Here is a 57,671-nt window from a genome sequence, read left to right on the forward strand (position 1 = left end):
CAGGCCGCTCTTCATCCTCTGGCAAAAACAAGGATGTGAGGCGTTCTATCCATTGATTGCGGATCGTAATCGTCGGGGCAAGAATTAACGCAGGCTGGCCTACTCGCCTCATGACCTCCAATCCAAGGATAGTCTTCCCTGATCCCGGAGCTGCAACAATATGCAAGTGGTCATCATCCAGATGGGTATCTAACTCAGCGAGAACACGCTCTTGATACTCTCTCCAGGAGGCCTGGAAACTTAAATTATTAAATGACATCTACAACTCTGGATTTAAGGCCTGCTACAAGTAACATGAAATGCTTGTAGTGCCTACACGCTCAGCTGCTCCCTTCGTGTACTAAACGAGTTGAAGATAAACACAGATTAGCACGCACAATGCGAAACGCACCGCACAGTTCGCACAACTCACCGCGAGAAGGATCGAAACACTTCATAAAGCTGGAAGAGTTGTTTTTGGGAGTTGATGTTCATTTTGTAAAGGGCGCTTCTGAGTTGTTTGCGGACGGTGTCGAGCCGGACGGAGCGGCTGGTTGAATAGGCTTGCAGGGACTGGTTGGAGAGGACGGCGCAGATCACATTTGTCTCAGCTTTTGAGAGCCGGAAGGCATCTGCCATGTTCTCCAGCACAGCACGATCTGCCTGCTCCGTGGTACCCGTCATCATGATCTTCACCGCCAGATACTGCGCGGCCTCTACAGCTCCGCCAGCCGCCTGTGGTTTTGGGTTAAACATCTGGATCAGATAGGTTATGCTGGATCGCTCATCCGTCAGCTTCAACAGGGGCAGGCCACCGTGAAGGGCGCTGACATGCGCCTCTGCCAGTTTTCTGTTGTGCTTACGCTCAGCACAAGCAAGGCCTGCTTTCTTCAGCTTCAAAAACCCGTGCTCCAGAATCTCAAGAGCCTCTGGATTGATGGAACTGATGGTATGCTGTGAAAAGACGATGAGGCCAAATGGCAGCTCTGCGGCAACGCGGTCTTGCAACGACAGCTTCATCTCAAGGCTCTTGACCCTTTGCCGATAATGCAGAGCCCGGCTGGCATGCGGTATCATGCGCTCAAACATCTTCCGTTGCAAAGGTGTGAAGCCATCTCCGGCCCTGAGGGAAGACACACCAAACCAGCCGAAGTTATCGCCCTTGGTCAGGTTCGTCCCCATAAGGTCATAGACCTCATATTTGGGGAGCAGTTGGTGGACCGGGTTGGTTTTCAACCCATGCTCCGTCGTTATCTCCGCGTCGGTTATCACCTGTCCATAGGGAGATTTGTGAACCCGCTCTATTCGGTAATCATGGGGGAAGTAGTCTGTGGTGTATTCAAGCTCGAATGCGGTATCGATACGCGCCACATAGTTGAGGCGCTCCTCGGGTTTTGCTGCATCATACGTGTAAAGGTGAACGCCAGAGGTTCCCAACATGTCGCTAGCCGTGGTGAGGGCGCGCTCAAACAGATCAGGGTGCTCTACAGCCTCATACAGCTGAGTGAGAAAGAGTTCAAAATTCTTTTCCATGCCTCTAAATATGTAAACAGCAATGATTCTCTAAATATTCGATAGAGTTACCGTAGCGTAGTGACAATAAATATCAAACAGGATTTAGGTGGTGCCTAGCTTATGCAGAGTAACGCGAGCAGAGCAGTCTTATTAATCGAACAACCAGAACTCGTTGAGTAGCTTTCGGAGGCGTGCTCTTTTTCTTCTGCAAGCCCCCATTTGGGGAATGGTTGGTGGGTCGCGTTCCTTTTAATCTGAGTGCCAAGCTGATCACATTTCAAAACAAACACTATGTTTTTTGTGGCCCCTTGTTGAGATTATTCATCTCAGCTGACGGGTCATTGAGCAAGTGGTTTGGGTAAGCCGAAATGAGGTTCTGCTGTGTTTTAACTGTTATGGGGGGAAGAGAATATTAGAATGGATATTTCGTAACTTATTGTATTTATACTTGAAATCTATATCAAGCAGAGATGAACCTTAGATTGAACTATACTCTAAGTCATTTGCTTCAAAACAGCTCGCCAAGCCTCCAGCGCGAGCTGTTTTTATTTCATGAGGTCAACCTGGTTAAGCCGACTTATCGGGCGCAAGAGCAAGGGATGCCTGATCGCTTTGCGCACGGTGCAGGGCCATGGTGGCCTCCAGAGCGGCAAGGGCAAAAATGAGGTAGAGCAGGGGGCCAGTGCCCAGTTCCACAATCATCCAGCCTGCGATGAGCGGAAAGCCGAAGATGCCGATGAAGTAGGTCAACGCGAACAGCTGCAGGGTTTGCGGCACCAGATCCTCCTGCGCATCATTCGCCGCCATTGCTGCCAGCACGGGATAGGACGCGCCGTAGCCAATGCCAAACAGGATCGCCACGACGATGTAGGCGGGCACATTTGCGCCGGACAGCGCAAAGAGCAGCACGCTGCCAGCCATCACGTATTGCAGTGCTGAGATGGTGAGATACGGCTGCGCACCGCCCTTGAACTTTGCCAGCGCCACACGGCAAATCACCACGGTAATGGTGTAGGCAAGGAAGAAGTGGGCGTAGTCCAGCCCCCGAGCATCGGCAAACACGGTCTGGAAGTTGTTCATGCCCGCAAACACGCTGGCCCCAAGGCAGACCATGATGATCGGCAGGAGGGCTCTGCCTTGCAAGATCACACCAACATAACGGATGCTCAGCCGCGATTTCGCCTCGGGCCCTGGGTTGATGGCGTGTCGTTGTACAGGCCTGACCAACGCTGCAAACAAGAGCGCGCTGAGAACGCAGAGCCCGGCGGTGATCAAAAACGCATCGGCAATAGTCCCGCCCGCGGCTTCAATCTGCGAGGCCATCACGGGGGAGAGGCCGAAGCCTGCCATTAACACCACAGAATGGAGCGCAAAGTAGCGGATGCGTTCGTCTGCCGTTACAAGCCGGGTCAATACCACAGGTGCCAGCGCATAGGTGAGGCCCCATCCTGCACCTAATAGCAGGCTGGCGATTATCACTGTGGCGTTCACTCCATCAGCCAGTGCAAACAGTGCCAGGGCGCCCGCTATAGCCAGACATGCCAGAGCAAGCGTCACCACACGGCCAAACCAGTCGGACAGGTGACCGGAGAAGAAGACAGCAATCAGCGTGGAAACGGTTGCCACCAACAGCACGAGGCCGACGGCTTTTTCATCCGCCCCAAACCCGGCAAACAGCCGTGGGAGCATAAAGGTCAGTCCATAGGCTCCGGCTTGCAAAAGCACGGCAGATAAATAAACGACAAATGTCAGAGTGCGAGACATACGCAGGGCACCTCAAATCAAACAGGTTCAGCAGCACATCTCCTCACATCACACAGATATGAGCGATGGTTACTGCTCACCGGCACATTAGGTACCCAAGTGGAACTTCATAAGATCCAATTACGCATAAATGTTTAGAACCAGTTTTACAGCAATCCTCACCCTAACCTACGTGGCTTCGCCTGTAAGAGTTTGGAGTATAACGGGTTTATGCAAGTCACTCCTGATGGCGAGCAACTAGCCTGAGATTTTATCTGTTCTGTTGACGTCGCATTCGCCCTGAAATCACGCTGATATAGGGGAAACCTGCGGAATACTCCAAAATAGCAGTGTTCCAGATGTGAAGCGGAGCCTATGGATGCCTCAGAAAAAAAAGAGTGACGCAGAGAAAACGACCAGCGATCCGAAATCAGAAGCGTGGATCCACTCCATGTCAGATATCCTGCACATCAAGCAGGAGGACCCGAACACACAAGGCCATCCAAACGGCGAAAACACGGATCATACTGATGGCCCTTCTGGCAACGGCGTGTCACTGGAACCAGATGTAAACGCGGATGAGACCGCTCCCCCAGAGCCTCAGATTCCGGATCTCACGCCACAAATTAAGAAAGCAAGTACCAAGTTCGAGGTCTATAAAAAGCGTCGGAACATCTTCAAGGACGTGCGCGATCTGGAAATCTTCGATAACTACGTCAAATCCACCGCACAACTTCTGGAAAAAGCCAATGACCTGAACAAGCAGCAGAATGTCGATGCAGTAGAAGATACTCTCGACAATGTCAGTCTTACCATGAAGGAAATCGAAAAGACCTACGCCCGTGGTGTCGCCTCCGCTTGTGTGCTGGTGCAGCGAAAACAAGAATTGGCAGATATCAGAGCCCGTTTAAAGTTCCTCAACAGCTTCGATCTGGAAGGCTTTTCCGAAAATCGGCAAAGAGAGGCTCCACGGTTGGCGGGGCTCGTTCAAACCAATGTCGATAAAGCAGAGGCTCAGCTGAAAGCTGGTGAAATCAAAGCCAGCCGGGATACCTTTCTGACAATACAAGGCTATCTGGAAATGCTGGAGCTGACGCTCAAGGAAATACCGTCAAAGGAAACTCAAAAGCCGCGCAAGGAAATCACGGTTCAAGCTTATACCGGCGATAACTCAGTGGCAGGTGCTCAAGAAATACTCACTGAACTGAATAGATTGTATGAGGAGCAGCGTAAGATCCCGTACACAGATAAAGAAGAGTACGCACGGAGCAGGGAGAAGATAGCGGCTCAAAGAGCGTTACTCAAAAACCCCGACCACCGGATCAACAATGCTGACCGTGATGGAATCTTTACCCAGTTTGAGCCTCTGGGCGAGGATGGCAAGCCTGTTCTTGATAGCGGCGAATACGAGAAAGCCGGAAACAAGATCCATTTGAGTGTCCAGATGGATCAACTGGCACAAGCCGGAAACATCCTGACACCGCTTTTGCTCTCGCCAGATAATCCCTTCCTTTCGTTTAAAGTCACCAATATGGACGGAGCGGTGGAGGCATTTAAAGATGATGAGAAGCAGTATTCCGCTGACACGCCTGAGGCCAAAGCCAAGTTAGCAGAGCAAAAAGCGTATTTTGATCGGGTCACCCAGGGCGCGCAGATCACGCTTTATCCGTATGCCAAGGACACCAGCTATCCTGATGGCGCTGAAGACTTCGGCTTCTTCCTGAAACTGCTGGAACAGGAACTGGCAGCCGCTGGAATTCAACCGGGCAAGAACCCGGATTCCGATGCCGGTCTCGAAGGCCTGAGCTTTGCAACCTTCCGCAATGAAGAAGGCTCTCGTGGTGTTGGCGTGGACGACGAAGACCAGCTCGAAGAGAACCGAAAGATGCTTCGGAGCAAGCCGTTCTATCAAGCCCTCACCAACAAGGATTATAAGCCAGAGAAACCTGAAGAGAGCCCACCATCTCAGCAAGAAGAGGCAGAGAGTAGGAAGAGTGCCCGATAGGGGACGCCGCCTCGATTGATCGTGATCGGCTCGTACTGGCTGATGTCACAGAATGAGCCAGCAAGGGACGCGCGAACACGGTTCAAGCGCGTTTCCCAGTCATCGTAGGGTAGCAGACCTGCAACGAGCACATCGCTCTCCGGGGCCAGCTTCGGCAGGATCCCGAAGTGGCGGGGATCGCTACCTAGCACGCGCACATCCGCCAGCCTGCCAAGGGCATAGGATATCTTGGCGCCATCGATCCAGTTAAGCGTGTAAAGCTGCGTTGGTTCGCTTTTCTGCAGCAGACCGCGACTGATCAAAGCGTCCTTTGCATCAAACCAATCCATGGCACGAATGGTCTCGTCCCAACGCGGTGGAGGAGAGCCGAGTGGTCGTGTCAGCAGCCCCGTTTTAAAATGCAGCCCTCCCAGCACCACGACGATCAGGATAAGCGCGGCTGAGGCCGTGAACGCGCGTTTGGCAAGGACAACGCTCGACGACTTCAGCTTGGCAAACCAACTACCCAAAAGCGGGAAGAGGAACAAGTATCCGGCCATGGGCCAATGGGGCAGCGTGTTTCGGGAAAGCAGAGCCACTACGTTGAACACGATGATCGGCACAATTGCAAGGCACAGGAAGTACCGGCCAGACACTGTTTTCTCACCAGTACGGAAGAACCGTACCACAAGCCACAGGCCCACGATCAGTGTCACGGGCTGCAGATAGGCCAGCTGTCCCAGAAGCATGCGCCCAGTATTGAGGAGGTGGACGGGAAGATCAAAACCGGCGGAGGTCACAGAGCGGGACAGCTGGAACCCGAATGACTGCCAACCGTTCGTGGCATTCCACCAAATGACAGGGCTGAAGACCAGAAGAGCAACGGCATTGGCGATGTAAGGGCCACGGGTACGGAGGAGAGGGCGGAGTTTCCTGTCCGTGAGCAGGAACAGCAAGGCACTCACTCCAGTCAAAACTGCCATGTACTTGGAGAGCAGAGCCAAACCAAACGCCAGTCCAACAGCGCTCCAGCGGGCATCGCTTATGTGGCGTGTGTTGGGGTTCAAAAGCGGTGTTAGCAGGCTGGCCGCGATCAACAGAAAGATCATCATCGGCCCGTCGGGAACCACCCAGCTGCCTGCGGAGAGGAGAAAGAACGGCGAGATGGAGAACCACGCAATCGCCCAGACACCAGCTTTCGCGCCATAAAAGCGGGCGGTCAACTGGTACAGCAACAGGGTCGAGATAACAGACATGGCGATGAAGGGCGCGCGGAGCACAAAACCTGCCTCAGATCCTGTCAGCCAAGCCGTCGCATGGACTATCCAGAAGGTCAGCGGCGGGTGGTCGAAATAGCTGAGAGACGGATACCGGGCCATGACAACCATATAGCTTTCATCAACACCCAGCCCCAACATGGCGGCCCCGTAGAGCCGGACAAGCGTTGCAGCAAAAACTATAATGAAAACAATAATGGCAACACGGGCTGGTGTGACGGCTCTGTCAATCATCAGCTGCCTCATAATCAGGTTACTTCGCTTTTTCTTATGGTGAGATAAGAGGGCCTTGCGTGCAGAAACAGCGGGAACGCATTGAAGGAAACTTCCGGCAGCTCAGCACCACTTAAACACTCTCTCCACCTCCAACGCCCTTCTTCCCTGCGAGCCTGAAGTTAACCTGAAGAGTATGTCGTATTTTTATCAATGCGGATGTGAAGTGCGGTGTAAAGGCAGGCAGCCGCACACAAAAAAGCCCGCGAAACGATAGCTTCGCGGGTTTGTAGCTAAGTCGGCTTAGGCTCAGGCAGCAGCGAGTTTTTCGCTGCGCAGTTTATCAAGAGCTGAATCGGTGACTTTAAAGCGTGGGCCATATGCAGCTGCCAGCTCATCAGCGCGTTTTTTGAACGCTTCAAGGCCGATGCCGTGGATGAACTGTAAGGCACCGCCCGTGTGCGCTGGGAAGCCGATGGCGAAGATGGAACCGATGTTTGCTTCCACCTCGGTGCGTAGCACGCCTTCATCCAGACAGCGCAGGGTCTCGATGGCCTGACGATACATCATGCGATCTTCTGCATCTTGCATGGAGATGCTCAAGTCCTGCTCCTTGAACTGGGAAAGACCATCCCAGAGTTTCTTGGAACCATCACCAGCATACTCGTAGAAGCCACCGCCATAATGACGGCCACCACGGCCCATGTTCACCATCGCCTGACCAACCTTCACGTTGGAGCTGTCATCTGCCGGGAAACCATCTTCAACACCGAGGCGTTTATCAAGCGCGATGTGGGTCTCGTGGATCTTCTTGGTGAGCACCATGGAGACTTCATCATGTACGGCGAGCGGACCAACCGGCATGCCGATTTTCCACGCAGCCCGCTCAATAGCAACCGGGCTCATGCCATCACGCATCAGAGCCAGACCTTCATCCAGATAGGTGCCGAACACACGGCTGGTGAAGAAGCCACGCTTGTCATTCACCACAATTGGCAGGTAGCCGATCTGCTGCACATAGTCATAGGCCTTGCGCAGGGTCTCTTCACTGGTTTTGTCGCCGACAATGATCTCAACAATCTTCATTTTATCGACTGGAGAGAAGAAGTGCAGGCCAATGAAACGGGTCGGATCGGGACAGCTTTCCGCCAGAATGGAGATCGGCAGGGTTGATGTGTTCGAGCCATATATACCGGTATCAGAAAGCTGCTTGTAGGTTTCCGGGATAACCTTCTCTTTCAAAGAGATATCCTCAAACACCGCCTCGATGATGATATCGGTGCCAGCAAAAGTCTCATCGCTATCTGTTGGAGTGATGCAGCCAAGAAGAGCTTCCTTCTTCGCCTCATCCATGCGACCCCTTTTGATGGCTTTATCTGCCAGCCCTGCAGAATAATCCTTCCCTTTTTCCGCATTCTCAAGGCTCATGTCCTTGAGTGTGGTTGGCAGACCACGGCTTGCATGTGCCCATGCAATGCCCGAGCCCATCATACCTGCGCCGAGGATTGCTGAGCTGCCTGCCTTCCAGGCATCCCCTTGCGGGCGAACCTTGCCGGACTTGATCGCCTGCATGCCGAAGAAGAACGTGGTGATCGCTGCACGGGCCTCAGTAGAGCGCAGCAGAGCAGCAAAGCCACGGCTTTCATTGCGCAGCGCGCTGTCAAAGCCCATGCGCATGGAGTTGACGGCAATGTCCATCACCTTTTCAGGTGCGGGCATCAGACCACGCGTTTTGTTGTAAAGCATGGTTGGTGCCATCGCGGCCACCATGCGTACATTGGCGCTTTCCGCATTACCACCTGGATAGCGGAAGCCTTTTTGATCCCACGGCTGAACAGCGGCCTCAGGGTTGGCTTTGATCCATGCCTTTGCAGCTGGGATCAGCTCTTCCGGCGTATCAACCAGCTCTTCAACCAGACCCGCTTTCAGCGCCTTTTCCTGACGCAGCTGCTTGCCTTCTGCCAGCAGTGGCAGGGCTGCTTCCAGACCCAGCTTTGCGGTGAGGCGGACAACGCCACCAGCGCCGGGCAACAGGCCGAGTGTCGCCTCCGGCAGGCCAACAACAGCCTTTGGAGAGTTGAGCAAGATGCGGTGATTACAGGCAAGACAGATCTCAAACCCGCCGCCTAGCGCTGCTCCATTGATGGCCGCAACCACAGGCACTGGCAGCTTTTCCAGCTGGCGCAACGGGGCTTTCATCTCTTCCACGTAGGCGAAGATGTCTTCCGGGTCCATACTGCCGTGGAGCATCTCTTCCAGATCACCGCCCGCAAAGAAGGTCTTCTTGGCAGAGGCGATGATAACACCGGAAAGGCCATCTTCGACGGACAGCTTAGCCATCAGCTCTTTCATGCCTTCAAACCAGGCACGGGTCATGGTGTTTGCGGACTTGCCAGCTGTGTCAAACGTGATTGTAACAATGCCGCTGGCGTCTTTTTCGTAAGTGTATTCAGACATGGTCTTCCCCGTTATACGCGCTCAACGATGGACGCGATGCCCATGCCGCCACCAACACACATGGTGATCAAGGCACGCTTCTGGTTCCGGCGTTCCAGCTCATCAATCATGGTGGACACCAGCATGCCGCCGGTTGCGCCCAGTGGGTGACCCATAGCGATCGCCCCGCCAACCACGTTCAGCTTCTCGTCCGGCACATTGAGGTCCTTCTGCAGACGCATCATGACAGAGGCAAAAGCCTCATTGATCTCAACCAGATCAATATCGTCAATGGTCAGGCCAGCCTTGGCGAGTGCCTTCTTGGAAGCTGGTCCCGGTCCGGTGAGCATGATGGTTGGGTCAGATGCCGTCACAGCAACTGACAGCACGCGGGCGCGAGGTGTCAGACCCATGTCCTTACCGGCCTGCTCACTGCCGAGCAGAATCAGCGAGGCCCCATCCACGATGCCGGAAGAGTTGCCTGGAGTGTGGACGTGGTTGATTTTTTCAACTTCTGGATAGCGCGCCAGAGCAACAGCATCAAAGCCCATTGCCCCGTGCTTTTCAAAGCTTGCACGCAGGGAGCCGAGGGTCTGCATGTCTGTTTTCGGCTTGATGAAGTCGTCTTTTTCTAAAACGATGATGCCGTTCTCGTCTTTGACCGGCACAACGGACTTGTCGAACCAGCCGTTATCGCGTGCGTGCGCTGCCCGCTGCTGACTGGCGACAGCTGCTGCATCCACATCATCCCGGCTCCAGCCCTCAATAGTGGCAATCAGGTCAGCACCGATGCCTTGCGGTACGAAGCCAGTGGCGAGCACGGTTTCCGGGTCTTCGCTGAACGGGCCGCCATCAGTCCCCATAGGCACGCGGCTCATACTTTCATAGCCGCCAGCGCAGATCATATCTTCCCAACCAGACGCAATACGCGCAGCTGCGGAGTTGAAGGTGTCCAGGCCGGAAGCACAAAAGCGGTTGACCTGTGCGCCGGCCACGGACTGATCCCAGCCCGCTTTTTGCAGGGCGATCTTTGGCAGAACCGCACCTTGTTCACGAACTGGTGTCACGCAGCCCATGACGACATCATCCACGCGGGAGGTGTCGAGGTCATACCGGCCCTGCATTTCAGAGAGAAGGGTCGTCACCAGATTGATTGGTTTGACTTCGTTGAGAGATCCATCCGGCTTTCCTTTGGAACGCGGAGTGCGGATCGCATCATAAACGTATGCTGTCGTCGCCATGTGTTTCTACCGTGTCTTATGGACAAATAAGGGGTTAAGCACCGGGGCAACCGTGTCGCCCCGGTTAAACTCAAGCAATCTCGCGGTTCTGATCTTCCCAGAACGGCTCGCGGAGTTTGTTCTTCAAAACTTTGTTCATGGCAGAGAGCGGCAGCTCTTCCACCAACGACATGGAGCGCGGGCATTTATAGCCAGCAATGCGTTCTTTTGTGTGGGCTCGGATTTCCTCAAAAGTTGGCTCTTTGCCTTCCTTCGGCACGATCACCGCATGCACGGCCTCACCATAGGTTTCATCAGGAATGCCGATCACGGCCACCATGGAGACATCCGGGTGCATGGAGATCGCGCTTTCCACCTCAGCGGTGTAAACATTCTCTGCACCTGTAATGATCATGTCCTTGAGCCGGTCTTTCAGCGAGAGGATGCCCATTTCATCCACCATGCCGACGTCGCCTGTGCGATAGCCACCATTGCGCATCACAGCTGCGGTCTGGTCAGGAGCATTGTAATAGCGTTTCATGACAGCTGGAGAATACAGCACCACCTCACCAATCGTGTTGGTTGGTAGTTCATAGCCGTCCTCATCTTCAATGCGCAGTTGGATGAGCGGCGAGGCGGCCTGCCCCGCGGCACCAAAGCGCATGAGTTCGCCTTCGTGAAATTGCTTTGCAAGGAACGTCGCCGCTCCAGCCTCTGTCATTCCGTAAACCTGCATGAGATCGGTCTTTGGGAAATTCTCCTGAATCAGCTTCAGCAGGGCCTCAGAAATAGGCGAGGCGCCGTAATAAAGCTGTGACACACGCAAAAAGTCTTCAGAGTTAAACTCTGGAGCATGCATCAGCATCTGGAACATGGCTGGCGCCATGAGGAAGGACGAAACGTCGAAGTTCTTAACCGCAGCGACCACAATATCCGGACGGAACATGGGTACAACCAGAGACGGCTTGTTCTGGATGAGGCGAGCCAGCAGCAGGCCATAACCAGAAAGGTGAAACAGCGGCATGACCAGAAGCGCAGGACGGTCATGGTAAGGAACGCCATTGGCAGCAACAAGATTGGCACTGGCGAGCATAGAACTGTGAGTGTGCACCACGCCTTTCGGGAACCCGGTGGTGCCGCCGGTGTAGCTCATGAAGCACTCGGTCTCTACATCACGGCCCAGCTCCAGCGCAATCGGCTCACTCAGGCAATCCGCATAGGCTGTGGTGCCTTCCGGTTTCTCCTTCTCACCCACATGAATGAAATACTTCAGGCTTTCAGCACGCTCTTTGATGGCCGCCACCATAGGCGAGAACGTATCATCATAAACGATGGCCTCCATGCTGGAGTGGCCGATGGCGTAAAGCATCTCTTCAGCAGACCAGCGGATGTTGAGCGGAACAGAGATCATGCCCGCAATCATTGTGCCGATCATCGCTTCCACATACTCGGTGGAATTGAGGCTGAGAATGGCAACCCTTGCACCCGGTTCAAGACCAAGGTCTTGCAGACCCTTTGCAAACTGACGGGTGCGCTTTGCAAACTGCGGATTGCTGAAAGCGCGACCGCCAAGGTCTTTAAACAATGGAATGCCAGTGTCCACCTTCTGCAGATGGTTCACAAGCATATCAAAATTCATGGCACCTGCCGGTACCCTAGTATGTGTTCCAACCATATTCCCCTCCCAAGTCATAGGTTGAACAGCGCGAATGATGCGCTGTGCGTTTTAAAATGCGATGCCTGTTCCCTTCATAGTGCGCTGCTTCTGGCGCTTATTGTTTTTCAGGCAATAACGGTATCAACGAATACGCTGCTGGTTTCAGCAGGGTGATATCGAGGCTTGGATGCAGCTTTTGCTGCAACGCCACCCCAAGCAAATAACTTCCGATAGAAACAGCCTGAATGGCTGAATCCAGATCCTGCGGAAAGGCGCCTTCCGCTTTGCCGCGCTCCAGATAGGAGACAAGCAGCCGCTTTACGAACTCATGGGCGCGTTTCACCGCATCTCCTAAAAGAGCGTAGTCTGTAACGCTGCCAGCCATCAGCGCGAAATAAGCCTGATAGCTGGGCTTGTTCTGCAAATCATCAAAGTGAATGTCGATATACCGCCGGATCGCCTCCCTCGCGTTTGTCTCCGGTGGAATCTGCTGGGTAACGTGTGCCTCGGTCTCGCTCACCATGCGGTCGATCAGCTTGACGAACATCTCGTCCTTCTTGCCAAGTCTTTGAATAGTAAGACCGCGGCTATACCCCGCTTTCAGGCCGATGCTCTCACAGGTCGCCATCTGAACACCTTCCGCATTGATGATGCTCACCAGCGCATCAAAGAGCTTGCGTTCGGATTCCTCCCGTCGTTCGGCCTGTGTCTTCTTCTTTTCCAAATCAACCAACATTCACTCATTTTAATTGTTGAACGTTTAGCAAATAAAATGAAGTGAGTCCATGACGCATACGTCATATCATCGCTGAGTGAGCCTAAGGAATAAGACCCCACCTTTGCAATTGGCGGGAATTGAGGGCTGTTACTGCGTCATTGTCAGGTCGATGACGACGGCGGACCATGTCATACATCCAGTAACAGGAATGACCATAGTCTCATTCTTCAAAACAACTGTCACTCTTGCAGCTTCACTCATTCCAACGTGGAACAAGATCGGGTGGTCCGCATATTATTCACAGCACCAAACCAAGTTGCCTGAGGGGACACCTCATTTTTGATGTGAATAACATCAGAAATACTACGTATAGCGATACTACGGATCGAACTTATCCGATCACCCTGCCATGATGCCGCTCTGTGAACGGGCTCAAAACGAGCGTAACAAGCGGAAAACGCGGAATTTTTGCGAAAACCCGCGGTAATCTGCACGCTTGGAATGATGGAAAATATATTCCATTTTATGAAATCACAGTCTATATCATCCAAATATCTGCATCATAAATACATCAGATATTGAAGCGGGTCTTCAAAACAGGTGGCAGAAGCTCGTATTCAGGTTGAATCCCATCAGGAAAATCTTTTTGCCGTCTAATGAGTTTTATGCACCGTTTCAGCTCGGTTTCCATGTCGTGTGTAATCACGAAGTCCATCTGGTCATTCTCAAGCAGTTTGCGCGAGTTCTTATTCAACTCGTGACCGATAAAGGTAATCGGCGAACCCGTCTCACCAATTGCCTTTGCAATGCCCGTATTTCCGCCTGCTACATTATATATTCCAAGCGGTGTCACGCCTTCATCCAGTCGGCTTTTAATCAGCTTATAGACGGTTTCGGCATCATCGTTGGAGTTGATGATCTCGCAGATCGTAATATTGGGGTAGTCCTTGCGTAACAACCGCCGAAATCCAGTCTCGCGCCCTTCCTGACAGTGATAGTGGGCACTGGTTGCAAGGAAGACCTCACCTGCCTTGCCGCCAGAAAGTTTACCAAGCAACTGGGCTGCACACAGGCCTGCCGCGATCTGATCCATCCCAACGTAACCAAGGTGTTTAGGGCTTTGCTGGTCTGTTGTCAGGCAGATCACCGGCGTTCCGGTTTCGCTGATTTCTTCAATAGCGCGGGTGATAGCGGGATGTTCACGCACAGCAATAATAATGCCGTCATATTTGCTTGCCCAGGAGATCATCCGCTCTGAAAACACACTCGGCTCAAAGTCTTTGGTGTGCGAAGAAAAGCACTTGAACCGCACATTGGGATCATCCCCGTAGCGCTGATCAACCAGTCCCATAAGCTCTTCAATAAAACTCGTTCCAGAATCCATCAGCAACCCAACGGTTATTGGAGAAACTTTTTCCAAGGCAACCTCTTCGGGCTCTTTCAGCTCCACCAGTGCCTTGTGAACCAGCCCCACTTTGACCTTGGAAACACCACCCCGTTTATTGAGGACACGGTCAACTGTAGCGGTCGAAACACCTGCCTTGTTTGCAATGTCCAACACACTCGGATTCTGCCAGCTGCCACGCCTCATATATATCACCTTTGATTGTTAAGCCATCAAAACGATCAATCTTGACACCGAAATTCACATTTTGACTTCACGGGAGCAAACCTTCCAAAATATTGAAATAATGGAATATTCGTTCTCTCATCCCGATTTTACATGTAATTTCAGACTCTAAATTGACAGGTACCAGTACTTACATATGATCTTTAGCAGATCAAATTGATGTTTATACATCGGACATTGGGAGAAGTCGTTTGTCGGGAAACATCAACTTCGCGTTGAACCATATGCTTGCACCTCAAATGACGCTGGACGCGTTTTTTGGCATGGCTGCCTCCATGGGGATCAATGCCGTAGAAATCCGCAATGACATTGCTGGCAATCCGTTTGAGCAGAAAACACCAGCAGAAGACGTCAAAGCACTCGCTGAAAAGCATAGCGTCGAAATCATCAGCATCAATGCCCTTCAGCGTTTTAACGAGTGGTCAGATACTCGTCTTGCTGAGGCAAACGAACTCATCGGCTTTGCTGAGCGGTGTGGTTCCAAAGCTCTCGTCATGTGCCCGGTCAATGACCATGACTATGGCAAGAGCGATGATGAACTGGCGGCAAACCTGCGTCAGTCTCTGAAAGAACTCAAGCCTCTGCTGGAAACCGCCGGTGTCACCGGTCTGGTTGAGCCTCTCGGCTTCCCGCAGTGCTCCTTGCGCCTCAAGGCAGACGCCGTTGCCGCAATCCGCGATGTGGACGGTGAGGGCGTGTTCAAGCTGGTGCATGATACGTTCCATCATCACCTGGCTGAAGAAACCGTGTTCTTTGCGGACCAGACAGGTCTCATGCACATTTCCGGCGTGGAAGATCCAGACCTTTCCATCGCGCAAATGTTGGATGACCACCGCCTGTTGGTGGGCAAAGCCGACCGTTTGGGCAACGCAGCGCAGATCAAAACCATGCTTGCCAACGGGTACACAGGCCACGTGTCTCTGGAGCCATTTTCTCCAGTTGTGCATGCCCTTGACAACGTGGTGGACGCCACGCAGGCAAGCTTTGATTTCCTGAAAAAAGAATTACAGGCGGCAACCGCCGCCTGATCATACCAGGCGACTGATTTCGCTAAATAATTTGGCGTAGATGGGGATCCGCGCCAGCATAATCTTGGGAGAAGTGCCAATTTTCGGCACGGAGGAGGAACTAATGAAACGTACTCTATTGGCTCTAGCTGCATCGGCAATGATGACAACCAGCGTCATGGCTGAGAACATCGGCGTTTCAATGGCTTATTTTGATGATAACTTCTTGACCATCCTGCGCAACGCGATGGGTGACGAAGCAGCCAAAGCTGACGGCGTTGAAATTCAGTTTGAAGACGCACGCGGTGACATCGGTAAGCAGATCGACCAGGTACAAAACTTTGTTGCACAGGGCGTTGACGCAATCATCGTGAACCCGGCTGATACATCCGCAACACCACGCATCACCAAACTGGCCAACAGTGCCGGCATTCCACTTGTTTACGTAAACCGTAAGCCAGAAGACAAAGAACTGCCTGAAAAGGTTGTATTCGTGGGCTCTGACGAAGTTGTTGCTGGTCGTTTGCAGATGGAAGAACTGGCCAAGCAGATGGGTGGCAAAGGCAACGTTGCCATCATGCTCGGCGAACTGGCGTCCAACGGCACACGTGGCCGTACACAGGGCGTTAAAGAAGTTCTTGGCAGCTACCCGGACATCAAGGTTGTTGAAGAGCAGACCGCTGACTTCCAGCGTTCTGAAGCAATCGACCTGATGAACAACTGGATTGTTTCCGGCACCAAAATCGACGCTGTTGCTGCAAACAACGACGAAATGGCTCTGGGCGCTCTGATCGCCATGAAGCAGGCTGGCATTGCGTCCAGCGACATCGCAGTTGCTGGTGTTGATGCTACTCCAGATGCACTCGTTTCCATGGACCGTGGCGAAATGTTCGCAACTGTATTCCAGGACGCTAAAGGCCAGGGCGCAGGCTCTGTGAAAGCTGCTTTGAAGCTGGCTCGCGGCGAAAAAGTGGACACCATCGTTTGGATCCCATTCAAGCTGGTAAACAAAGCAAACCTTGGCGAGTTCCTCAACAAGTAAGCAGCTGAGCGGAAGGCTTTAGAGCCTTTCACCTTGCTCTGGCGCGCGTTCCATTCCCTTGGCTTTGTCCAATGACAGGGATGCGCCCAGCCTCCAAGTGATCAAGCTTCCGGGCCAGGCACCCGGAAGCCCCTCACACTGCCAGCAGATAAATGGAGTTCACGGACTGTGAGTTTAAGCACACAAGAGGCGGTACGTGAGAATAAGGGTGCCGCAGCCCCACAAAAATACCTGCTAGAAGTCGATAGTGTGCGCAAGGAGTTCCCCGGTGTTGTTGCACTGGATGATGTGAACCTGCGCATCCGACCCGGCACAGTTCATGCCCTCATGGGAGAAAACGGGGCCGGCAAATCCACCCTGATGAAAATTATTGCAGGCATCTATCAACCAGACCGCGGAGAAGTTCGTCTGGGTGGCAAACAAGTCCACATGACCACGCCGCTGGATGCGCTGGAACAGGGCGTTGCCATGATCCATCAGGAACTCAACCTGATGCCGTTCATGACAATTGCCGAAAACATCTGGATCCGCAGAGAACCGCTGACGAAGCTCGGGTTTGTTGATCATAAAGCGCTGCGTGACAATACTAAAAAGCTGTTCGACCGGCTGAACATCAATCTGGATCCGGAAACTGAAGTTCGTGACCTGTCCATCGCCAACCGTCAGATGGTCGAGATTGCAAAAGCGATTTCCTATGAATCTGATGTGCTGATCATGGACGAGCCAACATCGGCTCTGACAGACCGCGAAGTTGAGCATCTGTTCCAGATCATCGCGAGCCTGAAGGCAGAGGGAAAAGGCATCGTCTACATCACTCATAAGATGGACGAGGTCTTCGAGATCGCTGATGATGTGTCCGTCTTCCGCGATGGCAAATACATCGGCACCGACCTTGCCAACAATCTAGACAGTGATCAGCTCATCCGCATGATGGTGGGCCGCGAAATCACCCAGATGTTCCCGAAAGAGGAAGTGCCAATCGGTGATGTGGTCCTTTCTGTGAAGGATCTGTGTCTGGACGGCGTGTTCGAGAACGTGAACTTCGATCTGCGTGCAGGTGAAATTCTCGGCGTTGCAGGTCTGGTGGGCTCAGGTCGCACCAACGTGGCAGAGACCATCTACGGCGTGACCCCGGCAACGGGGGGCAGCATCAGCGTGTTCGGCGAGACGGTTGAGATCAAAACGCCAGCAGAGGCCATGGGTCATGGTATGGCGTTGCTGACCGAGGACCGCAAGGACACCGGTCTGTTCATGATGCTCGACATTCAGGAGAACATGCAGATCGCGCTTCTCAGTCAGGATCATGTGAAAGCCGGGTTTGTGGCCGAAAGCGCTGTCTCCAAGCTGTGCACGGAAATGAGCGAAGCCCTTCGCGTTAAAACACCGGGTATGAACGAGCGCATCGAGAACCTGTCTGGGGGCAACCAGCAGAAGGTTCTGATTGGTCGTTGGCTGCTGACCAAACCTCGCATCCTCATTCTGGATGAACCAACCCGCGGCATCGACGTGGGCGCCAAGGCTGAAATCCATAAGCTCATTACCAAACTGGCAGGTGAGGGCGTTGCTGTTCTCATGATCTCCTCCGAGATGCCGGAGGTGCTGGGCATGAGTGACCGCGTGATGGTGATGCATGAGGGACATGTCACCGGAATTCTGGATCGAGCTGAAGCAGATCAGGTCAGCGTTATGCGCCTTGCTTCCAACTAAGAGTTTTCATGCGCGGCAGCTTTAAGCGCCCGACGCAGAGATTGAAAGGACTTGCCAGATGGCAAATGCAACTGATGTAGCTGAGACAAATGCTCCAGCTCGAAAACTGCCGGTAGAGGCTAACATCTTCCTCGTACTGATCGGCATTGCAGTCTTTTTTGAAATTCTGGGCTGGATTGTGAAGGGTGACACCTTCCTGTTTAACCCACAGCGCCTGCTGATCATGGTTCTGCAGGTTTCCATCATCGGCCTTCTGGCTATTGGCGTGACGCAGGTGATCATCACCGGCGGTATTGACCTGTCCTCAGGCTCAGTGCTTGCCCTTTCGGCCATGGTTGCCGCCAGTTTTGCGCAAACCTCTGACTATACCCGTGCCGTCTTTCCAATGTTCACGGACATGCCGTTCCTCGTACCAGTATTGGCTGGTATCGCCGTCGGGGCCTTAGCCGGGTTCATAAACGGATCGTTGATAGCCTACACGGCCATCCCTCCGTTTATCGCAACTCTGGGCATGATGGTAACAGCGCGCGGTCTGGCACGTTACTACACCAAAGGTCAGCCGATCAGCCTGCTTTCTGAAGAGTACATGTGGCTGGGTTCCGGCACCATTCCGGTGATCATCTTCCTGATGGCCGCGTTTATCTTCCACATTGCCCTGCGTTTCACCCGTTACGGCAAGTTCACCTATGCAACTGGTGCAAATGTTCAGGCGGCAAAAGTCTCCGGCATCAACGTTGGCCGTCACCTGATCAAAGTGTACACCCTTGCTGGTTTGCTGGCTGGTCTTGGCGGTGTGGTTGCCGCAGCGCGAGCTGGCAGTGGACAGGCAGGTATGGGCCTTGCATATGAGCTTGACGCCATCGCTGCAGCTGTTATTGGCGGAACAAGCCTTGCAGGCGGCGTTGGCCGCATCACAGGCACCGTTATCGGAACCATTATTCTGGGTACAATGATGAGTGGTTTCACGTTCCTTGGTATTGATGCTTACATCCAGGACATCGTGAAAGGTGGTATCATTGTAGCTGCAGTGGTTGCTGATCAGTATCGCCAGCGCAAGCGGGCCAAGGTCTGATCAAACCGCGAAAGAATTTAGGCTAAAACCTCCCACGGATTATGCCTAATACCCGAGCAGGAGAGCCCTCGTCCGGCCTCCTGCTCATTTTTTATCTGCAGGGCTTAAAGCCGCTTTCCAACCGTTATATATAGGCCTTCGACAACTCTGCCTCACGCACATCAACCTTTGACCCGGTGCGCGAGGAGTTCTCAATTGCTTCGATCAGCGCATGCACCATCAGCGCGTCATGGCCGGTCACTTTCGGGTCGCGGTGCTCAATGATACTGAGGGCGAAATCGTCAATAAGATCCCGGTGCCAGTCGCATGGAAACGCCATGGGATTAGCGCCGCCGCCCGTTCCATCCTTCGTCCCGCTACGCTCACCAAACACATCGATGGAACCGTCACGATAAGTCACTGTCAGCTTGCTGCCTTCCAGATGTGCAGATGCATTTGAGCCATCCAGCACCAGCGTTTCTTTTGTATCCGGATAGGTTGCCGTTGTTGCCATGATGGACCCGACAGCCCCGCTATAAAACTCAATGCCAGCGGTGGCAAAATCTTCCGCTTCCATCTTATGCGCGGAGGTCGTGGCACACATGGCTTGCACAGACTTTGCCGGACCAGTCAGGCTCAGCATCAGGTCCAGCACATGAATGGCTTGCGTTATTAACACGCCTCCACCGTCCCGCGCATATGTTCCACGGCCTGCCTGATCATAATAGGCCTGATCTCGCCACCATGGGATGTTCGCCCGCACCAGGTGAATATCGCCCAAAGCCCCTTCAGAAAGCAACGTCCTCAGCTGCTTTGCACCCTCGCGGAACCTGTGTTGGAATACCACGCCGTATTTCACGCCTGCATAATCGCAGAGTTCCACCAGCTCTGCGGCAGCGTCATAGGTCCGTTCCAGCGGTTTTTCTGTCAGGATGTGCTTGCCTGCACTGGAGAACAACTCAATCAGATCATGTCGTTGATCCGGCGGGGTCAGCAGCAAGACTGCATCAATCTCAGGATTATTGGCAATCTGCTCGGGGCTGTCAAAGCACGGCCAGCCGTATTGCTTAGAGACAGCCTCTGCCTTGGTTTTTGTTCGGGTATAAAGACCTGCGACTTCCACGTGATTTCTCAGCAGGTCAAGCGCTTCCAGATGTGGTTTTGCGGCCATTCCCAAACCAACGACGGCCAGACTGATCGAGGGCATTCAGAGGAATTCCTTCTGCGGTACATATATCAGGCAGTATTTATACCAGTTTAGGTTGCCCCAGAAGAACGTGGAAACCCTGAGTCCAGAAAAACGGTTCGTTGCGGCAGCAACGAACCAGTTCAGGGGAACTTATACAGGAGACTCCAGCCGCATTTCCGTCCGAGCATCAAACATATGCAGCTTTTCTTTAATGTAAGACACGTGAACCTGCGTGCCTTCAGCAATATCAGGCCGGTCGAGTGTGAAGATTTTAAGGCTGTCTTGCCCAACACGCACATGAACCAGCGTGGAAAGACCCATCGGTTCAATAAGATCCACAGTTGCCGGGAGACTTGCCGGACCTTCCTCCACGATCATCAGATGCTCCGGTCTCACACCCAGAATAACGTCCATCCGATCCTTCAAATCCGAGCTTTCTTGCAAATTAATCTGGTGTCCTTGATCTGTTTGAAGGTGATACCCCTCGCCAGACGCCACCGCTGTGCCCCTGATAAAGTTCATGGCAGGTGAACCGATAAACGAAGCCACAAAAACGTTGGCTGGCTTGTCGTAGATTTCCAGCGGCGTACCAACTTGCTGAATATACCCATCATGCATCGCCACGATTCTGTCGGCCATGGTCATGGCTTCAATCTGATCATGCGTGACATAGATAGACGTAGCATTGAGTTTGCGATGCAGTTTGCGAATTTCCGAGCGCATTTGCTCGCGGAGTCGCGCATCCAGATTGGAAAGCGGCTCATCAAACAAAAATGCCTGCGGATCACGCACAATCGCCCGCCCCATGGCAACGCGTTGTCGCTGCCCGCCAGACAAGGCTTTGGGACGCCGTTCCAGAAGACCGTTCAGACCCAAAATGCTGGAGACACCGTTAACCGCACTGGCGATCTTTTCCTTTGGCGATTTGCGAAGGGTCATCGCGTAGCTGATGTTCTCTTCCACGCTCATATGCGGATAAAGCGCATAAGATTGGAACACCATTGCGATGTCCCTGTCTCGCGGCGGCAAATCATTGATAATCCGCTCGTTGATGGAGATCGAGCCAGTTGTCACTTCTTCCAGCCCCGCAATCATGCGCAGCAAGGTGGATTTGCCGCAGCCAGACGGGCCGACCAGTACAATGAACTCACCATCCTGAATGTTCAGGTCGATCCCGTGCAGAACAGCGGTGTTTCCGTAGGATTTGGTTGCCTCGGTGATTTGAATAGAAGCCATAGGGTACCTCGTTATCCTTTGACCGCACCGGCGGTAAGACCCTGCACCAGATAACGCTGGATGAGGAAGAAGAAGATTGCTGCTGGAATGAGAGCCAGGAAGCCCGCTGCCATCATCTGCCCAAAATCGACAGAGAATTTGGAGACGAACGTGAGCAAGCCAACCGGGAAGGTGACTGCATCCGGACTGCTGACCAGCATCAGCGCAAAGAGCAGCTCACTCCATGCAGCGGTAAAGACAAAGCCAAGCGTGGCTGCAATGCCCGGCAAGGTGAGCGGGAAGATAATCTTCACCAGCGCTCCAAAGCGGGTGTTACCGTCAATCATGGCTGCTTCTTCAAGGTCTTTGGGAATGCCATCAAAAAACGACTGCATTAAAAACGTCGCGAACGGAACGTTGAAGGCCGTGTAGACCACCACAAGTCCAAGCAGACTGTCCGTCAGCCCCAGCGGCGTGAGAATGCGGAAGATCGGCGCAATCAGCATGACCAGTGGGAACATTTGGGTGATCAGCATCAACACGATGATGACCGCCTTGCCCCGGTAGTGAAACCGCGAAAACGAATAGCCCGCCGCTGCTGCGATCAATGTGGAAATGACAGCCGTTGAACCTGACACGATGGCCGAGTTGATGAAGAACTGCGGAAAGTCCGTATCTGTCATCACCTGCGTGAAGTTGGCCCACGTCATTTCCGAGGGCCACATGCGGATACCTTCAGAGTAGAGCAGTTTGGTCGGTGTCACCGCAACCTTGAACAGCCAGAAGAGCGGAAACAGCGCAAAGAACAAATAACAGGCGAGCAAACCGTAATGGATGCTCCAGTCCACCACCCGTTGGCCCTTTGATTTTGCATAATATGCCATGACAGAGCCTCAGGTTTCGCGCAGCAGACTGCGTCTGATGAAGATGATGGAGACCGCATAAGCCATCAACAGAACCAGCAGCACAGCCGCAATTGCGGAGGCATAGCCAAAGTCCAGACGACGGAAGGCCTGCGTGAAGATGTAACTGGACACGATCTGCGTTGAATCTGCCGGTCCGCCATTGGTCATGACGATAATGAGATCCGCAAAGTTGGCGATCCAGATGGTGCGCAGCATCAGCGTAATCGCGATGGTTGGCGCTAGAAACGGCAGAGTGATGCTGACAAACTGTTGCCTGCGGCTTGCCCCATCAATGGAGGCAGCCTCATAAATCTCACCCGGAATAGACTGAAGTGCAGCCAACAAGGTGATGGCAAAAAACGGAATGCCGAACCAGATGTTGGCGACGATTGGTCCCCACATGGCGAGGTCAGGGTCCGACAGAATGTTGGTCGGCTCGCTCAGGATACCGAGCGCAAACAGCCATTGCGGCAGAGGGCTGATGACCGGATTGAACATCCACGCCCAATTGAGGCCAGACAGGAACGCAGGCACCGCCCATGGCAGAAAAACAAGCGACTGGATGATGCGCCGTCCCGGAAACGTACGGTTGAGCAGCAGAGCCAGCATTAAACCCAGAAAGAACTGAAAGAACAGCGAGGTGACTGTCCACCAGAAGGTATTGTAAAGGGCATTGTGAAAGTTCTGGTCATGCCAGATCGCCTCAAAATGCGCAAAGCCCACATAACCACCGCTGAACGGGTTGAGGATGCGAATGTCTCTGACCGTGTAAGTCAGGCCAACAACCAGCGGCACCATCATCACCGTCACCAGCAATACAATGGCTGGAGAGGCGTAAAAGTAAGGCTCAAATCGGGATAGGAATCTGCGGGAGGCCACACCCTGCCGACTGGCAGGGTGTGTTCCAAGGTCTGTGGCAGCTGTCATCACTGTTTAGCCAGCCACTTTTTCTGTGCTGTGGTGAGGTAATCCCCCCACTCCTTGCCCAACTCTTCCGCAGACTTGCGACCCAGCAGGGCTTCCTGACTGGTGCGGATGGAGATGGAATCTTTGAAGAACGCGAACTCTTCCAAGTGGGTTGGCATTGTCAGCGGGTGAACGTCCGGGTCGGACAGCTCTTCAAACCAGCCAGCAAACTGTGGTGTGTTGTAGTGCGGATCACTTTCTGCATCTTTGTAGATAGGCAGAGTTCCCACGCGCTTGGACCACTCCAAGTTTGCATCGCGGCTTTGAAGCTTCGCAATCAGCTTCCAGGAGGCGTCTTTGTCTTCGCTGTCAGCAAACATGGACCAGCCCGCATACCCGATGGTTGGGTAGGCCTTGCCGTTTGGACCTTTTGGCATGGTGGTTACACCAAAATCATTTGGGTCCATGCGTTGCGAAATACCGATAAGCGCATCCGGATCCTGATCTAGCATGGCACACGTGCCGGAGTAGAAGCCTGCCACGATCTCGTTGAAGCCCCAGTTCAGGCTGTCTTTTGGCGCAAGACCATCCTGATAGAGATCCACCATGAACTGGGCACCTTTGATCCACGCGTCCGTGGACATGATGCTGTTGCCTTCCTCATCGAAGAACTGATCAGTCCCAGCTGCCGTTGCACCAAACACAGCCCAGCCATTCAAACCGCCGGACCCACCGCGCAGGCAGAAGCCGTATTTTCCAGGAAGAGCCGATACTTTTTCAGCGGCATCGCGGAAGTCATCCAATGTCACAGGTGGATTTTCAACACCCGCTTCCTTGAAGAGCTTCTTGTTGTAAAACATGGCGCGCAGATAGAAGCCGTAGGGCAGCATGTAAGCTGTACCGGAACCACTGCGTGCCATCTCAATGGTGCGGGCGTTCAGCTTGTCTGTGCCATCCCAGCTTTTCAGGTAAGGCTCAAGGCTTTCCAAAGCGCCATTGTTGGCATAAAGCGCGGCCCATGTATCTGGCATTTCAACCACATCCGGCGTCTGACCAGCAGAAATCATAGTCGCGAACTTCTCGAACGCCTGCCCCCAAGGCAACGAGATGATTTCGACGTTGGTGCCTGGATTTTCCGCTTCGAACTCTGAAACAATACTCTGCAAGACCTTGGTACGTTCCGGGCTCGTGATCACCTCCACCAGTCGAAGATTGGTTTCAGCAGCTGCCGGACCTGCAATAGCTGTTGCCACAAGACTTGCAGCCAATAACTTTTTCAAACTCATAATTGCCTCTCCTCTAGCAATGTTATTCTGATGCTGCCCCTAACGCTTCTTCGAGGTCCCCCCAGAGATCCTCAGGGTCTTCAAGGCCAACATTCAGGCGAACGACGTGCGGTGACACGCCAAAGAATGCGGTTGAGTTTGGTCCTCCCGATTGAATGAGAGAGGCCTGCGCAGGGCAAATCAGGCTTTCATGCCCGCCCCAACTCACACCCATTTTGAAAATTTTCAGGTGGTTACACAGTGCTTCGACGCTGACATTGTCTGCCAGTTCAATTGAAAAGAGACCGGAAGTTCCACGCAGACCCGGATGGGCCTTATTCTGGAACGCCGGATGAAAAACAGTTTTCACGCGAGGATGTTCAGCCAGTCGCTTGGCAATCTCCATCCCAGCCTGCTCATGGGCTTTCATTCGGATTGGCAGTGTCCGCAGGCCGCGCAACAACAACCACGCCTCAAACGGTGCGATCTTGCTACCCAAATACTGGGTCACTTCTCCGCGGATTTGCGCCACACGCGCAGCAGACGTAGCGATCACCCCCGCAACCACATCACTGTGGCCGCTGATGTACTTGGATGCTGAATGGACCACAATATCGCAGCCCAGTTTGATCGGGTTCTGGAAGATGGGTGAAGCCCAGCTGTTGTCGATGGTCGTTGTGACACCGGCTTCCCTAGCCCGTGCGCACAACGCTTTCACGTCATGGGCCTCCATGATCCAGCTGGTCGGGCTTTCCAGATAAAACAGAGTATGCCCGGGCAAGGCAGCTTCAACCGTCGCCAGATTGCCGCCATCGATGTAATCAACGCTCACACCAAACTTGCGCAGGAAGATTTCAAAGAAACGGAAAGTATCTGGATAAACATGTTTGACGGACAAGATCCGGTCACCGGGATTCACCACAGACAGGATGGCTGATGAAATAGCGGCCATACCACTGGAAAGCGCCAGTGCATCTTCAGCACCCTCCAGCTTGGCAATCTTCTCCTCAAACGCACGGACGGTTGGATTAATGCCGCGCGTATAAACCGGGCGGTTGATCTTACCCGCGAAGGTTTCACACATCTCCTGATAGGACGAGAACGTGAAAAGCGAGTTTTGAAAAATAGGTGGCACGACTGCATCCGCGAAGGATGTTTCATCATGCGCCACGATTGTTGCTGTGTCCTCCCCCCACAGGTCGATCATACTGCGTCCGTTTCCTGTGCCATTTGCACAATATCTTCTTCAACCACGCTCAAAATTTCCAAGGTATGTTTGCGGGCCATCTCCGTGTCTCCAGCGGCAATGGCGTCAAATAATTGTCGGTGAAAAGGAAAAGACCGTCCGGCAAAATCTTTGCGGTCGAACGGCATATCAAAAAAGCTCTCAAAAGATTCCCGCATCTGCTGCAACAATTGCTCAAACAGCGGATTGCCTGCAGCGCGGTAAATAGACAGGTGAAACTCAAGGTCTTCCGGGCCAGCCGTGCCGTTGAGGTGATGGACCGACTCCATATGCTCTAACTTGGTGCGCATCTCGTCAATCTCTTCCGGCGTCGCCCGCTTGGCTGCCAGTATAGAGGCCTCAACTTCAAGTGCCCGGCGCACTTCCAGCGTTTGCAACAGGCCATCGCGCTTGGTTGCAATGGACAGTGGCAGGTAAACGGTTTTCTCCGAGAGCGGGCGCTTCAAGTATGTCCCTGACCCACGGCGGATCTCCACGATCCCCAATGCTTGCAAATGGCGGATCACCTCACGAATGGACGAGCGGCCAACCTTCAGGCCGTTCATCAGCTCTCGTTCCGTGGGCAATCTGTCACCGGGCTGCAAGCCTTCCTCCACGATGAAATCTGTAAGCGACTGCAGGATTGCATCGCTTCTGTCCTCGGTCTTGATTGGCCGAATTTTATTATTGGATGGGCTTGGCACATTAGGCTCCGCACAGATGTTGGTTTCATATTGTCTGTCATCAGACGTCAGACCAATTTTAGAGCCATGATTTTACGCTTGTAAACATCAGCTGTGCACAACCCTTGACTTATCGCAGCGCACCCAAAAGGAAAACTGTGAGATATCAGCGAACTATGCTCGAGGTATTAATGTAAGGAAGAGGAGGGATTTGGGAGCGAAAGCCAGCAAAACATGGTCTGTCAGAAGCAACAACACATGCATACACCCAGCATGACGTGCGTATGAGTCATAATCGCCAACCTAAGCAATCTGAGCTCCATTGCTCGTAAATACAGAAGAAACTACGGCAATACCTGAATGATGGTTTTCTATTTGTGTCTTTGCAGCCCAGCCCAAGCCTATAAGCGCTGCCTGCATCAACCTTAATGTACGCTTCCGCCTGAATTCTTCTTCAGAATATCTGTCAGAACGTGGGATGGCACGGGCAGCATGACCTGACCGAGGGACTTGAGCGTTTCGGCAAAGTTTGAAGCTGCTTGTTCAACTTCTTCGCATCTTTGCGGGCAGGTGATGTGCTGCAGGCAGAGGTCGACCGTATCAACATCGTGCTGCAGACCTGCAATCAGACCCATGGTCAAACATTCTTCGACACATAAATGTTGAGAGTCGTAAGGGTAAGAGCGAAGCGGACATGCTGCGCAGCGCTTTAGTGTCCGCACATATTGGGACAAACTGGCGAGCGCCACGCCGGCATTTTGATGACCAAGCGCCTCACTGTAGAGGTCCCAAGCCATTTCCCAAGGCGTGATGGAACCTGTCTCAAAGCCAGAGGACCAACGGCGATATCCCTCAAGAACCAGTCTTTCCGGTTGGCGTTCCAGATAAACATCATTTGCCCCAACATCCATGGGTAGCGCCTCTTTGGTGCGTCTGGCGGTCGTGTCACTCCGCCAGTAATTTAAACATGAGTATCACAGTATAGTTTAATACAGCATGGATGTTCAAGCAGGAGTTTCGACTACCAGAGTATTTTGCCGCTGAAATTGCGTTGATACACAGGGTGGTTGTGTCCACTGGCAAACTCATGCAATCTCCGGTGCTTGCAACAGCATGTCACGAGGAAGCGGATGAGCGAAACAAGAGACGACCGTCAGGCAGCCACCATAGTGGATGTAGCTGAGCGTGCTGGAGTGGCCGTAGGCACGGTGTCGCGTTTCATCAACGGGCGTGAGGTGCGCAAAACCAACGAGATGCGCATTCGCGAAGCTATCAAGGAGCTGGGTTACCAAACCAACACCTTCGCCCAGGCCATGAAAACTGATGTGACCAAGACAGTCGCTGTGGTGATGGATGGGTTTGATGAGTTCCACACCCAGGTGCTCTCCAACGCCATCACTCAGTTTTTCGATCATGGCTATCAGGTCACCACTTATCATCTTAAGAACGAACCAGGCGAGCTGGATAATCTTCTGTCCATCATGAACGCCCGCAAGTTTGACGGGGTGGTGATGAGTGGCACATTCAACAACACCATCTCGCTGGATCAGTTGCGCTCTTTGCAAAAGCCAATTGTTCTGTTCAACGATGAATCCACAGGCATCGATATTGACCGAGTGCTAGTGAACAATCGAGAAGCCTCCAAACGTGCTGTTCAGCATATGATCGAAATGGGGCATGAGCGCATCGCAATTATCAAAGCCAGTGATCTGCAATCCTCCTCACGTGGACGCTTTCAGGGCTTTTGCGATGCGATGGAAGAGGGCGATCTACAGGTACGCAGTGAATACATCTGCGAAGGAGACTGGCGTCTTTCAGATGGATATTTCGCACTTCAACAGTTGATGGCCTTACCTGAACGACCAACGGCTTTATTCTCAGTCAACTATGAGATGACTATGGGTGTGTTGGAAGCGATGAAAGAGATGGGATTGGAAGTCGCCCAAGACCTCTCATTGGTCAGCTATGATGATCCCTATTTCTTCCGCTTGCTAACCCCCAGCATCACAGCAATTGCACAGCCGCATGATGTAATTGCAACCCGCTTGGTTGAGATGATGTTGACGCGGCTTAACAATGGCATTTCCTCCTCCTCACGTAAAATGACTGTCTCCTGTGATGTGATCCTGCGTGATTCCGTCACCCGTTTGCTTTGACTTTTTTCACAGAGGTTGGAGAAGGGGAAAGTGCTTTTGTTTCATAGAACATAGGTTCTGTGCCAAGCAAATATGCCGCTTTGCAACAAAGTTGAAAATATTGAAATTAGTTGACAACGGTATCAACTAAGGGAAAACTTCTTGTATGACGCAGGGTCTCGATGGGGGAGGACCTGCTAGTCTGGGGGGATATTATGAAATTAATTCGGCTCGCAGCAGCGGCTTCTCTTTTTGCGTTTTCATCATTTTCATCCGCTAATGCGGAAACAGAACTCAAAGTCTGGAACCTGACCAGTTCTTCTGATGCGGTCAACAAACATTGGGAAGAGGTGATCGCCACCTTTGAGGAGAACAATCCCGGCATCTCGATCAACTACGAGACTTTTCCGAATGATGCCTACAAGACCGGTTTGCAAGTCGCGCTCGCTTCAGACGCAGGACCAGATATTTTCTTCAACTGGTCTGGCGAAGATGCTGCGGTTCTTTCCCGTAATGGCCTGACTGCTGATCTGACAGAAATTAGCGAGAAACCTGGTATGTGGGGTGAGAAGATCGCGCCAGGCATGTTTGACGCCTTCTCCGTGAACGGCAAAATACACGGCGTGCCGACCCATCTGATCACCAAGTACATGTTCTATAACACTGGTTTTTTCGCAGATAACAACCTCAGCATTCCAACCACACTTGGGGAACTGAAAGCTTCCTGCAAAGCGATCCGCGATATCAACCCGCGCATGTCACCCATTTCTTTGGGTAACGCCGAGAAATGGAAGGGTGTGCACTACATCTCCATACTAAACCAAAAGATCGTCGGTGAAGCGCAAGTGGCAAAAGACTATGCTTTGCAAGGCAATGCCTCTGAACTGTTCTCTGATCAAGGCTATGTGGAAGCACTGCAAACGCTTGTTGATCTCAGTCAGGCAGGTTGCTTCAGCAAAGCACCTAACGCCACCACCGCCGATGCCTCCCGCAGCTTGTTTGCTGCCGGCCAGGCTGCCATGATTTACTGCGGGAACTGGTGTCCGGGCACGTTTGACAGCGAAGGCCTTGAAGGCGGTTATGATCTCGCCCGCTTCCCAGCAGCAGAAAACGGCAAAGGCAATCAGGGCTATAACTTTGCTCTGCTGGAAGGCTATCAGATCTCAGCCAGAACGAAAAACATGGATGCCGCCTCCACCTTTGTGAATTTCCTCGTTTCTGGAGAAACCCAAGCAAAGCGTGCGCGTGATTTCGGTCGTTTGCCCGTTAATGCCTCTCATATGGGTGAGGAAGACGGCACGCCAATTTTCCGCAAAATCGCCAAGGATGCAGGCAGCTATGCCGGTCTGGTGCTTATTCTGGATGTTGGGTTGGAGAAGTCTGTTTCTGAGCATTACCTCAGCATCATCCAGGAAGTGCTGAATGAAACCAAGACTCCCGAGCAAGCCATGAGTGAAATCCGTGCGCGCGCTCAAAAGGCAAAAGAGCAACAGGGCTAAGCCTTCAACGCTTTCAGCAAAGTCTTAACTCATGACAATACCATTGGAACAGGAGAGCGCGGCTGGCCGCGCCACTCCATCCTTTATCATCAGCACGAGTTCCATTTTCGGGTGGATCATGGTGTTACCGGCCCTCAGCCTGTTTGCCCTGTTTATTTTCGTACCGTTTACTCAAACACTCGTTTATTCGCTTTATAAATTTGGACTTACGTCACCCAGCAAGCAGTTCGTCGGTTTCTCTCATTACATTGAGATTGTGCAGGACGATGTGTTCTGGATTGCGTTTGAAAACAACATCATCATCGCAATCACAGGCATCATCCTACAGATCGGGGTGGGTCTGTTGCTGGCTGCCATTCTGGATCGTGGCATCAAGCGCGGAAAGAGCGTGATCAGCGCGATCATCTTCATGCCTATCGTTATCTCCACCATTGCCATTGGCTTATTGTGGCGTTTGGTGTTTGATCCCAACACAGGCATGATTGAAGAACTGTTCTTCAACATGGGTTGGTCAACACCCATGCGTGGTTGGCTGGGGGATCAGGGTATCGCCCTTTACGCCATCATCTTCGTGGGCTTTTGGCAATACACCGGCTTCATGATGATCATCCTGCTTGCCGCCATGCAGGGCATCCCGCGGGAGCTGTATGAAGCTGCCAAACTGGATGGCGCCGGCCCGATCCTGAGTTTCTTCAATGTGACTTTGCCAGAGCTGCGCAATGTGCTGATCGTATGCGTTCTGATCACAGTGATCAGTGCCTTCAAAGTCTTTGATCTTGTTTACGCTCTCACCTCTGGCGGACCTGGTAACTCAACTCAGGTGATGGGCTCATATATCGTTCAAAACGCCTTCACCATCGGGCGGATGGGATACGCCAATGCTGTCTCAGTCGTTCTGCTCGTGATCGCTCTTGGCCTCGGCCTTGTTCAGCTGCGCACCAGTCGGAGGGACAAATGATCAGGATGCCCTTCAAAACGCTTCGGCTCATGATGTACGTCTTCATTGGAGGCTACTGCGTGTTCATTCTCACGCCGCTCAGCTGGATGGTGTTCACTGCTTTCAAGAAACGTAGTGAGATTTTCGCCAATCCATCTGGCTTGCCGAGCGAACTTTACTTCGGCAACTTTGAGCGGGTGTTCTCTTCCGGGATTGGAACTTACTTCCTCAATTCACTCATCACCTCGGTGTTCTCAGTCACTGGCATTGTCGCGATCTCAACCCTTGCTGCCTATGCGTTGGCGCGCATTCCATTCAAGGGGCGCATGTGGGTCTATATGCTTATCGTGGCATCTTATGCGGTGCCGCTGCATGCTGTGCTGGTACCCATGTTCCAGTTGCTGGATGGCTTCAGTCTACTCAACACGCTGGCAGGTTTGATACTGCCTTACATCGCCTTCGGCATCCCGTTTACCGTCATCCTGCTCTATGCGTTCTTTCTGGAGTTCCCAAAAGATCTTGAGGAAGCTGCAAAACTGGACGGCTGTTCTCAACTGCGCACAGTGTTTTCCATCGTGTTGCCGCTCTCCAAACCTGCATTGCTCAGCGCAGCAATCTTTCAGGTGGTCTTTGTGTGGAATGAGTTCCTTATCGCCCTGCTGATCCTCACCTCAAAGGGGGTGAAGACACTGCCACTGGGGCTAACTTCCTTTCAAGGACAGTACTCCAGCGACTGGGGGGCGATCATGGCTGCGGTGCTGCTTTCCGCCTTGCCCATCGTTGCGCTTTATCTGGCCATGCAAAAGCATTTTGTTCGTTCTCTTACAGGAATGGGAAAATAAATGACGACGCTAACTATCTCTAATCTTTGTAAGAGTTTCGGTGATGTGGACGTGTTGCATGACATCAATCTGGCCGTCCAAAGCGGTGAGTTTGTTGTGCTTGTAGGACCAAGCGGCTGCGGAAAATCAACTCTCCTGAGGCTAATTGCCGGCCTCGAAGACATCGTCCAAGGCACCATCCAAATTGGGGAACGTGTCATCAACAATGTTGAGGCAGACAAGCGCGGCATCGCCATGGTGTTCCAATCCTACGCGCTCTACCCGCACATGAGTGTGGAGCAGAACATCGGCTTTTGCTTGCGCGTGGCGCGACAACCCTCAGCCCTCATTAAAGAGAAAGTGCAAGACGTTGCGCAGACATTGCAGATCAAGCCGCTCCTGAACCGTAAACCGGGAGAGCTTTCCGGTGGCCAGCGTCAACGTGTTGCTATTGGCCGTGCCATTGTTCGCGATCCGGACGTGTTCCTGTTCGATGAACCGCTCTCCAATCTGGATGCCGAGTTGCGTGTGCAGATGCGCCTGGAGCTGATGAAGCTACACAACCGGCTGCAGGCTACGATGATCTATGTGACCCATGATCAGGTGGAAGCCTTGACCATGGCAGACAAGATTGTGGTGATGCGAGACGGTGTGATCGAGCAAGTCGGCACGCCCATCGAGTTATTCAACTCACCTTGCAATAAGTTCGTCGCTGGTTTCATCGGCACACCAAAGATGAACTTTCTGCACGGCCATATCACCTCAGTCACCGAGCAACGCCTGCATTTGGATCTAGGGGGCGGAATCGCACTGGAGATCCCCAATCGTTGGCACGGGCTTGATGCGGCTCAACAAGGGAAGAAAGTCTGTGTTGGTATCCGACCCAATGAGGTGAGCGAAACCAAACACGGCCTTTCAACTCTCCATGGCACGATTAGTGTCGTGGAGCAACTAGGCCGCGAAACTCTCTCTCACATGATGTTGCCTAACAAACAATACGTCTCCGTTTTGGAGAACGGGCAGCATTTTCATGACGTTGGGACACCATGGACCGTCTCTTTAAACCCCGAAGCTATTTATCTGTTTGACGAGCGCGAGCAAACGATCGCGCTCACCAAGGAATTTGCATAATGACGAGAAGAACACTGAGTGATCCGCTGTTGCTGCGGCAAGTGCATCTGGATTTTCATACCGGCCCACAAGTACCTGATATCGGGTTGCATTTTGATGAGAACGAATTTGGCGATACGTTGCTGAAAGCGGGCGTACAGTCCATCACGCTCTTCGCCAAGTGCCACCACGGCTATTCCTACCATCCAACCGAAGTCGGCAAGCCTCATCCCAACCTGAAGACAAACCTGCTGCGCCGTCAGATTGATGCCTGTAAAGCACGCGGCATAGCAACGCCCATCTACCTAAGCTGCGCCTGGGATGAGCTGGCCTGCCATGAGCACCCGGAATGGCGCGTGGTCGATGAGGACGGCAAGTGGATCACCACAGGCGGGGTCGATCATTTGCAAGGCCCAAGCTGGGGCATTCTGGATTTCGGTACCAGCTATCTGGATTACCTTTGTGCGCAGATTAAAGAAGTGGCACAGATGTTTCCGGAAGGAGATGGTATCTTTCTCGACATCTGCCATCAATATGTCAGTCTCAGTTCACAAAGCATAGATGCATTACATGCCAAAGGGTTGGATTGGCAAAACACCAAGCATCTTGTGCAGCATGCAGCAAATATGCGTGAGCAGTTCCTGAGCAAAACCACAGAGGCTGCACGTTGTGTTCATGCAGATCTGCCGGTGTTTCACAATCACGGCCACGTCACACGGGGCGACCGCCGTATCCTCGGATTTGACAGTCACTTGGAAATTGAAAGCTTGCCGACAGGGGGATGGGGCTACGAACACTTTCCAGTTTCCGCACGCTATGCAGAGACAATTGGAGCCAAGTATCTGGGTATGACCGGCAAGTTCCACACATTCTGGGGTGAGTTTGGCACCTACAAGCCGGGAGCAGCGCTGGAACAGGAAAGCGCGATGATGCTGGCGTTTGGAGCTGGCAGCTCCATCGGAGATCAGCTGCACCCTTCCGGCATTATTGACCAGACCACCTATGAGCGCATCGGGCAAGCGTTCAAGTTGATCGAAAAACGCGAGACTTATCACGAAGGCAGTGAAGGGATAGCAGAGATCGGCATTCTTTCTGCCGAAGCGATCAATGATCCTTATACAATCCGCACATGGCCCAAGCACGTACCGGGAGACGAGGGCGTCGTACGTTTGCTTCTGGAATGTCAGATGCAGTTTGATGTTCTGGACCGCAATTGTGATATTAGCTCCTACAAACTCTTAATCCTGCCCGACAACGTGCAAGTGGATGCTGACCTCAAAGCAAAGCTTAATATTTATCTGACAAGCGGAGGCAAGCTTCTGCTTTCCGGTAGAAGCGGTCTTGATGAAGACGGCTTCCTGTTTGATGTTGGTGCTGAGTACTGCGGGACCAGTCCGTTTGATGTAGACTATGCACTGCTGTCCGCACCGGAGTTTGGTGAAGTTCCCCAAACTCCGGTGTGCTTTTATGAGGGATCACAGAGGATTAAGGTGACTGATGGCATCTCATTGGGCGATGTCTATGAGCCTTACTTTGCCCGCTCTATCAAACACTTCTGCGGACATCAGCACACACCAAACAGGCGTGATAAATCTGGTTATGCGGTGGGCGTCACAAAAGGGCCAATCACTTATCTCGCCCATTCTGTGTTTTCCATCTACATGCAGAAAGGTCCAGTGGTTTTGCTGGAAGCCCTGCGAAATCTCATTGGCTCCTTACTGGAAGAGCCGATGGTCAGCACCACCCATGAGCCAATGCCCGGTCTCAGGGTGATCTTACGCCACCAGCCGGAGCACAAGCGATATGTGCTGCATACCTTGTTCTCAACTCCTCGGCTGCGTGGCCAAAACAAGAGCACCAATATTGAAGTCATTCAGGAGAAAGTCCGGCTGCGCGATATCTCTCTGGATCTTAAGCTTCCCCGATCAGTAATAGGTGCCGAAAGCGTAGATGCGGGCGAGGTAGCACTCAGCACAGAAGGTGATATCCAGCGTCTCCTGATTGGTGAACTCCATGGACATGCTATCGTTCCATTGAGTTATGCTTGATAGGATCACCCGCATTTCATTTCAAACCGGGAGGCTTAGTGTCTCCTGGTTTTTTGTGAGGAAAGCCTAGAGTCCCATGAGAACCATGTGCGGTTCACCGTCAGAGGTCTTTTCGCTGGTCATGCCATCTGCATTTACGGTGCAAGTTACCCGTTGGCGGTAAGAGGAGAAGCTCTCAAAACTCACCACATCGACCGGCTCATCAAAGTGTAATGTCAGCCTCACCCGGTGGGCTGCGACTGAGCTTTGAACACCAAGAACTTCTGCTGCAAACCGTCGTCCAAGATACTTGCCAGCAACCCGATCGCCGGGCCGCAAGAACAACACCGGTGGACGGTTACCAACGGCAGCGTAAAGGGTGTTCCAATCCTTATAGCCTTGCTGGCGAGCAATAAGTTCAAGGGTTTGGGAGTGCGAAATAGTTTCGCCGCGTTTTTCCAGCGCAGCACGCAATTGCTTCGCTTGCGCTTTGAGCGCGGAAAGGGAAGGAAGAGATCCGTTCATTTCATAGCCTCGAACTATGCGGGATCAACTTGATGGAGCTCGCATTGCCATCAACCCGCTTGTCTGGGCTGAAATCGCATCTTTTGTTTCAGACTTCACCATGAGCATTGCTCTGCGAGCGGCAGGGGCCTGATCCCTTGCCGCGCAACCTACAGAGGATGGGTGCTGCTGTCAAACCAAGGTTCGGTACACCTAGTAAAACTTGCCCCGCGCAGTAACCTGCCAGAGCGTTTCCACCACGCCGTTGCGCACGCCCACATACCAGTCATGCAGGTTACAGGTCGGGTCGCAATGCCCTGGAACGAGCTTGATCTTATCGTTGATCTTCAACGAGTTTTGCGGATCCTTCAGGACGCCATGCTCATCTGAATAGTCGAGGCTTTGCAGGTCAGACCGCTCAAACACAGTCGGCGGCCCGGAATCGATGCTGTGTGCCTTCAGCCCTGCATCACAAACGGCTTGCCCATCGATGTCGGTAGACATGATCGAAGTCAGCAGGAACAGGGCATGCTCAAAAGCAGGTAAGTGTTTGCCATCCTTGTTCTTCACTTTGCGATAGTCCGCATCCATGAACAGATAGGACCCGCATTGCAACTCGTTAAATACGCCGGATGCGGCTTCAAACGGGTATGAGCCTGTCCCTGCACCGCCAACGATATCACAGTGGATCTCCTTGCTTTCCAGCAGGTCTACAGCATCCTTGGTGATCGTGATTGCCGTATCCAGCAGCGCTTTTCGATCAGCATAATCATAGGCATGTTGTGCAGCGCCCTGATAGGAATGAATGCCCGCAAACCGTAAGTTGGGGGCTGCTATGATTGCAGTTGCCAGCTCCAACACAGCAGCACTATCTGCCACACCACACCGAGCACCTCCGCAATCCAGTTCCACCAGAACTTCCAGCTGTGTTGCGTGTTTAACTGCTGCCCGTGAAAGATCCGCAATATTTGCCAGATTGTCGGTGCAGACTAGGATACGCGCTCCAAGTTTAGGGAGCTGTGCCAAACGATCAATCTTATATGGATCGCACACCTCGTTGGACACCATAATGTCTGTGAGACCCGCTTTCGCCAGAGCCTCTGCTTCGCTCACCTTTTGGCAGCACACGCCGCAAGCATTGCCTCGCTCTATCTGTAGTTTTGCAACTTCAGCAGACTTATGCATTTTGCAGTGAGCGCGATGGCGAATACCATACTTGGCAATCTCATCACGCATTTTCAGCAGGTTATGATCAAAGGCATCAAGATCAACAATCAAAGCAGGCGTTTGCACATCATCCAGCTTCATTCCCGGTAGGGCAGGGATGTCATAGCCAAGCGTGTACTGGGAAAGATCTGAGGTCACGGCGAAGTCCTTGCAGCAGGCATGAGGTCAGTAAGAACGAGACTGAACAGTTGGAACGGCAGAAACAATGCACCACACACCGTTTCCGCCTGCAAGTCTAACTCGCCTTAATGTGGCGAATCTTGCCACCTGTCGAAATCGTTTCAGCCGCCCGCAAAATGGATTGGGTGTCGATGCCGTAATGAGCATAAAGATCGGCAATGGTGCCAGTCTGACCAAAATGCTCTACACCAAGAGTGCGGATTGTGTTGCCTTTCACCGCACCAAGCCACGCAAGAGTAGCGGGGTGTCCGTCCAGCACTGTAATGAGTGAGCAATTGTCAGGCACATCGTCAAACAGACGCTCAATATGGCTGCGCGCATGCATTGCCCCACGGTCCCGAGCGCGTTGTGCAGCTGTCCACCCTGCATTAAGGCGATCAGCAGATGTGATTGCCAGCAGCCCGACATCACGGCGGTCTTCCGCCATCATCCCAACGGCGTTGATTGCCTCTGGCGCAACGGCTCCCGTATACGCGATCACGATTTCCGCATTGGGTCCCGGCTTGCGCAGCCAATAAGCACCATCGACAATGTCCTGCACTTCCTCAGGAGTAAAGGTCCGCAGTGGCTGTTCTAATGGGCGGGTTGAAAGACGCAGGTAAATGGAGCCACCGGTCTGATCCCGCAACCATGTACGCTCGTCCGGGTCACCCTCACCATCACGCTGCATATAATCAAACCCAAAGCGCATAATGGTCGCCAGCTCATCAACAAAGGCTGGTTCAAATGCGGCCAACCCGTCCTGAGCCATGCCAATCAACGGCGTGCTGATGGACTGGTGCGCCCCACCTTCCGGTGCCAGTGTCACACCGGATGGTGTTGCCACCAGCATGAAACGCGCATCCTGATAACAGGCGTAATTGAGCTGATCTGCGGCTCGCAAAATGAAAGGATCATAAACTGTGCCAATCGGCAGCAGGCGCTGACCGTTGATGCTGTGTGACAACCCAAGTGCAGAAAGGAGGAGGAAAAGGTTGGATTCTGCAATACCCAGCTCAATATGCTGGCCTTGCGGAGAAAACGCCCATTTGAAGGTGGAGGGTATCCGCTCTGCCTTAAACGTATCCGCCAGTTCTTCCTTCGCGAACAGTCCACGCTGATTGACCCATGGGCCAAGGTTGGTGGAGACCGTCACGTCTGGTGCGGTCGTCACAATGTGCTTGGCAAGCTCTTCATCCTGCTTGGAGATTTCGTGGAGAATTTGTCCAAAACCCATCTGAGTTGAGAGCATCTTTTCTGCTGCATTGGGTGCAGGTAATTGCGCGGGAACCGGTACAGTCTTTGCTGAATATCGTCGGTTGCCTTTTGAGAAGAACGGAGCGCCAGTCACGAAGGCCTGAAGGTTTTGCGGATCAGATGTACTTTCCCATTTGTCCCACTCATGCCCCTCGCGGATGCCTTCCATCTGACGGTAGTCTTCCATCTGTTTGGAGGTCATCAGGCCTGCATGGTTGTCTTTGTGCCCTGCCAACGGCAGGCCAAAGCCCTTCACCGTATAGCACAGGAACAAGACCGGGCGATCATGGGTCTTGGCATGCTCAAATGCATCAATCAGGGAGGGTAGGTCATGACCGCCAAGATTGCACATGAGCTTGGACAGCTCTGCATCACTGCGCCGATTGATCAATTCATTGACTTCGCCCTGATCTCCCAAATCATCCAGCAATCGCTTACGCCATGCTGCACCACCTTGATAAGCAAGGGCACAATAAAGCTGATTGGGGCACAGATCGATCCAGTCGCGCAGCTTGTTGCCACCCGGTTCTTTGAAGGCTTCTTCCTGCAGGCTACCGAATTTAAGAGTGACGACTTCCCACCCGAAATTGCGGAAGATGCTCTCAAACTTCTCCCAAAGGCCTTCACGGATCACGGCATCCAATGACTGGCGGTTATAATCCACGATCCACCAGCAATTGCGCAGGCCATGTTTCCATCCCTCCAGCAATGCCTCATAGATGTTCCCCTCATCCATTTCCGCATCGCCAACTAGCGAGATCATACGACCTTCCGGCGCTTTGTTAAGCCCGCCATGCGCCTTCACATAGTCTTGCACCAGTGACGAAAACAGCGTCTGGGCGACACCAAGTCCAACAGAGCCAGTTGAAAAATCAACGTCATCAATGTCCTTGGTGCGAGAGGGGTAAGATTGAGCACCATGAAACCCACGAAAGTTCTGCAACTTCTCCAGGGTCTGGTTCCCGGCCAGATACTGAATGGCATGGAAGATTGGTCCGGCATGCGGCTTCACCGCCACCCGGTCCTGAGGGCTCAGAGTATGGAAGTAAAGCGCAGTCATTATAGTGCTGATGGAGGCACAAGACGCCTGATGGCCGCCCACTTTCACATCACCAACGTCAGAACCGCGGAGATGGTTGGCATTGTGAATGGTCCAGGAGGCAAGCCATCGTACTCGGCTTTCCAGCGTACCCAAAGTATCCAGTGAAGCTGCGCTCATTAAACTCCCCGTCGGTTTCATTGGAATATTTTTATTCCGCGAGGCTATCAGGTTGCCTTGAGAATTAATCTCTTGAGCCAACTGATATACCTTCATGAATAAGGGAAATTTTTGAGCTTTGATCGAATTTAAGGAAAATACTTCCGCCTAACCTATTCGTAATGCACTTTTCAGCTCATATGCTACGTAGATTCACAGCTGACCTTTTGCGGGGAGAGCGGTCTTTGAGCGCCTCAATATCAAAGGCACAACAAAGGTCAGCAGAAGCAGGCGGAAGACGTGGTGGGCGGCGACGAAGGTGGGGTCGAGACCACTTTGCACAGCGATAGCAGCCATGGCCTCTACTCCGCCCGGAGCGAAGGCGACGAACAACAAGCTTGGGTCCAGGCCAACCAGCGGCATCACCAACACAACTCCAAGGATTGCCATGCCAACCGTTATGAGCGTGACAACAACACCCGCGCCTACGGCTTTAGCGAAAAGGTCAAGACTGACGCCCTTAAAGCGAGTACCAATCAAAGCCCCCATCACCAGAAACGAGCTGAGCGTGGCCCAGTCCGGCATCTTGCCGGGTGTGAGTGCACTCACGTGCCCCAGAGAAGACACAAGCATCCCACCGAGCAAGTAGGCGGCGGGGAGTTTCAGCTTCAGGAAGATGGTTCCAACCACAGCTGCCCCGAGCAACAGGTAGACCGCAGAGAGCAAGCTGATGTTTTGTGCTGGCAGAAAAGAAACGTCCGCTTCCTCAAAAAGCAGCGAGATAAACAGCGGAACGCAGATGGTGAGAAACAAGACCCGTGTGCTTTGCGCTAACCCAATGCGGGTAACGTCCGCTTTGCTGTCTGCCGCCATGCTGAGGATGTAGCTCAGGTGCCCCGGAGAGGAGGCGAGTGAAGCGTTATAAGCATCAAACCCGAAAAACCGTACCAAAATCGCACGGCTGATCAGCATACTCAGGATAAGACTGATCCCCAACGCCAAGAAGCTCGCAGGCCACGTAATCGCGGCATCGATAACAGCAGGCGTCACACCAGAACCAATGCTCGTACCCAAAACAATGAAACAGAGCGTGCGCAACCAAAGAGGAACGATAACAGGAGCGCCAAGCAAGCCACCGAGCGAAACGGCGAGAGCTGAGCCGGTGAGGGGGGCTGCCGGGAATCCGAGGAAGGAAAAAAGACCAGCCCCTGCGCCTGCAATGGCAAGCGTTATGGACAGATTGGACCAGTCTTTCTTCTCAATCACCAAAACTCAGTTTCCCAGCTGCGGTTTGATCAGTCGCTTTCAGCGGCTTCCAATTCCTGCTTGCGAACACGCCGCGCACGGATGGTTGGCAAAACGACCAGAATAACAGCCAGAGCCAGCAGGCCCATGGTCATCGGGCGTTCCATGATAAAGCCAATCCCATCATAAAGCTGCATAGACCGGGAGAAATTATCTTCCAGCATGCTGCCCAGAATGAAGCCAATCAACAGCGGAGCCAGCGGATAGTTGGCAAAACGCAGGAGCGTTGCACACACACCAAAGCCAACAAGCATCAGCAGTTCCGTTGCATTGTTCTGTCCAATATAAGCGCCCATAAGGGTGAAAAACAGAATGAACGGAATGAGATAATTACGCGGAACAGCCAGCACCTTGGCGATGTAGGGGATGAGCGGCAGATTCAGGATCAACAAGATCACATTGCCCACATACATGGAGATGATCACGGACCAGAAAATCTCTGGCTGATCAATCATAAGACGTGGTCCCGGAGAGACGTTCAAGGCTATCAGTGCACCGAGCAGGATCGCAGTTGTCCCGGAGCCCGGAATTCCGAGCGTCAGCAAAGGCACAAAAGAACCAGTACATGCCGCGTTGTTAGCGGACTCTGGGGCTGCGAGACCTTTGACAGACCCCTTGCCGAACTCCGCCTGCTCTTCTTTTGGCGCGATGTTGCGTTCTACCGCATAGCCGAGGAAGGACGCGATTGTTGCGCCAGCTCCCGGAAGAACCCCAATCAGGAAGCCTTGAATTGACTGACGACCAATCACTGGCGCAATTTTCTTGGCCTCTGCCTTTGTGATGCGCAGGTCCTTGATGTCGCCGCTACTTCCACCAGAGTTGGAACGGGATGGATCTAACACGAGGAACAGAGCTTCAGGCAGGGCGAACATGGCCATGGCCAGCGTGATGAATCCGAATCCAGATTGTAGGTCTAAGATACCCATAGTGAAGCGTGGTTGGTTGAACAATGCCCCTTCACCAACGGTTGCCATCATCAGGCCAACAAGCGTCATGAGCAGGGCTTTGCCCACCTGTCCACTGCCCGCAAAAGCAGCGATTGCGGAAAGGCCGACGACCATCAGAGCAAAGTATTCAGCTGAGTGGAAGAGCAGCGCCACGGATGCGAGCGCAGGTGCAAAAATCATCAGCAGGATTGCGCCGATGCTGCCACCTGCGAAAGAAGCAATCGCCGCAACTGTCAGCGCTTTGCCCGCCTTGCCCTGGCGTGCCAATGGATAGCCATCAAAGCTTGTTGCAACAGTGGATGCCACACCTGGTGCATTGATGAGGATGGAGGACGTGGAGCCACCAAAAATCGCGCCATAATAAACGCCTGCAAGCAGGATCAAGGCCGCGGAAGGATCACCGATGGAGATCGCAACAGGGATCATGATGGCAATGATGGACATAGGCCCAAGACCCGGCAACATGCCGATGAACGTGCCAATCAGGCAGCCGCCGATTACCATCAAAAGATTAGAAAACGAGAAGGCCGTCGAGAGGCCAACCCAAATACCGTCTAACATCGTGGCCTCCTAGTTGAAAAATGTTGGAAGAGGACTGAGATAAATTCCCAGTGTTTGCTGAACCAGATACCAGACACCGCCAGCAGCAATGGCTGCAACAGGCACAAGGATCACAAAACGCCGCTCTCCAAGCAGAGCAGCCGAGATCACCAGAAAGAGCAGTGTGGAGAGCAGGAAGCCAGCAGGACGAAGCAACAGAGCATAGCCCGCCATCAGAACCAGCAGGAACACGGCCTGACCAATGTTGTAGTCCCATAATCTGCTGAAATCGATTTCGTCTGCATCTGAATCTGCAGGCTTTTTCTCAAACCCGAGCAAAATGGCGAGGCTTGTGATTGCAGCCAGCACCGCAATGACTTTTGGAAACGTGCTCGGCCAGATTGGGTTAAACCGCATAAACGGTGGCAAACCAGCGTCCATCAGAAAAAACGCGGTGTATCCGTAGCTTAAACTCACTGCCAGAATGACAAGTGCAATCCATCGGTCCAGTGCCATCATCCCCTCCCGTTGGCGTGACAAGTGGATGCGCTGCCAAGAGCGCATCCATTTATTCTTATTGATTTAGAGGAAGCCCAGCTTCTTCATGAGATCGCCGATGGTCTTTTCCTGACCTTCAAGGAACGCGTGGAAGTCTTCACCAGAGTTATGGATGTTGACCCAGCCATTGCGTGCCCGCACTTCTTCCCACTCAGGGGTGTCGTACATCTTCGCAAGAGCCTCCTGATAGGCAGACACCTGTGCCTCTGGCAGGCCCGGTGCGCCGAAGAAACCACGCCAGTTGACGAACGTGGTGTCGATGCCCTGTTCCTTCATGGTTGGCGCATCTTTGTAGGCTGCAACGCGCTCATCAGCAGTGACGCCAATGATTTTCACTTCACCCGCATTGGCAAGATCAATCGCCTCGGAGAAGCCGGTAGAAAGCGCGGAGATTTCGCCAGAAAGCAGCGCCGCCATGGCCTTACCACCCGCATCATACGGAATGTACTTCACCATGGTTGCATCTTCGCCAGCTGCTTCCATCACCATGGCCGCAACAAGGTGATCCATACCGCCCGGTACAGAACCGCCACCAATTGCGGTGCCGCGTTTGTCAGCTTTATAGGCTGCAAGCAGGTCACTCATGGAGTTGATTGGGCTGTCCTTGCCAACCACGATGGCTGCATAATCACCAATGGTGCCGGCAACCAATGTCAGATCACGGAAGTTGTGTGGGAATACGCCAGTCAGTGAGCGGATCACGATTGGCGTAGAATTCACCATCAACGTACCGTGCTGGCTTGCAGCGTTCTCGATCAGATAACCGATGGCCTTACCACCGCCACCGCCGGACATATTTTCGAAAGAGGCCGTGCCTGCGAGGCCGGACTTGGTCAGTGCTTCACCTGTACCGCGTGCAGTACCGTCCCAGCCACCGCCAGCACCGCCTGGAATGAGGAAGTGAATGCTATCAACCACAGGCTCCGCAATTGAAGCCGTTGGCATGGAAAATGTCATCGCAGCCAAAGCCGCTGCCGCAACCACGCGGCGCGCCCGAATAAAACTCATTGTGTCCTCCCATTTGACAAGGGCAGCATTTGTCACCCATGACTTACGTGAAAACACGGAAACCTGACACAAACCTGTCACCTCCTTGATTTTTTGGGGAAGCAAAAGATGAGATTTCTTCTCGTTGAAGATAACGCCAAGCTGGCGACATCCATTGTCGAGCGTTTGACACTGGATGGTCATGTCGTTGATCACGCTGCTGAAATTTCTACTGCCGAGGACTACATCTCGACAGCGGATTACGACATGATTTTGCTCGATATTATGCTTCCAGATGGTGATGGGCGAGATTTTCTAAATGAACATCGAGGCCGTCAGGATGACACTCCGGTGATCGTTTTGACAGCTCGCTCAGAAGTGTCAGACAGGGTAGGGGTGCTCGATCTTGGGGCCGATGATTACATCACAAAACCCTTTGATTTCTCAGAGTTAGAGGCAAGATGCCGTGCTGTTATCCGACGCAGGTCCGGCGGCGTGACAAATGCGAAGCGATTCGGCGATCTGGTGTTTGACTCACTGGCTGGCACACTCAAAATTGGTAGCAAAACAGTGAGCCTGCGCAACAAAGAACTGCGTCTTTTGGAGATATTTTTCGGTGCACCGGACGTTATTTTCTCAAAAACCAAGCTTGTAGACAGATTATTTTCTTACGACGAAGACGTCTCGGAAAATGCCATTGAGGTCTATGTTGCCCGTTTACGCAGGCATATTTCCTCCTCCTCGGTCCAGATCATCACCGTGCGTGGACTGGGGTATCGGTTAAGCCTGACATGAACTCTGGTGCCAACATATCCGGCTCGATCCGTCGCCGCCTGACCTTGCAGCTCCTCGGCATTGCTGCCGTGCTTGCAGCGCTGCTGTTTGTGATGGTGATGACTTATGCCAAACAAGTCGCAGAAGAATCTCAGGACAACATCCTGTCAGCATCCGCCACGTCCATTTTGGACAGCGCCGCAATTCAGAGCGGGGAGGTCACGGTCGATATTCCGTATTCCGCCCTTTCCATGCTTGGCAATGTCAGTGATGACCGCGTGTTCTACCGTGTTGTCGTCAACGGAAAGTACCTCACCGGATATGAAAGCTTACCCATTGCCAAGGCATCAAAAGGGCAGGACAGTCACAGGTTCATCACCTCTCATTACCTAGGTGAGAGCATTCGTATGGTCTCTGCCACACGCCGCCTTTCCAACGCATCCGGCCCTGTTGAAGTCACTGTATCTGTGGCTCAAACACTGAAGCGTCAGCGAGAGACACTGGAGCGCATCTCCGCGAATGCCGCCTATCTCGGATTTGGGTTCTTCATCGCCGCTGCCGTGCTGGGTGTATTGACAGCTCAATCTGCCGTGCGCCCTGTCCAGACACTGGCAAACTCTGTCTCTAAAAGAGGTCCGCAGGATCTGAGGGCAGTACAAGCCCCCGTACCGGGTGAGATGGCACCGCTTGTGGTGGCGCTCAACCGTTTCATGGCACGGCTTAAGAAGTCACTCACACGCTCCGAAGAGTTCATTGCAGAAGCTGCTCACCGCATCCGCACGCCGCTTGCAGTGCTGCGAACACAAGCGGAAATTGCCTTGCGCCGCGTGGAGCGACCAGAAAACAGAGCGGCTTTGAAAGAGATGATCCGGGCCATTGATGAGAGCTCACGCGCCGCAGGCCAGTTGCTGGATCACGCCATGGTTTCCTTCCGTACCGATCATCTGGAGGTCAAGGAAATCAACCTGCTGGACCTGGCCGAAGAAACTCTTGAACGGCTGCGTCCACTGGCAGAGATGCAAGACAAAACCCTGAGCTCGCATGGTGAGGAACCACCGCCAATCTCCGGAGATGCGATCCTTATCCAAAATGCGCTGAGCAACATTTTGGACAATGCGATCAAGTACGCCCCGCAAGGCGAGGACGTACAGGTTATCGTTACCTCCGAAGACAAATGGGTTGTATTATCGGTTTATGATCAGGGCCCAGGCTTTGCTCCGGAAGACATAGACCAGTTGACGGAGCGGTTCTCGCGGGGCAAAAACGCTGAAGACACGGTCGGTTCCGGGCTTGGGCTTACAATTGCCGAAGAGGTGACACAAGCTCATGGCGGACACCTGAAACTTTCGAACAGAAAAAATGTCAGAGGCGCATGCGTATCCTTCTATTTCCCTCAGTCCTGATCGTGTTGCTGGCCTCTTTGCTTTCCGCAGGTGCCTATGAGATTGAACAGCACAAAGTGTTTCCCGCTCCGCAAGAGGGCGCGAACCTGCGTATTATCTCCAACTCAGACATCGACATTTTCTCGCCCATGGTGGTAGCGTTTCAACGCAAATACCCTAGCGTTTCTATAGACTACACTGTTGTCAGCAGCACCGAGTTGATGACAGCTCTTTATGATGAAAAACAGGTTTTTGACGTTGCCATTTCATCTGCCATGGACCTGCAGGTGAAGTTGGCGAACGACGGGTTCACCCTGCCGCACAACTCCTCAGTCGCCGGTTTGATGCCGGACTGGGCCCGCTGGCGCAATCACGTGTTCGCCTTCACGCAGGAACCAGCTTCGGTGGTCTATTCCAAATCCGCCTTTGCAGGATTGGAAGTGCCAACATCACGGCAAAATCTGATTTCAACTCTGCGCAACCATCCAGAACGCTTCCTCGACAAAGTCGGCACCTATGACATACGTCAGAGCGGCCTTGGCTTTCTGTTTGCCACGCAAGATGCCCGCACATCAGACACTTTCTGGCGTCTGAACGAGGTGATGGGCTCTCTGAACGCCCGTCTCTACTGCTGCTCCGCTGATATGATTTCTGACATCACAAAGGGCAATCTGGCAATTGCGTATAACGTGCTCGGCTCTTACGCCTCTGCACGGGCCGCCAGTGATCCTGATATCGGTATTCTGGAACTGGAAGATTTCACAACACTCATGCTGCGCTCCGCCATCATTCCAGCTGGTGCCGAACAACCTGAAATTGCTGGCACTTTTATAGATCATCTCATCACAGCGTCCTGGAGCGAGGAGGGGGCTGACTACTACCCGTACCCGAAACTCAACCGCAATGAGATTGCCCCGAACCTATCGCTGCGCGCCATCCGCCTTGGTCCTGGCCTTCTGGTTTATCAAGACAATCTCAAACGCCAACACTTCCTCCAGGAATGGCAAAACGCGATCATTCAGCAGTGAGGCCAACCAAATCAGAAGGTGGAGGATTTTGTCGCTCAATCCTCTTTCACCTTGTCAGAGTTTGTGGCAAGAGGCTGCCTCCAAACCCAGCTGAGTGAAAGCCACCAATGCCTGTAGAGATCCGCCCACTGAAGAATTCAGATGCCCCAGACTGCGCACGCGTGTTTTATGAGGCCGTCACGATCGGAGCAAAGGAGCATTACTCCGAGGAGCAGCTCGCCGCATGGGCTGGGCCTGCACCCGCACCAGAGCGTTGGTCTGCCAAACTCCACGATATGACTGGCTTTGTTGCTGTCAAAGACAAGTCAGTAATCGGTTTCATGACCATTGATGCAAAAGGCTATGTGGAGTTCGTCTTCACCAGCCCCTATCACACCCGCCAAGGTGTCGGCACCGCTATCTATGATCAGCTGCAAAACTGGGCGGAACAGCGCAACATCTCCACCCTTTCAGCAGACATTAGCGTGGCTGCAAAAGCTTTCTTCCTTCACCAAGGCTGGCAAGTTGAGCGCGAGCAAGCACCCGTTGTTCGAGGAGTAGCGCTCACAAACTTTCTCATGACAAAGACCTTGGCCGCGTAAAGCCTAACAATACCCACCAGAGTTCCTGCGATATTCACGTGGTGTCATGTCTGCAGCAGGCTCAAAATCGAATAACTGACCGGCTTTGAGTTGCACTCCCAAGCACTCGCTTTTATCACTATAAGATAAGAATGATATTGGAATTTTTTCCAATACCCATGATTGCGCGCACTCAAGCCATTGAATTTATGCTGTATTTCGCGGAGTGAGGTTGTTTTGTCTGATGTTACCTTAAAGGCTAAATGGGGACAGATCAGCCTCCTGTTTTCAGCCAACTTTCTGTCTTTGCTGGGGAATGGCCTGTCTGCCATCGCAATACCGTGGTTTGTCTATGACCTGACGGGCAACGCTGTCATCACAGCAACAATCGCCATTGCCGGACAGCTTCCAAACATCGTTGTCGGTCTCTTCAGCGGGCCGTTGATCGACAAGTTCTCTGCCAGAACCACCAGTATTTTCTGCGATACTGTGAACGCCTTCGCCGTACTTTTGATACCGCTGCTATACTCCGTTGATCTGCTGGATCTTGCTGTCCTTGGATTTCTCGTTTTCCTCTCGCAGGTCATCGATGTTCCCGGACAAACCGCAAAAAGCGTTATGATCCCGGCGTTGATTGATCGAGAAGGCTTGCCTCGCGAACGGGTGAACGGAATGAACTCGCTTCTTGAGACTGTGGCTGACCTTCTAACCCCATCGATGGCTGGCATCCTGATCGCCGCCTTTGGCGCAACCACTGTCTTGATTTTAGACTCACTGAGTTTCCTGATGGCTCTTATGATCGTATCCATAGGCATTAAGGCCACTCGTCAACAGGGCGCAGCTAATACAGATAGACAGCCAACAAAAGAAGTCTGGAAGTGGATGCTGTCAACACCGGGCATCTTGAAGCTCGGCCTTTATGACTTGATTATCAATACAGTAGCGGTCTCCTTGCTTTCATTGGCCTTGCCAGTTCTGGCAAATTCAAATGACAAGCAAGCAGTCTGGCTTGGAATCTGGCTCACATGCTTTGCCTGCGGAACCACACTCACAACACTGGCCTACACGTTTCTGGGCCACAGAGTGTCCTCGCTCAGGCTCCTGCAACTCACACCCATCGGACAGGCACTTGGCCTAGCCTTGCTGCTCTGGATGTTAAGTACGGATTGGACAAGCGCCAATGTGGAGACCGCGGCAATCGTCATTTCACTGGGAATGTTTGTGTATGGTGTGAACCTGGGAGTTGGTAGCGTCGTTGATGCGACCGTACTTCAAAAACTCGTTCCCGAGGACAAACGCGGCACAGTCTTCTCCGCCTTCTCCTCCCTACGCTACACAGGCGTCCCCCTAGGCCTCTTCCTCACCGGAATCCTCCTGGAACAAAACAACCCCACCCTCCTCTTCACCACCTTCATCGCCCTCCTAACAATAAACTCACTGCTTTGGGTAAGAGGGACTCAGGAGATTTGAGGTTAGGTATTATGGTTCCATAATTCACATTATCCGACATTTATATATAAGAACGGTATTTTAGACCCGTAATCTTCCAGAATTGCTGCACTTATTGGAATGAGCGACCCTGTCAAAAAAATTATACGGGAGCTCTTATCTGATGGTTACTCGAGAGCGGTATCTTTGGACGGTCCAGATCCTTGTTCGCTCCGATGGCGAGCGCCTACCGCTGGTGCTCGACGCCAACGGCGTGCCCGCCCATTATCCCACCTGCTTAATCCTTTCAAAGCGCAGCAGAAGCTTAGCGTCAGCTTCCTTGCGTGCCGTTGCGACTGATCTGGTTCACTTGGGGCAGTGCGCAATCCGTATGGGTATTGATCAGAATGAGCGTCTTGAAAATGGTGAGCTTATCGACCTCTCAGAGGTGTCGGAGCTCGCAGAACTATGTGGCGTTACCACGACTGCGCTTCGGAGATTAAACTCGACCACAGTAGCTGAGATACGTCGTGGTGCTGGCTTTTCCCGAAGTGATGGCGTCATCAATGCCACCAAGAACCGGCGTATCGCAACAGCAATCGAATACATAAATCTTATAGCCCGTATTGGTGAGGCCCAGGTTCCAGCGGCCGACAGGCGTTCATTGTCAAATGCCCGAAAAAAAATGATTACCCTCCTGCGCGAGCATAAAGTTAAAATGCGCTCCTCACGGATACGGGCTGCATTTTCAGAAGTTGAATTATCATCGGTTGTAAAGTTCATTCTCAACGGAGATCCAGCAGAAATCTGGCAGAACGAAACCATTTGCCAAAGGAACTGGGCACTGGTGAACCTTTTGGTGACCACGGGTATCCGTGAAGGTGAATTGCTTCAGTTGAAGGTAGACGATGTTGATCATTCAGAGAATGACGGTCACCATCGTCAGACGGCCGGATGATCCCGAGGACCCACGCAGAAGGGAACCTAACGCCAAAACCGCAGATAGAGTTATTCCGATTTCCGATCGATTGGCTACTATTCTGGAGGGCGACCAGCCAGTGGCAAACTTGTGGATCGGATCGTGAAGGATCTTAATCTGCATGCCCTGCGTCATGCCTAGGTTCAAGAGCTAACCAATTGGGCAATCGTAGAAAACATTAAAAGCGGGCAACTTGACCGTATAGCGAATTATCTTGGTGGCTGGAGTTACTTGAGCGCCAGTGCATCAAAATATCGTGGCGATCAGCTCACGCGAATTGCTTATGAGGCAGGATTAAGAGCGGAAGAAGAACGTAATGGATAAGACAATAGAAGCTTCCCTCGCCCAGTTCGACCATTCGGAGCACGCGGTACTTGCTTATGGAGTGAGCTTTAACCCCAAAGAGGATACTTGGCCGATCCATATTCTCGGAGATAGGAAGCATCTGCATTTTCAAAGCTTTAGAAAACTCACAAGTGCTCCACTTTTTACGAAAATCAAGCGAGTGTTTCGAGTTTTGGCGGAAACTAGAAATTCGCATACCTGCTACTCAGCATTGCGAACAGTCGTAGCTTCAGCACAATCCCATCACGACCAATTTAATTTGTCTATGGCAGCAATTTCCTGCGAGGTTATTATCATGGCGCAACAGCAGCGCTCAACAGGTGTCGCAATGTGGAAGGCCTTAATTAAACCATGGATGGCATACGGAGGGAATTTGATTGAGGAAGATGTGATTGATTTCATTGCATTTTTTAAGTCATCAAGGTGGCCCTAGATGACGCATATAGCTCGGGCACCTTATCCCTCAAGGATTATACTGTGTTGAGGATGTTTTGCGGCATAGGATTAAGACCAGTTCAGCTCTTGGTTATGAAGGTTTGTGACTTCCGTTCAGACAATAGTGGATACTTTCTGCGAGTTCCAATGGCAAAACAAAGAGGCATCCCTGAGTGAAGGATGTTTATGCCATGGAAACGCATCTCCCGACGCCTAGCCACGTTTTACAGATGGATATCCATGAAAATGTTAAACTGAGGTTGTCCAAAGGTGTACCACTTGCAGAGGCGCCATTATTCCCAAAACCGCGCAGACCAATAGATGGTACGAGTTATTGTAGTATTCGCATGCTCTTTCGTATCTACCAAGATTTTTTAGGCTCGACGCCACTGATTAGTCCAATCACTGGTGAGCTGATTAAAGGTAATCCTCGCCGGGTTCGGCATACCTTGCTCACAATGCTTGTCATGGTTGGTTGCGCTGCAGAGGTAATTGCAACCTACGCAGGTCATGCCAGTCCTCAGAGTTGACAGGCCTATGTTGATGCGAGTGTTGACCATTTCCAACTTATGGAAGAGCATGTTGGTGCGGCTTTTATACCGATTGCCGACCGTTTCATGGGGCGTATCGTCACGGCATCGGAGGATCAGAATGTGTGTGAAACCCTCCTCCTCGCTTTTGTATGATGCTGAGCTCACAGAAATAGGGTCCTGTGAAGTTGGCGGATGCAATGCCTTGGAGGCTGGGGCTGCACCATTTGCTTGTTACTCGTTCCGGAAATTCCGGATCTGGGCCGATGCCCCTCATGTGCTGCTGCTGGACCACCTGATCGAAGAACAAAACCGCCTTCAGGACCAGGGCCACTCAGCGGAGGCTGAGACACTAACGCAGCCCATTATTGCTATTTCTGACCTTCTTGAGGCAATCCGTATACGCGAAGCCCAAGTCTATGGCTGAGATCATTCGCTTCACGCCTAAATCTGATCATGGCGACCAGAACCTCAGGGACTATATAGAGGCTGCCAAACGTCTTCCCTTCCTTAAGCCCTATGAGATCACTTGGGAGAATGACCTTTGTTGCTGCTAGTTATGAGGAGGACGAGGATGAATGCGGGCTCTTTTGGAAAACACTAAAATGTAGAGCAAACCACGAATATGAGACTGAGTGAGCTACATGACGTGCTAAAGGCGGCGGTGTTTCTCATAGAGTGAAATTTGATAAAGTTGCCGGCTTGGCTTTATTGCGAAGCTTCACCTCTAAGCATATGGATCCTGTAGAATAATGTGGGACAGTTCTCTGTTCACAGAGTGAATGTAATTTACCGCCCAGCTCAAGCCATAGACAATTGTGGCACAGCCAAGCGCATAGGCCAGTGCAGTGTGCAACTCAGCTAGAAAATATACGCTATCCCCACGCATCCTGCTAGCCAAAGTAAGTCCCAAGTAGCTGCTAAATCCTTCATTTACCAGCACTCTCATTCCGCCTACGAGAGGCAAAACAACAAGGAGAGCAAATAGCAGTGTGATTAATAGGCGTAGAAACCAATGGTGCCGTTTGTTGAGAAATCTGCGATTTTCTATAAAGTAAAGTAGGATGAGCTTTCCAAGAACGGCAATCAAAAGCCCCTTACCCCAGAATGCATAGAAGCGCGTGTAGCTCGCCGCGTCGATCTCCGCTGTCTTTTGCTCGAAAAACCCAACTCCCAACAAGAATTAAAAAGCTCCTAAAGCCAGAATTGCCCAGGTAAAGATTTGAGATAGCTTCCTGATTTGAATATTGTAATTTGAAAACTGCATTGCTTACCCTTCCTCTAGTATCCAACTTCTCAGCAATTTCATTTGCAGAAAGTAATTAGGCCTTGGACTTTCACAACAGAAAGAAATTGAAGGCCTTATTGCTAAAAGCAATGAAACGTAGGAGGGGGAATGCGGGGTCTTTTACAAAACACTTCAGTGGCTAAAATGTAGAGCAAATCGTGAATATGAGACTGAGCGAGCCGCATGAGGTGCTAAAGGCGATGTTGGTTGTCATCAACACCAAGTGAACAGATCAGCTATTTGAGTAGGGGCGAGCAACTGGAAAAATGCAAGGACTGTCAGTAATGCAGCTGAGACGTGGGGCAAAGACATTCGGCGCAGATCATTTGGAAATAAGCTAACCCACAGCCTGTCAGGGCCATGAGTGCCAATCAGCTAATACAATTGTCATTGAACAATCTTTGCGATGCTAATGATCGACAAGGGAGGGTAGAGGCTTAATCGGTTTGCGGCTTGCATGTTTACGAGCACCGAAAATCGCTCGAGAGCCTTGACTGATAACTTCCCAGGCGGCTGCGCTTTAAATAGAATTTGGTAGGCTTGCGAGGCTGCTAATTTGCCCACATTTTTGTAACTGTTAGAAACAGACATAAGGGCCATACCATCACGAACCATTTGCTCATATGCGCTGAAAACCGGGAGGTTTTCTGATATCGCAGCTTCGGTGTAACTTCGTCGGTTTTCGAGATTAAATGAGCTGGATCCCACATACAACGCGTCTGCGTCCAAGGCTTTGGCCTCAGCAATTTTGAGCGGAATTTCTGCTGGATCTGCGCGATCGTCTGCGCCAAGACTATACTCAAGAGCAATGACTTCAAAACCTAGTTGATCTGAAAGAGCTGCCAACTTCTGAGTGTTCTGGCGCGAGTTAACTGCATTAGGCTCGTTAATAACTGCAAGGCGCTTTATGGGGTGGTACTCAAAAATGTGCTTGAGCTGAACCGTCTCATTTACACGATTGTGCACGCCGGTTACCAAGAGCCTACCTGAGGTTTCATGGTCTACGATAATGCCTGCGCGAACCGGGTCTGCGACAATCATAAAAAGGGATGGGATGTCACCCAAACCTGAGCCTGTACCGTAATCGTCAATCGTGCCAATGAGAGAACGAGTGACTGTTGTTCCCCAGGTGATAACAAGATCAGGTCGCTCGTTAAGTAGCCGCTGCTTCACTTCCGGCAAGAGGCCTTTGTCTTTCGCCACGTCAGTAACGGTCACGTTTACAGGAAGCTTTCTGCTCTCGAAGTAATGAGTGAAGCTTCTGCAAGCCTCTTCACAGCCTCGCCAAACAATCATGTGTACCTGATAAGGTTCCAGGACGTCCTCTCTGGCTCTTGTTGCCCCTGTCATTAAAACAAGAGCGGCAATGATGAGCATCACTTTAGGCATGAACTTGTGCCTCCTGTTTTGAGGAGCGTGAGACCAGAAGCATTATGATTCCCGCGCCAATAATCGCAGCACCCAGAAATGCGGCGACGGTGGTATATTCTTGCTTTACAAGCAGTGCTGCCACGATAAGTGGACCAGCAGCGCTGCCGACACGTTCGAACATACGAAGATAACTCAGCGCACCGGTTCTGCTAATTTGTTGGTCCTTCTCGACTGCTTCCATTACCGCAACCATAATAGGGGCCTTGATGAAGGCATGGGCGAGGCCTACCAAAGCGACCACGATAAACACAGAGATAACGTTTGTGTTTTGGTAAAGAGCCAGCAGAGCCACTCCTGAGGCTATTGTTGCATAAGTGATCACTGAAAGATTTTTCCCAAGCTGATCAGAAAGACGAGAAGCCAGTGGGCTAATTGGTATAATGATCAGGGAATAGGCCATCATAATTCGACCAATCTCAGATTGACTGGCATCTAAGCTCGCCAGATAGATCGGAACAAAGAAGTAAAGGAATCCTGTGAGGACGATTTTGGTCGGAATTGCACAAAACATTAGGATTGCCACAAACTGCGTGTTCCCTATGAGCGTTATGAACGGTCTACCTGCTTTTGACGCTGTTGAGGTGGCTTCGGACTTGAGGCTTGGCAACTCGGTCTGCAGCATTCGCCATCCCAGAAAACCTGCAAGGATCATAAGACTGATAGCGATTACGAAAACTGGCTTGTAACCAACCCAATCGGCCAAAATTGCACCAATTGCAGTTCCACACATGGTGGCTGTCATGGTAACACCTACATAGGTTGCCATTGCTTTTGCGCGGCTCCCTTCTTCTGCGACAGTAGCAATATAACTCTGGCAACTGATTGTAATAATCCCGTAGCCGATTGCCGTAATCGAACGAGCAATAACAATGTCATTTGCGTCTTGTGCTAAAATACAGAAAATATAACCACCGATTGCAGGTATCAGACCAGCGAGGTACAGTTTTTTATTGCTGAAACGTTCGATAAGTTGTCCTGAAAACGGTGAAATGATAGCGACGACAAGCATGAAGGCTGAAATTGGCAACCCCATCATGATGTCTTTCTCAAACCAATCGTTTTCACCGTAATACTCCATGGAAAAAAACGGTAGAAACGACTTTTGAAGTTCATCAGCTAAGCAAAATACAAAAAGCGGTATCCGTGCATCCGTAACGGATGCCTTATTACCTTCTTCAACACGATACAGTTTGTATTTCTTAGCGAAAGCGCGCACCTCATCCTGCGCTATATGTTTGGCCTGCAGTAGCTGCTCAAGTGTTTTACGAATTTTTGCGTTTTGCCGATTCATCGCTGCAATGAACCGACCGGCCCAATCTTTACGATCAGAGCCATGATATGTGCCCAAATGCCCTTTGGCACATTTTACTATGGCTGTTTCAACAAGTCGAAATGGCACTGTTATGGTTGAATTGACACAAACAACCACGACTTCAACCGCAATCAGACATGCTGCCAAGAGAAGAACAAATGTATCTAGAAAGATACTGGTGAGCTGGCTATTGACGTAGTTCTCATCCAAAGTTGTTTGCACTCGCGCAACAGTAGCGCCGTTCACAACTACATCCGTTAAAACCGTCTGTTTCCTATTATCAGAACCAAAAATAAAGGTTCCTAACTTTGAGATGGAGTCGAGAGTTTGCTGAGCAAGTAAAATAACCTTGCTTTTGGTATTCTCTATCTCCAGCAGGCGTGTCTCACTCTCTCCCAAATGCACGGAAGAATTAGCAGCAACAATTGAAATGCCACTTATTTCCCTGTGTTCTGCAGTTAGATCAGTGAGGTACTTGCTCACTCCTCTAATTTCAGAGAATGGAATACCAATCTCACTAGCATATTCCAGATTTTGCTTGACGGACTCACTTACGCTACGTGCCTTAGCAAGCAAGAATGGGTTTAGGCCAGAATTAAACTCGGCCAGAGTAACAACAACACTCAACAATGCTGCCAGCGACATAGCAACTGACATAGTAAGCAAAAAATGCCTTGCGAACCTTGAAAACATCATCGCGTCAACTTTCCTCAAGCCGATCGCTCAGTTTGGTAACTGCGCTGAGTTTGGAGATTTTCGAAAGATCAGTTAGTGCAGTTTCCTGCACCTTCCTGCCCTTCGATATCTGCTTTTGCAGCTCATCAGAACCCTTGGGAACAAGAGTTCCCAAATTCGCCTTACCAGACTTCCTGAAAAAGTATTTTGGAGCATATAGTTGAAACAAAGAGAAAAGGCTTACTGAAGCCACAACGACTGCAAAAATCCCCAGATACTTAAGTGTGAGACGGGACCATGTGTCTCTCACCTCTGCTGATAGCTCTTTAGTATGCTCTGAGATTAGGATAGCTCCCATAATGGAGTTTGAAGAATCTCTCAGAATTCGGCCAGCGTACAGATATTCCCCGCTTTCACGCGTTATGGTTTTATCATCACTCGTCAGAACCCGAGGCAGAACCTCATGCATATCCTCGTGCAAGACATTGCGATCTCCAGATTGAGCCAAAATGGTGCCCTGAAGATTAAAGAGAAGAATTTGATGTATCTTTGGGTCACGTAAGCGTTCGCGCTCGACCAACGCGTTCAGATCGGATATTTCGTGCATACTAAGGCCGACAGCCTCCGCGCGCCGGATAACCACATCAATAGCGTTTGCTGTGACTTGCAACCGAGATGACGTTGCCTCGACGACCAGTGTTCGAAACTTAAGTAAGCTTAAAGCACTTTGGAGCGCAAGCATGACTGCAATAACTGCGAGAGTCGAAACAACAACTCGCAATCTAATACCAGAGAGCATCTGAGTATCCATAAAATAAATTCTCTAACCTTATCGCCACGTGTAAATCGAATTCGCGACGTTCGCTGGATTTTCTGTTTGGAAGGTGGGTCCGAAGCACAGCAACTCACGGGGCGTCGTCTTGGTTCTGTGGAATAGTTGTAGCACCAATCAGACAAGCATCACCTCTGGCTCTAATTAAGGTAGTTAGTGTTGCTTTGGAGTTTTACTTGTCTAATAAATGCATTAATCTATATTTTAAATTTAAAAATAGGATATTTAACAAGGAAATACATTATTACTACATATTTCATATTAATTTGGAGAAGTTACTACTTAATAACATCAAAATTAATCGCAGTATTATTGACATCTACTAACAGCGAATATAGATCTCAGTCCGAAATGCACACTATCGCAACCTCGAGTTAAACAAAGAGATTAAATGTAACGCGGAATGCGGTCTCTCGTTACTTATCGTCGCTCATTACATTCGGTTCGTTCCATTTTCATTTTGCGTTCTAGTAAAACTACGGACAGTGAGTAAGCAACTCATTAGGCCACCGCAACAAAAAGAAATTGAAGGTCCTATAGCTATAAGCTATGAGGCGGAGGAGGGTAATTGAGTACATTGACCATTCAGAGACTTGAGATCTTTCGAGCAATCTATGAGAATGGAAGTCTTACTCAGGCAGCGTCAGAGCTTAAACTTGCGCAACCTACCGTTAGTAAGCATATCAGTAATTTTCAACGGACATTGGGATTTGACCTCTTCGTCAATGAAAAGGGGCGCCTGCGACCAACCGTAGAAGCAGATGCGCTCTACCAAGAATGTAAGGATATGTTTGATCAGCTGGAGCATATTGATCAGTCTGTTCAATCACTGCGTCGCGGTAGTGAGCAAGTCCTCAGGGTGATGATTGTTGTGCCTGGAGCACAACTGCGCCT

General features: G+C 51.8%; 47 protein-coding genes (1 of these 47 running past the window's edge). 20 read left to right on the plus strand and 27 right to left on the minus strand.

Annotation, left to right across the window (positions count from 1 at the left end):
* The 3 genes from PsAD26_RS09015 to PsAD26_RS09025 form a co-directional block, all read right to left on the minus strand.
* The coding region (locus PsAD26_RS09015) for a DEAD/DEAH box helicase family protein (protein WP_153041477.1) at positions 1-259 on the minus strand (259 nt) is incomplete at its 3' end.
* A 149-nt stretch (positions 260-408) separates the two neighbouring features.
* A complete protein-coding gene (locus PsAD26_RS09020; protein WP_063310128.1) occupies positions 409-1,512 on the minus strand; it encodes a hypothetical protein in 1,104 nt (367 codons plus the stop codon).
* A gap of 549 nt (positions 1,513-2,061) precedes the next feature.
* Positions 2,062-3,258 (minus strand): MFS transporter, encoded by a 1,197-nt coding sequence (locus tag PsAD26_RS09025; RefSeq protein WP_063310129.1) that lies wholly within the window; start codon positions 3,256-3,258, stop codon positions 2,062-2,064.
* Between the two features lie 358 nt (positions 3,259-3,616).
* On the opposite strand from PsAD26_RS09025, the gene PsAD26_RS09030 reads away from it, so the two are divergent.
* Positions 3,617-5,242, plus strand: a complete 1,626-nt coding sequence (locus tag PsAD26_RS09030; RefSeq protein ID WP_063310130.1) for a virulence protein — start codon at positions 3,617-3,619, stop codon at positions 5,240-5,242.
* Here PsAD26_RS09030 and PsAD26_RS09035 read toward each other — a convergent pair.
* The 6 genes from PsAD26_RS09035 to PsAD26_RS09060 all read right to left on the minus strand — a co-directional run bounded on the left by PsAD26_RS09035 (position 5,203) and on the right by PsAD26_RS09060 (position 14,333).
* On the minus strand, positions 5,203-6,732 hold the full coding sequence (locus PsAD26_RS09035; RefSeq protein WP_063310131.1) for a glycosyltransferase family 39 protein: 1,530 nt from the start codon (positions 6,730-6,732) through the stop codon (positions 5,203-5,205). The genes PsAD26_RS09030 and PsAD26_RS09035 overlap by 40 nt on opposite strands.
* Positions 6,733-7,020: 288 nt before the next feature.
* Positions 7,021-9,168 (minus strand): 3-hydroxyacyl-CoA dehydrogenase NAD-binding domain-containing protein, encoded by a 2,148-nt coding sequence (locus PsAD26_RS09040; protein ID WP_063310132.1) that lies wholly within the window; start codon positions 9,166-9,168, stop codon positions 7,021-7,023.
* A gap of 11 nt (positions 9,169-9,179) precedes the next feature.
* On the minus strand, positions 9,180-10,388 hold the full coding sequence (locus PsAD26_RS09045; protein ID WP_063310133.1) for an acetyl-CoA C-acetyltransferase: 1,209 nt from the start codon (positions 10,386-10,388) through the stop codon (positions 9,180-9,182).
* A 70-nt stretch (positions 10,389-10,458) separates the two neighbouring features.
* Complete coding sequence (locus PsAD26_RS09050) at positions 10,459-12,006, minus strand: AMP-binding protein (protein WP_208985594.1); 1,548 nt, start codon at positions 12,004-12,006, stop codon at positions 10,459-10,461.
* A gap of 133 nt (positions 12,007-12,139) precedes the next feature.
* Complete coding sequence (locus PsAD26_RS09055; RefSeq protein ID WP_208985595.1) at positions 12,140-12,760, minus strand: TetR/AcrR family transcriptional regulator; 621 nt, start codon at positions 12,758-12,760, stop codon at positions 12,140-12,142.
* A 553-nt stretch (positions 12,761-13,313) separates the two neighbouring features.
* Positions 13,314-14,333, minus strand: coding sequence for a LacI family DNA-binding transcriptional regulator (locus PsAD26_RS09060; RefSeq protein WP_208985596.1), 1,020 nt, complete (start codon positions 14,331-14,333; stop codon positions 13,314-13,316).
* A 263-nt stretch (positions 14,334-14,596) separates the two neighbouring features.
* Between PsAD26_RS09060 and PsAD26_RS09065 the strand changes: the two genes are divergently transcribed.
* The 4 genes from PsAD26_RS09065 (at position 14,597) to PsAD26_RS09080 (ending at position 19,200) form a co-directional block, all read left to right on the plus strand.
* Positions 14,597-15,400 carry a TIM barrel protein gene (locus PsAD26_RS09065; RefSeq protein WP_063310135.1) on the plus strand — a complete coding sequence of 268 codons (804 nt, stop codon included), beginning with the start codon at positions 14,597-14,599 and terminating at the stop codon, positions 15,398-15,400.
* 103 nt (positions 15,401-15,503) lie between these two features.
* Entirely contained in the window at positions 15,504-16,421 is a 918-nt protein-coding gene (locus PsAD26_RS09070) for a sugar ABC transporter substrate-binding protein (protein WP_063287514.1), read from the plus strand.
* Positions 16,422-16,589: 168 nt separating this feature from the next.
* A complete protein-coding gene (locus PsAD26_RS09075; RefSeq protein WP_063310136.1) occupies positions 16,590-18,128 on the plus strand; it encodes a sugar ABC transporter ATP-binding protein in 1,539 nt (512 codons plus the stop codon).
* A gap of 58 nt (positions 18,129-18,186) precedes the next feature.
* The gene (locus tag PsAD26_RS09080) at positions 18,187-19,200 is read left to right on the plus strand and encodes an ABC transporter permease (RefSeq protein ID WP_063287512.1); all 1,014 of its coding nucleotides are present in this window, start codon (positions 18,187-18,189) and stop codon (positions 19,198-19,200) included.
* A 124-nt stretch (positions 19,201-19,324) separates the two neighbouring features.
* Here PsAD26_RS09080 and PsAD26_RS09085 read toward each other — a convergent pair whose 3' ends face one another.
* From PsAD26_RS09085 to PsAD26_RS09120, 8 genes are all read right to left on the minus strand, one after another.
* Positions 19,325-20,386: a Gfo/Idh/MocA family oxidoreductase gene (locus PsAD26_RS09085; protein WP_063310137.1), complete on the minus strand. Its 1,062-nt coding sequence runs from the start codon at positions 20,384-20,386 to the stop codon at positions 19,325-19,327.
* Positions 20,387-20,518: 132 nt separating this feature from the next.
* Complete coding sequence (gene ugpC, locus PsAD26_RS09090) at positions 20,519-21,604, minus strand: sn-glycerol-3-phosphate ABC transporter ATP-binding protein UgpC (RefSeq protein WP_063310138.1); 1,086 nt, start codon at positions 21,602-21,604, stop codon at positions 20,519-20,521.
* An 11-nt stretch (positions 21,605-21,615) separates the two neighbouring features.
* Positions 21,616-22,467, minus strand: a complete 852-nt coding sequence (locus tag PsAD26_RS09095; RefSeq protein ID WP_206600002.1) for a carbohydrate ABC transporter permease — start codon at positions 22,465-22,467, stop codon at positions 21,616-21,618.
* Between the two features lie 9 nt (positions 22,468-22,476).
* A complete protein-coding gene (locus tag PsAD26_RS09100; protein WP_063310139.1) occupies positions 22,477-23,415 on the minus strand; it encodes a sugar ABC transporter permease in 939 nt (312 codons plus the stop codon).
* Positions 23,415-24,674, minus strand: a complete 1,260-nt coding sequence (locus tag PsAD26_RS09105; protein ID WP_063310431.1) for a sugar ABC transporter substrate-binding protein — start codon at positions 24,672-24,674, stop codon at positions 23,415-23,417. Before PsAD26_RS09105 ends, PsAD26_RS09100 begins: the two co-directional genes overlap by 1 nt.
* Positions 24,675-24,702: 28 nt before the next feature.
* Positions 24,703-25,866 carry a PLP-dependent transferase gene (locus tag PsAD26_RS09110; protein ID WP_063310140.1) on the minus strand — a complete coding sequence of 388 codons (1,164 nt, stop codon included), beginning with the start codon at positions 25,864-25,866 and terminating at the stop codon, positions 24,703-24,705.
* The gene (locus tag PsAD26_RS09115) at positions 25,863-26,588 is read right to left on the minus strand and encodes a FadR/GntR family transcriptional regulator (protein ID WP_057461439.1); all 726 of its coding nucleotides are present in this window, start codon (positions 26,586-26,588) and stop codon (positions 25,863-25,865) included. The genes PsAD26_RS09110 and PsAD26_RS09115 overlap by 4 nt, the downstream gene beginning before the upstream one ends.
* 404 nt (positions 26,589-26,992) lie before the next feature.
* Entirely contained in the window at positions 26,993-27,478 is a 486-nt protein-coding gene (locus PsAD26_RS09120) for a hypothetical protein (RefSeq protein ID WP_063310141.1), read from the minus strand.
* Positions 27,479-27,697: 219 nt separating this feature from the next.
* Here PsAD26_RS09120 and PsAD26_RS09125 point away from each other — a divergent pair, with 219 nt between their 5' ends.
* The 6 genes from PsAD26_RS09125 to PsAD26_RS09150 all read left to right on the plus strand — a co-directional run bounded on the left by PsAD26_RS09125 (position 27,698) and on the right by PsAD26_RS09150 (position 35,117).
* Positions 27,698-28,723, plus strand: a complete 1,026-nt coding sequence (locus PsAD26_RS09125) for a LacI family DNA-binding transcriptional regulator (protein ID WP_208985597.1) — start codon at positions 27,698-27,700, stop codon at positions 28,721-28,723.
* A gap of 194 nt (positions 28,724-28,917) precedes the next feature.
* Complete coding sequence (locus PsAD26_RS09130; RefSeq protein WP_208985598.1) at positions 28,918-30,201, plus strand: extracellular solute-binding protein; 1,284 nt, start codon at positions 28,918-28,920, stop codon at positions 30,199-30,201.
* Between the two features lie 31 nt (positions 30,202-30,232).
* Entirely contained in the window at positions 30,233-31,159 is a 927-nt protein-coding gene (locus tag PsAD26_RS09135) for a sugar ABC transporter permease (protein WP_063310143.1), read from the plus strand.
* Positions 31,156-31,980, plus strand: a complete 825-nt coding sequence (locus tag PsAD26_RS09140) for a carbohydrate ABC transporter permease (RefSeq protein ID WP_063310144.1) — start codon at positions 31,156-31,158, stop codon at positions 31,978-31,980. The genes PsAD26_RS09135 and PsAD26_RS09140 overlap by 4 nt, the downstream gene beginning before the upstream one ends.
* The gene (locus tag PsAD26_RS09145; RefSeq protein ID WP_084403625.1) at positions 31,981-33,090 is read left to right on the plus strand and encodes an ABC transporter ATP-binding protein; all 1,110 of its coding nucleotides are present in this window, start codon (positions 31,981-31,983) and stop codon (positions 33,088-33,090) included.
* Positions 33,090-35,117, plus strand: a complete 2,028-nt coding sequence (locus tag PsAD26_RS09150; protein WP_063310145.1) for an alpha-amylase family protein — start codon at positions 33,090-33,092, stop codon at positions 35,115-35,117. Before PsAD26_RS09145 ends, PsAD26_RS09150 begins: the two co-directional genes overlap by 1 nt.
* Positions 35,118-35,183: 66 nt before the next feature.
* Here the strand turns inward: PsAD26_RS09150 and PsAD26_RS09155 are convergent, their stop codons facing one another.
* From PsAD26_RS09155 to PsAD26_RS09185, 7 genes are all read right to left on the minus strand, one after another.
* Complete coding sequence (locus tag PsAD26_RS09155) at positions 35,184-35,621, minus strand: glyoxalase superfamily protein (protein ID WP_063310146.1); 438 nt, start codon at positions 35,619-35,621, stop codon at positions 35,184-35,186.
* Positions 35,622-35,813: 192 nt separating this feature from the next.
* Entirely contained in the window at positions 35,814-36,965 is a 1,152-nt protein-coding gene (locus tag PsAD26_RS09160) for a DSD1 family PLP-dependent enzyme (protein WP_063310147.1), read from the minus strand.
* A 97-nt stretch (positions 36,966-37,062) separates the two neighbouring features.
* The gene (locus PsAD26_RS09165) at positions 37,063-39,462 is read right to left on the minus strand and encodes a transketolase (RefSeq protein ID WP_063310148.1); all 2,400 of its coding nucleotides are present in this window, start codon (positions 39,460-39,462) and stop codon (positions 37,063-37,065) included.
* A 192-nt stretch (positions 39,463-39,654) separates the two neighbouring features.
* Positions 39,655-40,707, minus strand: a complete 1,053-nt coding sequence (locus PsAD26_RS09170; protein ID WP_208985599.1) for an AbrB family transcriptional regulator — start codon at positions 40,705-40,707, stop codon at positions 39,655-39,657.
* Between the two features lie 29 nt (positions 40,708-40,736).
* Positions 40,737-42,254 carry a tripartite tricarboxylate transporter permease gene (locus tag PsAD26_RS09175; RefSeq protein WP_063310150.1) on the minus strand — a complete coding sequence of 506 codons (1,518 nt, stop codon included), beginning with the start codon at positions 42,252-42,254 and terminating at the stop codon, positions 40,737-40,739.
* 9 nt (positions 42,255-42,263) lie between these two features.
* Positions 42,264-42,749, minus strand: a complete 486-nt coding sequence (locus tag PsAD26_RS09180; protein ID WP_063296019.1) for a tripartite tricarboxylate transporter TctB family protein — start codon at positions 42,747-42,749, stop codon at positions 42,264-42,266.
* Positions 42,750-42,815: 66 nt separating this feature from the next.
* On the minus strand, positions 42,816-43,799 hold the full coding sequence (locus PsAD26_RS09185; protein ID WP_063287501.1) for a tripartite tricarboxylate transporter substrate-binding protein: 984 nt from the start codon (positions 43,797-43,799) through the stop codon (positions 42,816-42,818).
* Between the two features lie 108 nt (positions 43,800-43,907).
* Here PsAD26_RS09185 and PsAD26_RS09190 point away from each other — a divergent pair, with 108 nt between their 5' ends.
* The 8 genes from PsAD26_RS09190 (at position 43,908) to PsAD26_RS09230 (ending at position 51,666) form a co-directional block, all read left to right on the plus strand.
* Positions 43,908-44,573, plus strand: a complete 666-nt coding sequence (locus tag PsAD26_RS09190; RefSeq protein ID WP_057461447.1) for a response regulator transcription factor — start codon at positions 43,908-43,910, stop codon at positions 44,571-44,573.
* Positions 44,570-45,955 (plus strand): sensor histidine kinase, encoded by a 1,386-nt coding sequence (locus PsAD26_RS09195; RefSeq protein ID WP_063310151.1) that lies wholly within the window; start codon positions 44,570-44,572, stop codon positions 45,953-45,955. The genes PsAD26_RS09190 and PsAD26_RS09195 overlap by 4 nt, the downstream gene beginning before the upstream one ends.
* Complete coding sequence (locus tag PsAD26_RS09200; RefSeq protein WP_063310152.1) at positions 45,925-46,962, plus strand: ABC transporter substrate-binding protein; 1,038 nt, start codon at positions 45,925-45,927, stop codon at positions 46,960-46,962. The genes PsAD26_RS09195 and PsAD26_RS09200 overlap by 31 nt, the downstream gene beginning before the upstream one ends.
* 107 nt (positions 46,963-47,069) lie before the next feature.
* On the plus strand, positions 47,070-47,543 hold the full coding sequence (locus PsAD26_RS09205; RefSeq protein WP_063310153.1) for a GNAT family N-acetyltransferase: 474 nt from the start codon (positions 47,070-47,072) through the stop codon (positions 47,541-47,543).
* A gap of 216 nt (positions 47,544-47,759) precedes the next feature.
* Positions 47,760-48,992 (plus strand): MFS transporter, encoded by a 1,233-nt coding sequence (locus PsAD26_RS09210; protein ID WP_063310154.1) that lies wholly within the window; start codon positions 47,760-47,762, stop codon positions 48,990-48,992.
* Between the two features lie 142 nt (positions 48,993-49,134).
* Complete coding sequence (locus PsAD26_RS29330; RefSeq protein ID WP_063310155.1) at positions 49,135-49,908, plus strand: site-specific integrase; 774 nt, start codon at positions 49,135-49,137, stop codon at positions 49,906-49,908.
* Positions 49,909-50,245: 337 nt separating this feature from the next.
* Positions 50,246-50,707 (plus strand): hypothetical protein, encoded by a 462-nt coding sequence (locus PsAD26_RS09220; protein ID WP_063310156.1) that lies wholly within the window; start codon positions 50,246-50,248, stop codon positions 50,705-50,707.
* Positions 50,708-51,360: 653 nt separating this feature from the next.
* Positions 51,361-51,666, plus strand: a complete 306-nt coding sequence (locus PsAD26_RS09230; protein WP_063310158.1) for a hypothetical protein — start codon at positions 51,361-51,363, stop codon at positions 51,664-51,666.
* Between the two features lie 1,248 nt (positions 51,667-52,914).
* Here the strand turns inward: PsAD26_RS09230 and PsAD26_RS09240 are convergent.
* Genes PsAD26_RS09240 through PsAD26_RS09250 form a run of 3 tightly spaced genes read right to left on the minus strand, consistent with a single transcriptional unit; the run spans position 52,915 to position 56,756 of the window.
* Complete coding sequence (locus PsAD26_RS09240) at positions 52,915-53,916, minus strand: ABC transporter substrate binding protein (protein ID WP_063310160.1); 1,002 nt, start codon at positions 53,914-53,916, stop codon at positions 52,915-52,917.
* Positions 53,909-55,915 carry an MFS transporter gene (locus PsAD26_RS09245; RefSeq protein ID WP_063310433.1) on the minus strand — a complete coding sequence of 669 codons (2,007 nt, stop codon included), beginning with the start codon at positions 55,913-55,915 and terminating at the stop codon, positions 53,909-53,911. Before PsAD26_RS09245 ends, PsAD26_RS09240 begins: the two co-directional genes overlap by 8 nt.
* 55 nt (positions 55,916-55,970) lie before the next feature.
* The gene (locus PsAD26_RS09250) at positions 55,971-56,756 is read right to left on the minus strand and encodes a hypothetical protein (protein WP_063310161.1); all 786 of its coding nucleotides are present in this window, start codon (positions 56,754-56,756) and stop codon (positions 55,971-55,973) included.
* A gap of 589 nt (positions 56,757-57,345) precedes the next feature.
* Here PsAD26_RS09250 and PsAD26_RS09255 point away from each other — a divergent pair.
* Positions 57,346-57,671: the start of a LysR family transcriptional regulator gene (locus PsAD26_RS09255; protein ID WP_084403626.1), read on the plus strand. It continues 598 nt past the right edge of the window; 326 of the gene's 924 nt are visible here — the first part of the coding sequence; the start codon lies at positions 57,346-57,348; its stop codon lies beyond the right edge, outside the window.

Origin of the sequence: Pseudovibrio sp. Ad26 (genome assembly GCF_001623285.1) — a bacterium.
GTDB lineage: Bacteria > Pseudomonadota > Alphaproteobacteria > Rhizobiales > Stappiaceae > Pseudovibrio > Pseudovibrio ascidiaceicola.

Bases quoted from the DNA above. Each gene is read 5' to 3' on its own strand.
- PsAD26_RS09150 (WP_063310145.1), top strand. From the start codon at position 33,090: ATGACGAGAAGAACACTGAGTGATCCGCTGTTGCTGCGGCAAGTGCAT.
- PsAD26_RS09085 (WP_063310137.1), bottom strand. From the start codon at position 20,386: ATGCCCTCGATCAGTCTGGCCGTCGTTGGTTTGGGAATGGCCGCAAAA.
- ugpC (WP_063310138.1), bottom strand. From the start codon at position 21,604: ATGGCTTCTATTCAAATCACCGAGGCAACCAAATCCTACGGAAACACC.
- PsAD26_RS09240 (WP_063310160.1), bottom strand. From the start codon at position 53,916: ATGCCTAAAGTGATGCTCATCATTGCCGCTCTTGTTTTAATGACAGGG.
- PsAD26_RS09180 (WP_063296019.1), bottom strand. From the start codon at position 42,749: ATGGCACTGGACCGATGGATTGCACTTGTCATTCTGGCAGTGAGTTTA.
- PsAD26_RS09130 (WP_208985598.1), top strand. From the start codon at position 28,918: ATGAAATTAATTCGGCTCGCAGCAGCGGCTTCTCTTTTTGCGTTTTCA.
- PsAD26_RS09220 (WP_063310156.1), top strand. From the start codon at position 50,246: ATGGATAAGACAATAGAAGCTTCCCTCGCCCAGTTCGACCATTCGGAG.
- PsAD26_RS09200 (WP_063310152.1), top strand. From the start codon at position 45,925: ATGCGTATCCTTCTATTTCCCTCAGTCCTGATCGTGTTGCTGGCCTCT.
- PsAD26_RS09165 (WP_063310148.1), bottom strand. From the start codon at position 39,462: ATGAGCGCAGCTTCACTGGATACTTTGGGTACGCTGGAAAGCCGAGTA.
- PsAD26_RS09135 (WP_063310143.1), top strand. From the start codon at position 30,233: ATGACAATACCATTGGAACAGGAGAGCGCGGCTGGCCGCGCCACTCCA.
- PsAD26_RS09110 (WP_063310140.1), bottom strand. From the start codon at position 25,866: ATGATCGACCTGTGGGGGGAGGACACAGCAACAATCGTGGCGCATGAT.
- PsAD26_RS09055 (WP_208985595.1), bottom strand. From the start codon at position 12,760: ATGTTGGTTGATTTGGAAAAGAAGAAGACACAGGCCGAACGACGGGAG.
- PsAD26_RS29330 (WP_063310155.1), top strand. From the start codon at position 49,135: ATGGTTACTCGAGAGCGGTATCTTTGGACGGTCCAGATCCTTGTTCGC.
- PsAD26_RS09125 (WP_208985597.1), top strand. From the start codon at position 27,698: ATGAGCGAAACAAGAGACGACCGTCAGGCAGCCACCATAGTGGATGTA.
- PsAD26_RS09070 (WP_063287514.1), top strand. From the start codon at position 15,504: ATGAAACGTACTCTATTGGCTCTAGCTGCATCGGCAATGATGACAACC.
- PsAD26_RS09095 (WP_206600002.1), bottom strand. From the start codon at position 22,467: ATGGCATATTATGCAAAATCAAAGGGCCAACGGGTGGTGGACTGGAGC.
- PsAD26_RS09050 (WP_208985594.1), bottom strand. From the start codon at position 12,006: ATGAATTTTGATATGCTTGTGAACCATCTGCAGAAGGTGGACACTGGC.
- PsAD26_RS09155 (WP_063310146.1), bottom strand. From the start codon at position 35,621: ATGAACGGATCTCTTCCTTCCCTTTCCGCGCTCAAAGCGCAAGCGAAG.
- PsAD26_RS09040 (WP_063310132.1), bottom strand. From the start codon at position 9,168: ATGTCTGAATACACTTACGAAAAAGACGCCAGCGGCATTGTTACAATC.
- PsAD26_RS09020 (WP_063310128.1), bottom strand. From the start codon at position 1,512: ATGGAAAAGAATTTTGAACTCTTTCTCACTCAGCTGTATGAGGCTGTA.
- PsAD26_RS09045 (WP_063310133.1), bottom strand. From the start codon at position 10,388: ATGGCGACGACAGCATACGTTTATGATGCGATCCGCACTCCGCGTTCC.
- PsAD26_RS09190 (WP_057461447.1), top strand. From the start codon at position 43,908: ATGAGATTTCTTCTCGTTGAAGATAACGCCAAGCTGGCGACATCCATT.
- PsAD26_RS09205 (WP_063310153.1), top strand. From the start codon at position 47,070: ATGCCTGTAGAGATCCGCCCACTGAAGAATTCAGATGCCCCAGACTGC.
- PsAD26_RS09035 (WP_063310131.1), bottom strand. From the start codon at position 6,732: ATGATTGACAGAGCCGTCACACCAGCCCGTGTTGCCATTATTGTTTTC.
- PsAD26_RS09065 (WP_063310135.1), top strand. From the start codon at position 14,597: ATGCTTGCACCTCAAATGACGCTGGACGCGTTTTTTGGCATGGCTGCC.
- PsAD26_RS09100 (WP_063310139.1), bottom strand. From the start codon at position 23,415: ATGACAGCTGCCACAGACCTTGGAACACACCCTGCCAGTCGGCAGGGT.
- PsAD26_RS09140 (WP_063310144.1), top strand. From the start codon at position 31,156: ATGATCAGGATGCCCTTCAAAACGCTTCGGCTCATGATGTACGTCTTC.
- PsAD26_RS09175 (WP_063310150.1), bottom strand. From the start codon at position 42,254: ATGTTAGACGGTATTTGGGTTGGCCTCTCGACGGCCTTCTCGTTTTCT.
- PsAD26_RS09195 (WP_063310151.1), top strand. From the start codon at position 44,570: ATGAACTCTGGTGCCAACATATCCGGCTCGATCCGTCGCCGCCTGACC.
- PsAD26_RS09250 (WP_063310161.1), bottom strand. From the start codon at position 56,756: ATGGATACTCAGATGCTCTCTGGTATTAGATTGCGAGTTGTTGTTTCG.
- PsAD26_RS09230 (WP_063310158.1), top strand. From the start codon at position 51,361: ATGTGTGTGAAACCCTCCTCCTCGCTTTTGTATGATGCTGAGCTCACA.
- PsAD26_RS09030 (WP_063310130.1), top strand. From the start codon at position 3,617: ATGCCTCAGAAAAAAAAGAGTGACGCAGAGAAAACGACCAGCGATCCG.
- PsAD26_RS09185 (WP_063287501.1), bottom strand. From the start codon at position 43,799: ATGAGTTTTATTCGGGCGCGCCGCGTGGTTGCGGCAGCGGCTTTGGCT.
- PsAD26_RS09025 (WP_063310129.1), bottom strand. From the start codon at position 3,258: ATGTCTCGCACTCTGACATTTGTCGTTTATTTATCTGCCGTGCTTTTG.
- PsAD26_RS09080 (WP_063287512.1), top strand. From the start codon at position 18,187: ATGGCAAATGCAACTGATGTAGCTGAGACAAATGCTCCAGCTCGAAAA.
- PsAD26_RS09060 (WP_208985596.1), bottom strand. From the start codon at position 14,333: ATGAGGCGTGGCAGCTGGCAGAATCCGAGTGTGTTGGACATTGCAAAC.
- PsAD26_RS09245 (WP_063310433.1), bottom strand. From the start codon at position 55,915: ATGTCGCTGGCAGCATTGTTGAGTGTTGTTGTTACTCTGGCCGAGTTT.
- PsAD26_RS09145 (WP_084403625.1), top strand. From the start codon at position 31,981: ATGACGACGCTAACTATCTCTAATCTTTGTAAGAGTTTCGGTGATGTG.
- PsAD26_RS09120 (WP_063310141.1), bottom strand. From the start codon at position 27,478: ATGGATGTTGGGGCAAATGATGTTTATCTGGAACGCCAACCGGAAAGA.